A 57,671-nucleotide genomic window follows, 5' to 3' on the forward strand; every position below is an offset into this window, starting at 1 on the left:
CGGCGAGCGCGTCGGGCTGATCGGCCGCAACGGCGCGGGCAAGTCGTCGCTGCTCACGATCGTCGCCGATCTCGCCAGGCCCGACGACGGCCTCGTCACGCGCCAGCAGGCGCTTTCGACCGTCTACGTGCCGCAGGAGCCCGACTTCGACGCCGACGCCACGGTCTTCGACACCGTCGCCTCGGGCCTCGCCGACGTGCGCGCGCTGCTCGACGAATACGACACGGTCGCGCACAAGCTCGCGGACACGCCCGAAGGCGCCGAACACGACGCACTGCTCGCGCGCATGAACACGCTGCAATCGTCGCTCGATCATGCCGACGCCTGGAGCTGGCGCACGCGCGTTGCCACGACGCTCGCGCAGATCGGCCTCGAAGGCGAAGCCCGCGTGGGCGCGCTCTCGGGCGGCATGCAAAAGCGCGTGGCGCTCGCCCGCGCGCTCGTTGTGCAGCCCGATATCCTGCTGCTCGACGAACCGACCAACCACCTCGACTTCGACGGCATCCGCTGGCTCGAGGAACTGCTCGTGGCACAGCGTTCGAGCCTGCTCTTCATCACCCACGACCGCGCGTTTCTCGACCGCGTGGCCACGCGCATCGTCGAACTCGATCGCGGCAAGCTGCTTTCGTACCCGGGCAACTTCTCGCAGTACCAGGAGCGCAAGGCGCAGCAGCTCGAAGTCGAGCGCGTGGAGAACGAGAAGTTCGACAAGCTGCTCGCGCAGGAAGAAGTGTGGATCCGCAAGGGCGTGGAAGCGCGGCGCACGCGCAGCGTGGGACGTATCGCGCGCCTCGTGCAGATGCGCAGCGAGCACGCCGAGCGCCGCAATGTGCAGGGCAACGTGAAGCTCGACGTCGCGCAGGGCGAGAAGTCCGGCAAGATCGTCGCCGAACTCACGGACGTGACCAAGCGCTATGGCGGCCGCACGATCGTCGATAACTTCTCGTCGACGGTCATGCGCGGCGACAAGATCGGCTTCGTCGGTCCGAACGGCGCCGGCAAGACCACGCTGCTGAAGCTGATTCTCGGCGAGTTGAAGCCCGATGAAGGCACTGTGCGCGTAGGCACGAACCTGCAGGTCGCGTACTTCGACCAGATGCGCGCGCAGCTCGACATGGAAAAGAGCCTCGCCGATACAATCAGCCCCGGCAGCGACTGGGTCGAGATCAACGGCGCGAAGAAGCACGTCATGAGCTATCTCGGCGACTTCCTGTTCGCGCCCGAACGTGCGCGCTCGCCCGTGAAGTCGCTTTCGGGCGGCGAGCGTAACCGTCTGCTGCTCGCGCGTTTGTTCGCGCGGCCCGCGAACGTGCTGGTGCTCGACGAACCGACCAACGACCTCGACATCCCGACGCTCGAACTGCTCGAAGAGTTGCTCACCGACTACGACGGCACCGTGCTGCTCGTTTCGCACGATCGCGCGTTCCTCGACAACGTGGTGACTTCGGTGATCGCGTCCGAGGGCGAGGGCAAGTGGCGCGAATACGTGGGCGGCTTCACCGACTGGCAAACGCAGAGCACGCGTGCGCAGGAGATTGCCGAGGCGCGCGCGCCGAAAGAAGCGGCTGCTGCGGCTGCCGCTCCCAAGGAGAGCGCGGCTGGCCGCAATGCGCAACGTACTGTGAAGCTTTCGTTCAAGGAGCAGCGCGAGCTCGAGGACCTGCCCAAGCGTATCGAGGCGTTGGAGACCGAACAGAAGACGATCGGCGCGAAGATCGAGGACGGGTCGATCTTTGCGAAGGACGCGGCCGAAGGCACGCGGCTCACCGAGCGCTACGCGGCGATCGACGAGGAATTGCTCGTTGCGCTGGAGCGGTGGGAGGAGCTGGAGAGCAAGCGCAAGTGATGCGAGACAAAGCGGCCTGATGAAGGCCGCTTTTTTTAAGGCGGGCGGCCCTTACTCATCCGTTCAGCCAGCCAACCCCCAAGCAAATTGCCGTGCGAGCCCAAATCAGTACAATACCTCGCGAATTCGAACAACTGCGCGAACCACTGCGCCGCCGCGAGCGCACCTGCCACCGCGGCGCGCAGCCGGTTCACCTCGTTGTTTCGTATCGGTTTTTTTGAACGCTCAACGCGTTTTCCCCGCAGATGTCCACAGGACCTGTGGACAAGCGCGCGGACAACCCCCTGTGGATCACCATGTCAACGAAGAAGTCCAACGCTGGAAACACTGGCTATAGCGAAGCGTCGATCAAGGTGCTCAAGGGCCTCGAGCCCGTCCGGCAGCGGCCGGGCATGTATACGCGCACCGAGAATCCGCTGCACATCATCCAGGAAGTCATCGACAACGCCTCGGACGAAGCGCTCGGCGGCTACGGCAAGCGCATCACCGTGACGCTGCACGCCGACCATTCCGTCTCCGTCGAGGACGACGGCCGCGGCATTCCGTTCGGCTTGCACCCCGAAGAGAAGGTGCCCGTCGTCGAAATCGTCTTCACGCGCCTGCACGCGGGCGGCAAGTTCGACAAGGCCGCCGGCGGCGCCTATACGTTCTCGGGCGGCCTGCACGGCGTGGGCGTCTCGGTCACCAATGCGCTGTCCACGCGCCTCGACGTGACCGTCTGGCGCGACGGCAAGGTCGCCGAAATCGGTTTCTCTGACGGCAACGTCACGAAGCAGCTCACCACGCGCAACGCCGCGCGCGACGAGAAGAAGAGCGGCACGCGCGTGACCGCTTGGGCCGATCCCAGGTATTTCGACTCGCCCAATCTGCCGCTCGGCGAACTTCAGCGCCTGCTGCGCTCGAAGGCCGTGCTGCTGCCGGGCGTCGAGGTCGAACTCGTCATCGAGAAGACCGGCGAGCGCCAGAGCTGGAAGTATGAAGACGGCCTGCGCGGCTATCTGCTCGAAGGCATGGGCGGCGCCGACCTGCTGATCCCGCTGTTCGAAGGCGAGCGCTACGCCGACGCGCGCACCACCGACGACACCTTCGCCGAAGGCGAGGGCGCCGCGTGGGTCGTGGCGTGGAGCGAGGAAGGCTCGCTCACGCGCGAGTCGTACGTGAACCTGATCCCGACGCCGGCGGGCGGCACGCACGAAAGCGGCCTGCGCGACGGTCTGTTCCAGGCCGTGAAGAGTTTCGTCGAATTGCACAATCTCCAGCCGAAAGGCGTGAAGCTGCTGCCCGAAGACGTCTTCGCGCGCGTCTCGTTCGTGCTCTCGGCCAAGGTGCTCGACCCGCAGTTCCAGGGGCAGATCAAGGAGCGCCTGAACAGCCGCGACGCCGTGAAGCTCGTGTCGTCTTTTTCGCGTCCGGCTCTGGAGCTGTGGCTCAACCAGCACGTCGAGCACGGCAAGAAGCTCGCCGATCTCGTCATCAAGCAGGCGCAGGCGCGCACGCGCGCGGGTCAGAAGGTCGAGAAGCGCAAGAGCTCGGGCGTGGCCGTGCTGCCCGGCAAGCTGACCGACTGCGAATCGACCGATATCGCGCGCAACGAACTCTTCCTCGTGGAGGGCGACTCGGCCGGCGGTTCCGCCAAGATGGGGCGCGACAAGGAGTACCAGGCCATCCTGCCGCTGCGTGGCAAGGTGCTCAACACGTGGGAGACCGAGCGCGACCGGCTCTTTGCGAACAACGAAGTGCACGATATTTCGGTGGCGATCGGTGTCGATCCGCACAGCCCCGACGAGACGGTCGATCTTTCGAATCTGCGCTACGGCAAGATCTGCATTCTCTCCGATGCCGACGTCGACGGCTCGCACATCCAGGTACTGCTGCTCACGCTCTTCTTCAAGCATTTCCCGCAGCTCATCGAGCGCGGTCACGTGTGCGTGGCGCGCCCGCCGCTGTTCCGTGTCGATGCGCCCGCGCGCGGCAAGAAGCCTGCACAGAAGCTCTATGCGCTCGACGAAGGCGAACTCGAAGCGATCCTCGACAAGCTGCGCAAGGACGGCGTGCGCGAAACGCAATGGACCATCAGCCGCTTCAAGGGCCTGGGCGAAATGAGCGCCGAACAGCTCTGGGACACGACGATGAACCCCGACACGCGGCGTCTCTCGCCCATCGCGCTCGGCGACCTCGACTACGAGTCCACGGTTGCGCGCATGACGATGCTCATGGGCAAGGGCGAAGCGGCCTCGCGCCGTTCGTGGCTCGAAGAGAAGGGCAACGAAGTCGAAGCGGATATCTAAGCGCACGCGCCCATACAAGATTACGGAACGATTGAAACATGGACGATCTCTTTGCTGAAGTGACGGACGCCCCGAACGGCGACACGCTCACGCTCGGCCACTACGCGGAACGCGCCTATCTCGACTACGCGGTGAGCGTGGTGAAGGGCCGCGCGTTGCCCGACGTCTGCGACGGCCAGAAGCCGGTGCAGCGGCGCATTCTTTTCGCGATGAACGAAATGGGCCTGGGCGACAACGCCAAGCCCGTGAAGTCCGCGCGCGTGGTGGGCGACGTGCTCGGCAAGTACCACCCGCACGGCGACCAGTCGGCCTACGACGCGCTCGTGCGCCTCGCCCAGGACTTCTCGATGCGCTATCCGCTCATCGACGGCCAGGGCAATTTCGGCTCGCGCGACGGCGACGGCGCGGCGGCCATGCGCTACACCGAAGCGCGCCTGACGCCCATCGCCAAGCTGCTGCTCGACGAAATCGACATGGGCACCGTCGATTTCATGCCGAACTACGACGGCTCGTTCCAGGAGCCGAAGACGCTGCCCGCGCGCCTGCCGATGCTGCTGCTCAACGGCGCGTCGGGGATTGCGGTGGGTCTCGCTACCGAAATCCCGTCGCATAACCTGCGCGAAGTCGCGTCGGCGGCGGTGGCGATGATTCGCAACCCGAAGCTTTCGCATGCGGAGATCATGGAAAAGCTGCCGGGGCCCGATTTCCCGGGCGGCGGCCAGATCATTTCGAGCGACGCGGAAATTGCGGCGGCATACGAGTCGGGCCGCGGCAGCCTCAAGGTGCGCGCGCGCTGGAAGATCGAGGACCTCGCGCGCGGCCAGTGGCAGCTCGTGGTGACCGAGCTGCCGCCGAACACCTCGGGCCAGAAGGTGCTCGAAGAGATCGAAGAACTCACGAACCCGAAGCTCAAGCTCGGCAAGAAGACGCTCACGCCCGAGCAGCTGCAGAGCAAGCAGACCATGCTCGGGCTGCTCGACGCCGTGCGCGACGAGTCGGGCAAGGACGCGCCCGTGCGCCTCGTGTTCGAGCCCAAGACGAGCCGCATCGACCAGGCCGAGTTCGTCAACTCGCTGCTCGCGAACACGAGCCTCGAATCGAACGCATCGCTCAATCTCGTGATGATCGGCGCCGATGGCCGTCCGCGCCAGAAGGGCATCAGCGAGATTCTGGGCGAGTGGATCGGCTTCCGTTTCGCGACGGTCACGCGCCGCACGCAGCACCGCCTGACGAAGGTCGACGACCGCATCCATATCCTCGAAGGGCGGATGATCGTCTTCCTCAATATCGACGAGGTGATTCGCATCATCCGCGAGTCGGACGAGCCCAAGAGCGCGCTGATGAGCGCGTTCGGGCTTTCCGAGCGCCAGGCCGAGGACATTCTTGAAATCCGTCTGCGTCAGTTGGCGCGGCTCGAGAAGATCAAGATCGAGAAGGAACTCGCGGAGCTGCGCGAAGAGAAGGCGAAGCTCGAAGAGCTGCTCGCGAACGATGCGTCGATGAAGCGGCTCATCGTGAAGGAAATCGAAGCCGACGCGAAGCAGTACGGCGACGATCGCCGCACGCTCATTCAGCAGGAAAAGCGGGCGAGCTTCGAAGCGCGCGTGGTCGACGAGCCGGTCACGGTCGTCGTCTCGCAGAAGGGCTGGGTGCGTGCGCTCAAGGGCCACGGGCTCGATACGCAAGGTTTCACCTTCAAGGCCGGCGACGGCCTCTATGCGGCGTTCCAGTGCCGCACGCCCGATACGCTGATCGCGTGGGGCAGCAATGGCCGCGTCTATTCGGTGTCGATTGCGAATCTGCCTGGCGGCCGCGGTGACGGGGTGCCGGTCACGTCGCTCATCGAACTCGAAGCGGGCACGCATCTGCTGCATTACTTTGCGGCGAACGCGGAACAGCAATTGCTGCTGGCGTCGAGCAACGGCTTCGGCTTCATCGCGAAGATCGGCGACATGGTGAGCCGCGTGAAGGCAGGCAAGGCGTTCATGACGATCGACGAGGGCTGCGTGCCGCTCGCGCCGATGCCGATGCTGCCCGACGCGCTGCAGGTGGCGTGTCTGTCGTCGAGCGGTCGTTTGCTGGTGTTCGGCCTCGACGAGATGAAGACGCTCGCGGGCGGCGGCCGTGGTGTCACGCTCATGCAGCTCGACGACAACGAGAAGCTCGTGCAGGCGCTCGCGATCAGCGCGGCGGGCGTCGTGCTCGTGGGCACGGGCCGCGGCGGCAAGGCGACCGAGGACCTGATGGCGGGCGCGGTGCTGGCTCCGCAGATCGGCAAGCGCGCACGCAAGGGCCGCGCGCCGGACTCGAAGCTCAAGGTCGTGACGGGCATGCGTCCGGTGTTGCCGCAGTAACTTAGCTGCTCTGCATGGGGCCGGAGCGCTCTGCGTGGGACCGGAGTAAGCGCTGAAGCGCTAACTCCGGATCGCAAAGTGCTAAAGCGCTAACTCCGGCCGACACATATCCGGCGCGAATCGTGGCGCGGCATGGAATAATGCCGCGCAAAGGCATGGGACGGGAGTGCGTTGCACTCACTCCCGTCGACATGCCGCCGATAATGACACGTTACGAGGGAAATCAAGCATGGGCCACGCGATCGCAGTCGCGCTCTTTCTGCATCTGCTGGGCGTCGCCGTCTGGGTGGGCGGCATGATCTTCGCGCATTTCTGTTTGCGCCCGGCGCTCGAAGACCTCTCGCCGCAGCTGCGTCTGCCGCTCATCGAATCGGTGTTCGGCCGCTTCTTCAACTGGGTGGGCGTCTCGGTCATCGTGATCCTGCTGACGGGCGGCTTCCTGCTCATGCAGTCCGGCGGCGAGCATGCCACCTGGCAACTGCACGCCATGGCGGGCCTGGGCGTATTGATGATGCTGATCTTCGGCCACATCCGCTTCGCCGTGTTCCCGCGCATTCGCCGCGCCGTGCAGGCGCAGAAGTGGCCCGACGGCGCGCGCGCAGTGGGCACCGTGCGTCGGCTCGTCGTCATCAATCTCGTGCTGGGTATCGTGACGATCGGCGTTGCCGTGCTCGCGCGCGGGTTCTAATCGTTTCTCCTGCAACGTTCGCGGTCTGCGCTTGACGCACTAGAGGCGCTCCGCGAGCGCATGACGCTGCATGCAGCGCTCCATCGCGTCGAAGAACGCTTCTTCGGCCGCATTGCGCTTGCGTTCGCGATGCCACAGCAAGTGGATATCGACGTCCACGAGCCCTTCCTCCGGCGGCAGCCGCCACAGGCGCTGCCGCGCCAGATCGTCCCGCACCGTATGCTCGGGCAGGCAGCCAATGCCGTAGCCCGCAAAGATCAGCCGCCGCACCTCGTCCAGACTCGGTGACGACGCCACGATCCGCCCCGTGAAGCCGCGCTGGTCGCGAAACACGGTGAGCGGCGACAGGCTGTCGCCAATCTGGTCGCTCGTAAAGGAGACAAAGTTTTCCGCGAGCAGGTCGTCCATCGTCAACTGGGAAAGCCCGAAGAGCCGGTGATGCCGGCCGCAGAACATCGCGTAGCGCTGGCGCAGGAAGCAGCGCATGTCCAGCTTGTCGATGGGCGTGCGGCACAGGCTCAGGCCCGCGGTCGCTGTTTTCTGCAGCAGCGACGAGATGATGTCCGACGAGCGCATCACTTCGATCTGCAAGTCGATGCGCGGGTAGGCCGTGTGGAATTCCGCGAGAAATTCGTCGTACACGCGCGACTCGATGCGGCTCACCGTGAGCAGGCGGATCGAGCCGGTGATGTCGGCGGTGCGCTCGTCTAGCCCGGTTTCGAGCTGGGAAATCGTGCCGTAGATGTCGCTTGCAATGCGATAGACCTCCTCGCCCGCCTCGGTCGGCACGAACTGCGCGCCGCGGCGCTCGATGAGCTTGCGGCCGAGCGCGTCTTCGAGGCGCTTGAGCGCCTGGCTCACGGCCGGCTGCGTGACAAAGAGCCGGGCGGCGGCGCGGCTCAGGCTGCGTTCCTGCATGATCGCGAGGTAGGTGCGCAGCAGGTTCCAGTCGAGACGGTCGTTGAGAAAGCGGGTGGTATCGGCGCGCATGGGCGGTCTCCCGGCGCAAGGGTGCGCCAAGGGTATTAGTTAAATTTATGTGCAGAATAATAACGCGAAATTTGACTAATGATTTGTGGCTGGCGATAAAGCGTGCATGCAACACAAACCCATCCCAAACGCGCCTGAAGGAGACCGACGCATGGCCAGCCCACAACCCAGCACCCGGCAACCGGTGCGCGCCGCCGCCGCGGCGTTCATCGGCACGATGATCGAGTGGTACGACTTCTACATCTACGCCACGGCCGCCGCGCTCGTGTTCGGCGAGCTGTATTTCCCTTCTGAAGACCGCTTCGTGAGCACGATGGCGTCGTTCGCGACTTTCGCCGTCGGGTTCTTCGCTCGTCCGCTCGGCGGCCTGATCTTCGGCCACCTCGGCGACCGCATCGGCCGCAAGAAAGCGCTCATGACCACGCTGATGATGATGGGCGTCGCGACCGTCTGCGTCGGCCTGCTGCCGTCGTACGCGAGCGTCGGGATGCTCGCGCCGGTGCTGCTCGTGCTGCTGCGCGTGGTGCAGGGCATCGCCGTGGGCGGCGAGTGGGGCGGTGCGGTGCTGATGGCGGGCGAGCACGCGCCCGAAGGCCGCCGCACGTTCTTCGCTTCGTTCGCGCAGCTGGGTTCGCCGGCCGGCCTGATTCTTTCGCTGCTCGCGTTCCGCTCGGTCACGTCGCTCGACAAGGCCGACTTTCTCTCGTGGGGCTGGCGTCTGCCGTTCCTCGTTTCGGCGGTGCTGCTCGTGGTCGGCATCATGATCCGGCTCGGCGTGAACGAGTCGCCCGAATTCGAGAAGCTCAAGGACCAGCGCCGCACGCTCAAGCTGCCCGTCGCCGAAGTGTTCCGCTCGGCGTGGGGCCTCGTGCTGCTGTGCATCGGCGCCAACACCATCGGCATTGCGGGCGTGTACTTCACCAACACGTTCATGATCGCCTACACCACGCAATACGTCGGCATCACGCGCTCGCTGATTCTCGACTGCCTGTTCGCGGTCGCGATCATCCAGTTCCTCGTGCAGCCGCTCGCCGCGTGGCTCGCCGAACGCATGGGCGGCGCGCGCTTCCTCAAGTGCGCGGCGCTCGCCGCGATGCTCTCGCCGTATCCGATGTTCGTGCTCGTGCAAAGCGGCAAGGTCGTGCCGATGGTGATCGGCATTTCGATCGCCGTGGTCTGCATGGCGAGCTTCTATTCGGTGATCGCCGGCTTCGTCTCCGGCGTGTTCCCCACGCGCGTGCGCTACTCCGCGATTTCGCTCTCTTACCAGGTATGCGGCGCGATCGCGGGCGGCCTCACGCCGCTGGTCGGCACGTGGCTCGCGCATCGCCATGCGGGGCAGTGGTGGCCGCTCGCGGTGTTCTATACGTGCCTCGCGGGCGTCTCGCTGTTGTGCATCGTCGCGCTCGACGCGCGCCGTCACCAGCATGCGTTAGACGAGGCGGGAGCCGAGGCGTTGAGCGCACGATGACGTTGTTCAGCTGTTTGAATAGTTCGACTGAAATGGATGGACCGATGAAAGACCTTTTGCAGATCGACGGCCCGCGCCTGTGGGCGAGCCTCATGGAGATGGCGCGTGTTGGCGCGACGGCGGGCGGCGGCGTGCGCCGCCTCGCGCTCACCGAAGAAGACCGGCGCGGGCGCGAGTTGTTCGCGCGCTGGTGCCGCGAGGCGGGCATGACGGTGTGGACCGACGAAGTGGGGAACCTGTTCGCGCGCCGCGAAGGCGACGATGCGCAGGCTGCGCCGGTGCTGATGGGCAGCCACCTCGACACGCAGCCCGAAGGCGGCCGCTTCGACGGCGTATACGGCGTGCTCGCCGCTCTCGAAGTCGTGCGCGCGCTCAACGACGCGGGCGCACGCACCGTGAAGCCCATCGAGATCTGCTCGTGGACCAACGAAGAGGGCGCGCGCTTCACGCCGGCGATGCTGGGCTCGGCGGTGTTCGCGGGCGCGATGACGCTGGCGGAGGCACTCTCGCGCACGGACGCCGACGGCGTGACGCTCGGCGCCGCGCTCGACGCATGCGGTGCGCGCGGCACGCGTGCCGTGCAAGGCGTGGCCGTCGACGCCTACTTCGAAGCTCATATCGAACAGGGCCCGATTCTGGAGGCGAACGAGACGACCATCGGCGTCGTGACGGGCGGCCAGGCGATTCGCTGGTTCGACGTGAACGTGACGGGCGTGGCCGCGCACGCGGGCACGACGCCGATGCGCTATCGCAAGGACGCATGGTTCGGCGCGGCGCAGATGTCGCTCGACATCGAACGCACGATGGCGCGTTACGCACCGCTCGGTCTCGTGACGATCGGCCAGGCGCAGATCGTGAACTCGTCGCGCAACACGATCGCGGCGAACCTGACGTTCACGGTCGATCTGCGCCATCCCGACGATGCGCAGCTCGACGCGATGGAGCGCGACTTGCGCGCGTTATGCGCGGACGTGGCCGCACAGCGCGGCCTCGGCGTGCAGATCGCGCACTGCTGGACTAGCCCCGCGACGCCGTTCGACGCGGAGTGTGTCGCGCTGGTCGCGCAGGCAACGGCGCGCTTTGGCTATCCACACGAGCGTATCGTGAGCGGTGCGGGCCACGACGCGATCCACCTCGCGCGCTACTGCCCGACCGCGATGGTGTTCATTCCCTGCGTGGCCGGTCTGTCGCACAACGAAGCCGAGGACGCTCTGCCGGAAGACATCACGGCCGGCGCGAACGTGCTGCTCAACGCCGTCGCGGCGCGCGCGGGCGTGCGCCTGGCCGTTGAAGTGGAAAACCCGGCCGACGCGTAAAAGAAATAGAAGGAGAACTGAGCATGAAAACCTGGTTTCACCCCGATCAGCTGCTGCACCATCCGCGCGCCTATTTCTCGCGCGGCCAGTTGCGTGCGCCGCAGGAAGTGCCACAGCGTGCCGAGCATCTCGTTGCCGCGGCGCGCTCGCTCGGCTTCGACGTGCAGGCGCCCGCCGATTTCGGCACCGCGCCCATCGCCGCCGTGCACGACATGAACTATCTGCGCTTTCTCGAAGAAGCGCACACTGAATGGAAGCGCGTGCCCGAGGATTGGGGCGAAGAGGTGATGTCGAACATCTACGTGCGCGAGCCGAATCCGCTGCGCGGCGTGCTCGCGCAGGCGGCGCGCTATCTCGCGGACGGCAGTTGCCCCATCGGTGCGAACACCTGGCGCGCGGCCTACTGGTCGGCGCAAAGCGCGCTGGCGGCGGCCGCATGCGTGAACGAAGGCGCGCGCGAGTCGTACGCGCTCTCGCGTCCGCCGGGTCATCATGCCCGCGCGGACGCGGCGGGCGGCTTCTGCTATCTGAACAACGCGGCCATCGCGGCGCAGTCGCTGCGCAGCCGCTTCGAGCGAGTGGCGATCCTCGACACCGACATGCACCACGGCCAGGGCGTCCAGGAGATCTTCTACGGTCGCAGCGATGTGCTCTACATCTCGATTCACGGCGATCCGACCAACTTCTATCCCGTGGTCGCGGGCTACGAGGAAGAGCGCGGCAACGGTGCTGGCGAGGGCTACAACGTCAATCTGCCGATGCCGCATGGCGCGTCCGAAGCCGACTTCTTCGAGCGCGTGAAGGCGGCGCTGCGGGTGCTCAGGCGCTTCGAGCCGGACGCGCTCGTGCTGGCGCTCGGCTTCGACATCTACAAGGACGATCCGCAGTCGAAAGTCGCAGTGACCACCGAGGGTTTCGGCCGGCTCGGCGCGGAGATCGGCGCGCTCGGCCTGCCTTCGGTGATCGTGCAGGAAGGCGGCTATCACCTCGAAAGCCTCGAAGACAACGCACGCGCATTCTTCGGCGGTTTTGCGGCAGCGCGCTGATCAGTGCGTGAACGCGCGCTTCAGGCCAGCAGCAGCCTCGCCCCGCACGCGAGTCCTACCGTCGCGTAGACCGCGTAAGCGGGGAGCTTGAGCTTGCCGAAGCACATCGCCGAGAAGACGGCCGTCAGCAGATACGACAGATGCAGCGGCACGTGCCGCGCGATATGCCAGACGGCGATAACGAGGAACGCGGTGGTCGCGGCGCGCAGCACGCGCATGGCGTGCTCGAAGCGCGGGTTCGCCTTCATGCGGTGCAGGTGCCGCCGCGCGAGCACGACGAGGCAGCCCGACGGCACGAACAGCGCGAGCGTGGCGACGAGCGCGCCGACCCAGCCATCGACGAGATAGCCGAAGAACGGCACCACGTTCAGGAGCGGCCCCGGCGAAAGCGGCGAGAGCGTGAACGCCAGCGTGAAGTCGTCGTTGGTGATGCCGACCGCGGGCGTGACGAACAGCGTTTTCAACACGGGCAGCGCCGAAAAGCCGCCGCCGAACAGCGTCATGCCCGCGCCCGCGAGACGCGGCCAGAGCAGCGCCGAATCGAGCGGATGCGGCAGCGGCAGCGCGAACACGACGATCAGCGCGGCCAGCGCGGCGAGCAATTGCCCATCGCGCCGTGTCACGCGTAATTCGAGCCGCTGCGAAGGCACGGGGCTTGCGAGCCAGCCCGCGGCAAACGCGACGAGCAGAATCGCGACGTAGGCCGCGCCGCTCGCCGCGAGCGCGAGGGCCGCACAGGCAGCGATCGCCACGCCCCATTCGAGCGGACCGCGCACGAGCGCACGCGTCTGCCTGTACCAGGTCACGCCGATCAGCATGGCGAGCACCACGCTGAAATGGTCGAGCAGCGTGCGCGAGGCGACCGCATGCACGAGCGGCGTGCGGTAGAAAATGGCGAACAGCGTCATCAGCGCGAAGAAAGGCAGCACGCTCGCCACGCCCGCGACCCACGCGCCCGCGCGTCCGCGCAGCGCATGGCCGAGTTGCACCGCGACGTTGCAGCCTACCGGCCCCGGCACCATCCAGGCGAGTGCTACCAGATCCGAGAATGCGGTTTGCGTGAGACGCGCTTCGCGCTCCACGTAGTGCTGCTCGAGTTGCGCCATGAGCGCGAGGCCGCCCCATGAGACCGCGGACACGGTCAGCACGACGCGAAAGAGCGTCAGGAGCGGTTCGTGATGGTCGCGGATTGGCGCCGCGATCGCTTCGTCGGTGCGGGTTTGCATGGCTGCATCGTGCGGGCGAAGGTCCGTGCGGATCTGTGCGCGAAGGCACGCGGTTCGCGCAACTCACTGGAAGGCGTGGACAATGCGCAATCTGCGCGCCGGCCTCGCGTCAGCGCGATTGCGGCGCGTCGCTCAGGCGCTCGTTGCGGCGATCTTCGCGTGCGGCTTGCGTGCCCGCCGGCTGCGTCGCGCTACAGACGCCGAAGCGCTCGATCAGCGCGGCCACGCCTTCCACGGGCACGGGGCGCGAGAACAGGAAGCCCTGCGCCTCGATCGGGCCGAGCGCGGAGAGCCACGCGATCTGCTCTTCGGTTTCGGTGCCCTCGACGACTACCGTGAGCCCGAGCGAGCGCGCGAGATTGACGATCGCCGAGACCATCACGCACACGCTGCGGTCGGCGGGGATGGCCTGCACGAACGAGCGGTCGACCTTGAGCGTGTCGACGGCGAAGCGGTTCAGGTAGGACAGCGACGAATAGCCGGTGCCGAAGTCGTCGAGCGCGACGCGCACGCCAAGGCGCTTCAGCGCGAAGATCTTTTCCGAAACGAGCTCCGGGTACTCCATCATCGCGGTTTCGGTGATCTCGAGTTCGAGCCGGTGCGCGGCAATGCCGGTTTCCTCGATGGCGCGCGCTACGGTCTCGTACAGGTCGCCGCGCCAGAACTGCACCGCCGAGATGTTGATGGCGAGCGTGAGCGACTCGTAGCCCTGCTGCTGCCACTGCGCGAGTTGCGCGCACGCGGTACGGATCACGAAGTCGCCTACGGGCACGATGAGGCCCGTGGATTCGGCCACAGGAATGAATTCGCCCGCAGGAATGAGTCCGTATTGCGGATGGTTCCAGCGCACGAGCGCCTCGAAGCCCGTGATGCAGCGCCGGCGCAGATCGATCTTCGGCTGGTAGGCGAGAAAGAGCTGGTCCTCGGCGAGCGCGACGCGCAGCTGCTGCTCCCACTTCATCAGGTGGTCGGCGCGGTGGGCGAGTTGCGGCGAGTAGAAGCGAAAGCAGTTGCGTCCGGCCTCCTTGGCGGCGTACATCGCGAGGTCGGCTTTCTTGAGCAGATCGATTTCGCTTTCGTGCGCTACCGCGAAGAGCGCGATGCCCGTGCTCGCGTGCAGCACGAAGGCGCTGCCGCGCACGTCGAACGGATGCGTGAACGCGGCGTTGGTGGCTTCGGCGAGCGCGATGGCGCGTTTTTCGATGTCGTCGCCCTTCACGATCACCACGAACTCGTCGCCGCCGATGCGCGCAAGCGTGCCCGCGCCGCCCACGGCGTCGGCGAGGCGCGCGGCGCTCATCTGCAGCACGATGTCGCCGGCGTTGTGGCCCAGCGTGTCGTTGACCGTCTTGAAATTGTCGAGGTCGATGAAGAGGATGGCGAGCCGCCCGAGGTTGCCCGGCTGCGAGACCTCATGGCGCAAACGCTGCAGCGTGGCGTAGCGGTTGGGCAGGCCCGTGAGGAGGTCGTACTGCACGAGTTGCGACATCTCGCGCTCGCGCCCGAGCAGCTTGCCGATCAGTCCCGTGGCCACGGCGAAGAACGAGAGCATGGCGAGCGAGATGAACGTCGCCATCATCAGGTAGACGTCGCGCGTGTGGTTGTAGTCGGCGAATTCCTCGGCCTGCGAGAGACCGACCAGCACGGCGAGCGGATAGCCATCGATATGGCGGTACGAGACGATGCGCGTCACGTGATCGATCGGGTCGACGTAGGTGCCCGACACATGCTCGGAAATGGGATACACGCCGCTCGCGGAGAACGTGCCGTTCGCGCGCTCGGCGCTGCCCGTGCGGCGCGCGAGCACGGCGCCGCTGTCCGAGATCACGGCGATCACGCCGTCGCGGCCGATCGCGGCGTTGTTGTAGAAGTCGCTCGTGAAGTAGCTCGGGTCCTCAGAAACCACGACCACGCCCGCGAACGAGCCGTCCGGGTGATTGAGGCGGCGCGTCATCTGCAGGGTCCAGTGGCCCGACACGCGGCCGAGCACCGGCTTGCTGATATAGAGCTGGTCGTCGTTCTCGTGCTCGTGCACCTTGAAGTGCTCGCGGTCCGAGAGGTCGATGGGCTTGGGATTCGGATCGGCCGTGTTGGCGACGAGCGTGCCGTGCTCGTCGATGATCGACACCTGCACGAGCGAGTCGCTCTGCACCACACCCTTTTCGACTGTGCTGCCGAGATCGAAGCGGCCCGGCGACTTTTCGAACTCGTACTTCACGAAGCGCGTGATCTGGTCGACCTGGTGGATCGCCTTGACGGTGTGCTGTTCGAGCGCCGCCGAGAGAATCGCGGCCGAGGCCGTGGCCTCGCGCATGGTCGCTTCCTTCTCGACGGATAGACGCGTGAAGATGACCGCCCATAGCAGCACGAGCACCAGCACGCCGAGCAGCGGAATGGCGAGCAGTGCGCGCGGACGCGTGTATGCCGGGCCGGGCGCGTTGCGCAGGCTCGAATCGCGCGAGAACGGACCCCGCGTGGCGCTCATCGCGGCCGCCGTAGGCGCGGGAACTCACACCGCGGATGCGGCGGCCGGAACGGCAAGGATGCGCTCGGTTGAGTCGGCGGCATGAAGGACGGATGGCTGGGGGAATACGTGCATTGCGCGCGCGCAATGCACGCCGGACGCGTCGTGCGTCCGATGTTTCGATATTACTGGTTGGGGAATGATTAAGGAAGCTGTGGTCCCTCGGGTATACGCGAGGGTCGCCTCAACTCGCGTGCGATGCTGATGTGCGGTGCATAGCTGCGAGGCGGTGCATCGTGGTCGATGCACCTTGCATGAATCGGGGTGCCGCTGCGGGCGCTTAGCCGAGCCGGCAGGTCCCGTCGACGACGGTCACCGAGTGGCCGCCAATCCAGATCTTTTTCGCCGCATCGTCATAGTCGACGCGCACGCGCCCGTCGCGCCCGAGCGCCGTGCCCTGGTGCACCGTATAGCGTGCGCCCGGACGCCGGTTCTGCTGTTCGAGCAGCATGGCGATGGCGGCGTTCGCGCTGCCGGTGACAGGGTCTTCGCCCTTGCCGAGCCCGGTCATGAGGCAGCGCACTTCGAAGGTTGCGGGACCATCGGCCTCGTGCGGGCCGTAGGCGGCCACGCCATGTGCACCCACGCTCGCGGCAACGGCTTCGATCGCTTCGTAGTCGACGTCGAGCGCGAGCACCGCTTGCGCCGACGCGAGGCGCACGACGAGCCAGGGCGCGCCGTTGTCGACGCCGCAGGGCGCGGCCGAGAAGTCGACGGCGTTCGAGCGCAGCGCCGCGCGCAATGCGTCGAACTGCGCGGCGGCGAGCGGCGTCACGCGCGCGGGCGGCGCGGCGAAGGCCCATGCGCCGTTCTCCGCGGCGGCCAGGTCGATGAGACCGGCGCCGCATTCCTGCACGAGGCGCCCGGGCGTCTTCGGCGGGCGGCCGCTTTCGAGAAACGCATGCGCCGTGCCGAGCGTCGGATGGCCTGCGAAGGGCAGTTCGCCCTTGGTCGTGAAGATGCGCACGCGGTAGTCGGCGCGCGCGTCGGTGGGGGCGAGCAGGAAGCTGGTTTCCGAGAGATTGGTCCAGCGCGCGATGGCCTGCATCTCGTCGCCGCTCAAACCGTCGGCGTCGAACACCACGGCGAGCGGGTTGCCCTTGAAGGGTACCGACGTGAAGACGTCGACCTGTTTGAAGCGGACGCTGGGCTGGGTCATGGCGGGACGATCATGGAAGGGGGAGAGCGGCGCAAGAGGCGCGCCAGGTTGCGCGAACGCACAACAGAAAATGCAGTAACGTGCGCGGACCCCGATGCAGGTCCGCGCGCACTGGCAAAGGTCGCTAGTGTTGTTTACTCGACTTCGGCGATCAGCTCGATCTCGACGCATGCGCCAAGCGGAATCTGCGCGACGCCGAAGGCCGAGCGCGCGTGCTTGCCCTTTTCGCCGAACACATCGGCGATCAGCTCCGAAGCGCCGTTCGTGACGACGTGCTGTTCCGTGAAGGTGAGCGTCGAGTTCACGAGGCTCATGAGCTTGACCACGCGCTTGACCTTGTTGAGGTCGCCCGTGTGGGCGTGCAGCGTGGCGAGCAGGTCGATCGCGATCGAGCGCGCGGCGGCCTTGCCTTCCTCGGTCGTGAGCGACTCGCCGAGCTTGCCGGCCCACACCGTGCCGTCCTTCTTCGCGATGTGACCCGACAGGTAAACCGTGTTGCCGCTCTGGGCGCTCATCACGTAGGCCGCGGCGGGCGCGCCTGCCTGGGGCAGGGTGATGCCGAGCTGTTCGAGACGGTCGTAGATGTTGATGTCAGCCATGATCAGGATTCCTCGTTCGGGTGTTGAGTCGGAAAGAGCCTGGCGCTGCGCCAGGCCTTCGCCGGGCTTGCGTCAGGCGTGCGCGCGGATCAGGGCCGCGAGCTTCGCGACGCCTTCTTCGATCTTCGCGGGCGGCACCGTGACGAACGACAGGCGCAGCTTGTTGTGTTGCGGCTCGTCGGCGAAGAACGGCGCGCCGGGCACGAAGGCCACGTTCTGCGCGACGGCTTCGGCCAGCAGCTTCATGCTGTCGATGTTCGAGGGCAGCGTCACCCAGATGAACATGCCGCCTTCGGGGCGGTTCCAGCTCACGCCTTCGGGCATGTTGCGCTTGAGCGAGTCGAGCATCGCTTCGCACTGGTCGCGATAGAGCGCGCGCACCTTCGGGATGTGCGTGTCGAGGAAGCCGTCCTTCACCACCTCGTAGACGATGCGCTGCGTGAAGCTCGGCGTGTGCAGATCGGTGGCCTGCTTGGCCTGCACCAGTTTGAAGTGCAGGTCTTCGGGCGCAATGATGTAGCCCACGCGCAGGCCCGGGGCCAGGATCTTCGAGAACGAACCCAGATGCACGACATGCTCGGGCGCGAGCGAATGCACCGTCGGCAGTGGCTCGCCCGCGTAGAGGAGCGCGCCGTAGGGGTCGTCTTCGATCACGGGGAACGGCGAGTGCTTCGCGAATTCCGCGAGCGCCTGGCGGCGCTCGAGCGGCAGGCGGCGGCCCGTGGGGTTCTGGAAGTTCGGGATCGCGTAGAGCAGGCGCGCGCCGGCCGTGAGTTCGGGCGTCAGGCCTTCGGGCACGAGGCCCTTTTCGTCGGTCGGGACCTGGACGTACTTCGGCTCGTAAAGCGAGAACGACTGCAGCGCGCCGAGGTAGGTGGGCGTTTCCACGAGCACGGGGCTATTGGGGCAGACCAGCACCTTGCCGATCAGGTCGAGCGCCTGCTGCGAACCCGTGGTGATGAGCACCTGCGAGGGACGCACCGTCACGCCGCCCACCGAGTGGCGCGCGGCAATCCATTCGCGCAGCGGCATATAGCCTTCAGTCGCGCTGTACTGGAGGGCGCCCGAGGGGTCGTCGCGCAGGATGCGGTCGGCGGCGGCGCGCATTTCCTCGGCCGGGAAGCTGGCCGGCGCGGGCAGGCCGCCCGCGAACGAAATGACTTCGGGACGCTCGGTGACCTTCAGGATTTCGCGAATCGCCGAGCTGGTCAGCTTGATTGCACGCTCGGACAGTTGCCACGCGGGCGCGGCCTTGAGATCGCTCTGGTCCATGGGGTCTCCTTGTTGGGGTGAGGCGAGTGACTGTTCAGCGGCGGCATGGGGCGCGATCGCGCGCCGCCGGATGCCGCCGAAAACCTTGAATTATGACGTGAAACCGGCTCATGCGCGCGCGGGCGCCGGGGCCGTGCCGATCGCCGCGCGGCGACCGAGTACGACTGTGGCGATCACCGCGGCCGCGTAGAGCCACGCCGAGGGCGAGACCTGCTCGCCGAAAAAGAGCGCCGAGAACGCCATCGTGAAGAAAATCTGCAGCAGCTGCACCTGGCCCACGCGCGCCGTACCGCCCATGGCGAGCCCCGCGTACCACGCGAAAAAGCCGATGAACTGCGAAAACAGCGTGACGTAGCCGAAGGCGAGCCAGGTCTTGAGCGCGACGGGGCCCGGGTGCGCCACGTGATGCGCCCATGCGAGCCAGCCTACCGGCAGCACGAGGAACGGCGCCGAGAGCACGAGCGCCCAGCAGATCACCTGCCAGCCGCCCAGTTGGCGCGCGAGGCGCGCGCCTTCGGCGTAGCCGAGCGCACCGATGCCCACCGCGATGAGCATCCACGCGTCGCCCGCATGCAGCGAGCCGCCGCCCGCCTGGAGCGCGAACGCGACCACGAGCGCGCTGCCGATCAGCGCGCTGGCCCAGAACGCCTTCGAGGGCCGCTCGTGCGAGAGCCACGCCGCGTAGATCGCCACGGCGAGCGGCTGCAGGCCGTTGACGATGGCGCCGTGCGAGGCCGGCACGGTCTTCATCGCGAAGGCGGAAAACACCGGAAACGCGACGATCACGCCAAGCGACACCACGGCGAGGCTCTTGACCTGCGGCCAGGTGGGCCATGTCTCGCGACGGATGGCGAGCAGCAGCGCAGCGGGCACGGCGGCGGCGAGTGCGCGGCCGAGGCCGTTCAGAAGCGGGTGGAATTCGGCGACGACGATGCGCGTCATCGGCAGCGTAAGGCTAAAGATCATGACGCCGACGAGGCCGAGCAGCATGCCTTGGGTTTCGCGTGCTTTCATGCGGGACTTTGCGCTCGACGGATCAGCGTGCCGGCGCGCCGAGCGTGCGCGGACCGGACGGGGTTTCGAACTGCGCGACGAGCGCGGGCGAGAGGGCTTCCTCCACGGCGATCAGGTGCGCCGCGCCGAGCCACTGCAACTGCTCGCGCGCCGCCTGCGCCTCTGGGTGAAACCCGGTGAGGGACGTGAGCGCGATGCCGGTGTCGGCCAGCACCTGCGACGGATGATGCGCCGTATCCCACTGGATCAGCGAGGGCAGAATGCCGTCGCCCGCGCCTTGCCAGGACGGGAAGGCGCCGTTTTCCGGAACGGTGAGCTGCCAGGAAAAATCGCCGCGCGTCATCGGCACGAGCGCGGGAATGCGCTGGGGATACTGCTCGCGCCAGCGTGCGAGGCTCTTCGGCGGATCGACGCGCGCGACCCAATGCGACAGGTACGGCCCCTGTTCGAGGCGCGCCAGTACGGCGGGGTCGTCGAGCGCGAACAGGCGCGCGCGGGCGTTCGCGTCGCTTTTCGCCGCCGGATCGAGCGCGATGACTTCCAGATACGCACCGCCCCACAGCCCGAGCAGACGGTTGTGCGTGCGCATGAGCGGGTGAGCGCCGCCGCCCGAGGGCGCGGCGCCGAGCGCGTCGCTCACGTACTGCACGCCTTCTTCCAGCGTGCGCGCGGCAACGACGAGGTGATCGAGGCGAAGCGGCGAGGCGTTCATGGGCGGTCGAGCGGAGCCAAAAATACGGAGGGGCCGGAGAGAAGGGGGACAGGAGCCTGCGCCTGGACAGTGTGCCGACGCCGCTACCGAATCCTTACCGGTACGCATGCGATCAAATGTACCGGTATGGTGGCAGACAGTAACGGTACAATCGGCCCGATAGTGCTCTGTACAGTTCGAGTTCAGGGAGTCCTCATGTCCTCCGTACCGCTAGACCAGATTCCCGCCCCGCACGACGCGGCGACGCTTACGCTCGTCGACCAGCTCGTGCAGTGGGGCCGCCGCCGCATCGAGGAGCGCGTGTTCCGGCCCGGCATGCGCATGCCGTCCATCCGCAAGCTCGCGCTCGACAAGGGCGTCTCGCGCTTCACCGTGGTCGAGGCGTACGAGCGTCTGGTCGCGCAGGGCTACCTCGACTCGCGGCGCGGTTCCGGTTTCTATGTGCGCGAGCGGCTGGCGCTCGTGGCCGGCGGCGAACGCCAGCCGCTGACCGCGGGCGTCCCGGCGCGCGCCGACGCGGTTGCTGCCCCCGCGCCGCCCACCATCGACGTGGTCTGGCTGCTGCGCAACATGCTTCACACATCCACGCGGCCGGAAAAAGGGCCGGGTTTGGGCTATCTGCCCGCGCGCTGGCTGGATGGCGAGCTGCTGACCGGCGCGATGCGCTCGCTTGGCCGCCAGAGCGGCACGCAACTGCTGGGCTTCGGCTCACCGCAAGGCTTCCTGCCGCTGCGCCAGCAACTCCAGACGCGCATGGCGGAACTCGAGATCGGCGCGACGCCCGACCAGATCGTGCTCGTCTCCGGCATCACCCAGGCGATCGACCTGCTCGCATGCATCTACGTGCAGCCCGGCGACACGGTGATCGTGGGCGACCCCGCGTGGTTCCAGATGTTCGGGCGCTTCGCCTCGCAGGGCGCGCGGCTCGTCGGCATGCCGTACACGCCAGACGGGCCGGACCTCGACGCGCTCGAAGCGCTGGTCGAGACCTGGCGGCCGAAAATGCTCGTCATCAATTCGGTGCTGCAAAATCCCACGGGCACCTCGCTTACCGCCGCGCAGGCGTTCCGCATTCTGCGGCTTGCCGAACAGTACGATTTCATCGTCGTCGAAGACGATATCTACGGCGACCTCTGCCCGGCCGGCTATCCGGCCACGCGCCTCGCGAGCCTCGACCAGCTTCGCCGCGTGATCTATCTCGGCAGCTTTTCGAAGACGCTCGCACCGAACCTGCGCGTGGGCTATATCGCGAGCGCGCTCGACGTGACCCAGGCGGTGGCGGACCAGAAAATGCTCGTCGGCATGACGAGCCCGGAACTCAATGAGCGTGTGCTGTACCGCGTGCTCACGGAGGGTCACTACCGGCGTCACGTGGAGCGCCTGCGTGCACGGCTGGACGGCGTGCGCGACAAGGCGGAGCGCATGCTGGAGCGCGCCGGCCTGCGCCTTTTTGCGGCGCCGGGCGCCGGCATGTTCCTGTGGGCGGACACGGGCGTCGACGCGGATGCGCTCACCGCGGCGGGCCACGAAGCGGGGTTCCTCCTCGCGCCGGGGAGCCTGTTCTCGCCGCACCAGTCGCCGACCACGTGGATGCGCTTCAACATCGCCAACTGCGGCGACCCGGCGCTGCCCGCGTTCCTCGCCGACTACCTCGAAGGCGTGGGCCGGCGGGGCGGCTCTTGAAAACGGTGCCGTCTGTCCCCAACTGGGCGGGCGGCGCGTCGCGATGCGAATTGCCGAGAACTCGCGGCCATAAATTTGTCAGACTAGAACTGCAACGTAAGAGGACTCGACCATGGCACAAGAAACCATGAGCTTCCAGGCAGAAGTGAAACAGCTTCTGCACCTGATGATCCATTCGCTGTACAGCAACAAGGAAATCTTCCTGCGCGAACTCATCTCGAACGCATCGGACGCGGCGGACAAGCTGCGCTTCGAGGCGATCGCGAACAGCGCGCTCTATGAGAACGATCCGAATCTGCGCATTCGCGTGGGCTTCGATAAGGAAGCGCGCACCATCACGATCGACGACAACGGCATCGGCATGAGCCATGACGAAGCCGTGTCGAACCTCGGGACGATCGCGCGCTCGGGTACGAAGGAATTCTTCGGCAAGCTCTCGGGCGACCAGCAGAAGGACGCGGCGCTGATCGGCCAGTTCGGCGTGGGCTTCTATTCGGGCTTCATCGTCGCGGACAAGATCACCGTGGAAAGCCGCCGCGCGGGCCTGACGGCGGCCGAAGGCGTGCGCTGGACGAGCGCGGGCGAGGGCGAGTTCGCCGTCGAGGCGATCGAGCGCGCGCAGCGCGGCACGACGATTACGCTGCATCTGCGCGAAGGCGAGGACGAGCTGCTTTCCGCATGGAAGATCAAGTCGATCATCCAGAAGTATTCGGATCACGTCGGTCTGCCCATCGAGATGAAGAAGGAAGAATGGGACGCCGAAAAGAGCGAGATGGTCACGAAGGACGAGTACGAGACCATCAACCAGGCGAGCGCGCTGTGGACGCGTTCGAAGAGCGAGATCAGCGACGAGCAGTATCAGCAGTTCTATCAGCACCTCGCGCACGACCACCAGAACCCGCTCGCGTGGACGCATAACCGCGTGGAAGGCCGCAGCGAATATACGCAGCTCCTTTACGTGCCGTCGCATGCGCCGTTCGACCTGTGGAATCGCGATCACAAGAGCGGTCTGAAGCTCTACGTGAAGCGCGTGTTCATCATGGACGACGCCGAGCAGCTGCTCCCGAACTATCTGCGCTTCGTGAAGGGCGTAGTCGATTCGAGCGATCTGCCGCTCAACGTCTCGCGCGAAATCCTCCAGGAAAGCCGCGACGTCAAGGCGATTCGCGACGGCGTGACCAAGCGCGTGCTCTCGATGCTCGAAGAGATGGCGAGCGCTGTTACGGATGCCGAAGCAAGCGAAGAGGACAAGGCGAAGTACGCCACATTCTGGGCCGAGTTCGGCCAGGTGCTCAAGGAAGGCATCGGCGAGGATCACGCCAATCGCGAGCGCGTGGCGAAGCTCGCGCGTTTCGCGTCCACGCACAACGACACGAACGAGCAGACCGTCACGCTCGCCGACTACGTGGCGCGCATGAAGCCCGAACAGACGAAGATCTACTACGTCACGGCGGATACGTGGCAAGCCGCGAAGAACAGCCCGCACCTCGAAGTGTTCCGCAAGAAGGGCGTGGAAGTGCTGCTCCTCACGGACCGTGTGGACGAGTGGATGCTGTCGTTCCTGAACGAGTTCGACGGCAAGCCGCTCGCGAGCGTGGCGCGCGGCGACCTCGACCTCGGCGCGCTCAACGACGAGGAAAAGCAGCAGCAGGAGAAGGTGAGCGAAGAGTTGAAGCCGCTCGTCGAGCACATGAAGGAAGCGCTCAAGGCCAAGGCCAAGGACGTCCGTCTCACCTTCCGCCTGACCGATTCGCCCTCGTGCCTCGTGGCCGACGAAGGCGACATGAGCGGCTATCTGCAGCGCATGCTGAAGGCGGCGGGACAAAATGCGCCGCAGATGCAGCCGATCCTCGAAGTGAACCCGGAGCATCCGCTCGTGAAGGCGCTGCGCACCGATAGTGCGGACTTCGGCGACTGGTGCAATCTGCTGTTCGATCAGGCGTTGCTGGCGGAAGGCGGCGCGCTGGAAGATCCGGCCAGCTTCGTCAAGCGTACGAACGCGTTGCTGATTGCCCGCGCCGGTTAAAGCGCGCGGCTTTGCGTGAGCGAAACCCCTTGCGGACCTGCTGCAAGGGGTTTTTCTTTTGTCCGCCGCGCTTGCAGCGAACTGAAATCCTCGCAGCCTATAATGCGCGCCATGCCTCTTCGATTCGATGCCGCTAACGCGCACTGGCGCGTCACGCCCTTGCCCGCCTTGAGCGCCGACCAGAAGGACTGGCTCACGCGCGGCGGTTCGCTCACGGCGCATTTGCGCACGCTCGGCCGCGTCGTGGTGCGGGTCACGCGCGAAGCCGTCGACATGCCCTGGTCCGATGAATGTGCCGCGCTCGGTCTGGCGCCGCGCGAGCGCGCGTGGGTGCGCGAGATCGTGCTCGAAGTCGATGGTGTGCCGTTCGTCGCCGCGCACAGCGTGACGCCACTCGCCGCGAGTCAAGGCGTGTGGCAGGCCATGCGCCGCTTACGTACGCGGCCGCTCGCGGAACTTCTCTTTAGCGATAGCGGTGTGGCGCGCTCCGCGCTCGTGAGCCGGCGCGTAAGCGCGCGGCATCCGCTCTATACACTCGCGGCGCGCGAGCTCATGCTCGAACCGAAGCACACGCCGCATGCGTTCGTCGCGCGCCGCTCGGTATTCGAGCGCGCAGGCGCGCCGCTGCTCGTGACCGAATGCATGCTGCCCGCGCTGTGGTCGCGCCTCGCAAGCGGACCTTTGGCGCAAGAAGCCGGCGTGCATCTCGGACGCGAACGCGGCCCGCTCGATCACACCGCCTCGCGCGCGCATCACGCGCCGCGTTGAACGTGCCGCATCCGTTGCCATGACCTTCAAGCGCTGCTTCGATCCCGTCGTCGATGCACGCACGCGTGTGCTCATCCTCGGCAGTCTGCCTGGCGAGGCGTCACTGGCTCATCAGCAGTATTACGCGCACAAGCAGAACAAGTTCTGGCATTTGATCGGCGATGTGATTGGCGAAGCGCTGCCGGGCATGAACTACGAAGCGCGACTGCAAGCGCTGCTCGAGCATCGCGTGGGGCTGTGGGACGTCATTGCGCAAGCGAAACGCGAAGGCAGTCTCGATAGCCGCATTCGCGACCACGCGGCGAACGATCTCGTGGCACTGATCGCCACGTTGCCCAATCTGGCGTGTATTGCGTTCAACGGCGGGACGGCTGCGAAGATCGGCACGCAGGCGCTGGCGGTGAGCCGCGTATCGCTCGATCTCGTCAAGCTACCGTCGAGCAGCCCGGCGTATGCGGCCGTGCCTTATGCGGGAAAGTTGCGCGAGTGGGAGAAGCTGCGCAAGTGGGTTGCGCCGTGACCGCTGCGCCTGTCAATACACGGCAAAAGTGCGCGGCCGGATAGTCGCTCCAGCCGCGCCGTCGAAGCGTTACTTCTGCAATTCGGGCGCCGTTGCGAGCGCCGACTGCAACCTGGTCACCGCATCGGCCGTTGCAAGCTGGCCAGCCAGGCTGAAGTTGCGCTTGAACTCACTAAACTCCGCGTGGCCGGTTCCCGTCACGTCCGTTGTGGTCACGGTCTGGCCGCTCGGGTCCGTGACGGTGCAGGCAAGCGTGACCGAGAAATCCGTGGGCGGCCAGGTGAGAAGGCTAGGGGACGACGACGTCGTCTTGATCGTCGGCGTGATCACGTAGTCGAGATGCTTGGCCTGAATCGTTGCCGCATCCGGTGCGCTTTTGAGCTTGGTCACGTTCTTGAACACGTGACCGAGTCCAACGTACATCGGCAGTTCGAGGTCGTGGTACGGGTGATAGCTCACCTTGTCGCCGCCGCCGCCGGGCGTGATCACTTCCTTCGACAACTCGTCGTCCGTAATCACGAGACCCACGGACTTGTCGAGCGGTTGCGTCGAGAGCGTCGGAATCTTGCTTGCGTCGCCGGTCAGCGAAATTTCGTGCGCACAGCCTGAAAGTGCGGCGACCACGCTTGCCGCTGCGATCATTCGAATCATTGTCATGGTGTTCGTTCCCCGGTGTAGGCTGGTTGAATTATTGGATTGCCTGAATGAAGGCAGGGTCGGCGTAGAGTTCGCCGAGCAACTTCTGCACGGCGAGCGGATATTCTTCGCGCGCCTTCGGTACTGCGATCATGGCCGCGAACGCCGAATCCCATTGCGTGTGCGCGGATTTCACCTGGTCATAACGCACGCTGCCCGATCGCATCACGATGAAGCGTGCCGACAGTCGTGCAGCGCCGGTTGCAACGCCGACGTCGATGTCGTTTTCCAGTAGCGTCGCCTTGATCTCGACATCGCTTTCCGGAGAAAGCTTGCCGGCCATCTGCAATTCCTTCGTCATTGCATCGGCCAGATAGGCGCCGAATGAATTGCCGACCGGCGACTTCAAGCTATTTGCACGCAAGGGAACCGGATACGGATTTTTTGCGTCTGCCTGGGAATCGAATGCGCCGACTTTCGCGTGCGCTGCGGTCACGTTCTTGAGCGACTGGATATTGTCGACGTCGGGAGAGTACGGCGGAGCGACCACAGCACATGCGGCCAGAAACAGGAGCGGCGTGATCACGCCGATGGTTCGCACGGTGTTGAACATATTTGTTTTACCTTGTGATTGCGGAACTCTGCTGCCTCGGAGACTTTCGGTCTTGTGCGCCGGATCAGTTTTGGTCTCCTGGAGGAATATCGGCGCTGAATTGCGAATCTTGAGTCTGCGAGACTGCGCACCGATGCGCCTATGAGTGCTGGCGCACGCAAACATAAGCGCGCTGCAAACTCGCCCCGCTAGCATCGTTCCGCAGCACGCTGCGGCGCGCGCTGATCCCGTCGGGACACGGGACCATAACGAACAAGAAACGTCTGCCCCTGATCATTTTGCCCATGACGCACATGCCAGGCGCCTGCCCAGGCGACAGTCACTGACTCGCGCAGCGCGTGGGCCAGGCGCTCGAAGTGCCTGCGAAATCAGGCCCGAAGCGCCGCGAATGCTATGCTCTCGGTCGCCTGAGCAAATGCACCTGCATTTGCGCCCCCACAGCAAGCGATTTTCTACATGACGACTCTCATCAAGCGCGCCTCAGCCGAGGCCCGCGCATTCAAGCAAACCGGCAACGCGACGCAATCGGGCGACACCGCGAGCAAGACCGCAAAGGTCACGAAGCGCCCGCGCCGCGCCGCTGCCGCCGCTGCCGCCGAAGAACTCGACAACGCCCCGGTCATCGAAACGCCGCGCAAGCCGCGTTTCGCGCCGGTCACGTTCTCGGAAGAGAACGGCGTGCGCTATCTGCACTTCGGCACGGAGTGGGTGCAGGGCGCGATGCGTCTGGCGAAGCCGCTGCACATCGAACTGGAATATGCGCAGCAGATGATGGCCTGGCTGCTGTTCCTGGCCACGCCCGAGCGCATCGTGCAACTGGGTCTGGGCGCCGCCGCGCTCACCAAGTTCGCGCACCGCTATCTGCGTCCCGCGAAGGTCGAGGCGATCGAACTGAATCCGGCGGTCGTGGTGGCCGCGCGCACGATGTTCGATCTGCCGTACGACGACGCGCGCCTCACCGTGCGCGAACTCGACGCGTGGGACTTCGTGCAGGATCGCGCCAATCACGGCACCATCGGCGCGTTGCAGATCGACGTGTACGATGCGACCGCGCGCGGCCCGGTACTCGACAGCGTGGCGTTCTACCGCGCCGTGCGTGCCTGCCTGACCAATGCGGGCGTCGCGACCATCAACCTGTTCGGCGACCACCCGAGCTTCGTGCGCAACATGAAGCGCCTGAACGAAGCCTTCGAGGGCCGCGTGATCGCGCTGCCCGAAGTGCACGAAGGCAATCGCGTGGCGCTCGCGTTCTCGGGCCCGGCGCTCGAAGTCACCTTCGATGCGCTCGAAAAGCGCGCGCGTCTGCTCGAAAGCAAGCTCGGCCTGCCGGCGCACCAGTGGGTCAAGGCGCTGCGCGAATCGAGCGGCCAGCACGGCGCAACGTTCTCGATCTGATCCGCGCGAACGGCGGCAACGCCGTTGCGGCACGGAAAACCGGCTTCAGGGGCATCCCTGGGCCGGTTTTTTTTCGCCTGCATAGCGCATTTCCGGCCAATTATCAGGACGCGGCTCAAGCCGTTGGCTCTTGACAACGTCCTCGGAATTGGGGTCCGCCCTGCTTGACCGTGCGGCGTGGCCTCGATACTCTTTTCTGCGCTTTCGGGGACCTTGCGGACCATCCGTCCGTGAGGCCATCGGCCGCCTCACGCCGGGCGGCGGACCGCAGACAAAGCAAGGCCGCATAACTACATAAGCAACGAGGAGACGTCATGGCTCACGACGCCGACGCCGGAAAACCAAGCAAGCATTGGCTGTGGCTTTTGCTGCTGCCCTGGATCGCCATGGTCTGGGTGCCGTCTTACAACAGAATCGAGCCCACTCTGTGGGACTTCCCGTTTTTCTACTGGTATCAGCTTCTCTGGGTGCTGATCAGCGCAGTCATTACCGCGCTCGTCTACTTCAAGACGAAGACCCGCAAGGGCGATGAAGGGGGCGCGCAATGAACGTCACAGCAACGATTGTCTTTATTCTGTTTTTCCTCGGCGTCACGGTGCTCGGCTTCGTCGCCGCGCACTGGCGCAAGGGCGACCTCGCGCACCTCGAAGAGTGGGGCCTCGGCGGCCGCCGTTTCGGCACGATCGTCACCTGGTTCCTGCTCGGCGGGGACCTCTACACCGCGTACACCTTTATTGCCGTGCCGGCGCTCGTGTTCGGTGCGGGCGCAACGGGTTTCTTCGCGCTGCCGTACACGATCCTGATCTATCCGTTCGCGTTCGTCGTGTTCCCGAAGCTCTGGGCCGTCGCGAAGCGCCATCAATACGTCACCTCGGCCGACTTCGTGAGCGCGCGCTATGGCAGCCGCATGCTCGCGCTCGCCATCGCCGTGACGGGCATCGTCGCGACCATGCCGTATATCGCGCTGCAGCTGGTGGGTATCGAAGTGGTGATCGGCGCGCTCGGCTTCGACACGACGGGCTTTGTCGGCGACCTGCCGCTCATCATCGCGTTCGCGATTCTCGCCGCGTACACGTACACGTCGGGCCTGCGCGCGCCGGCCATGATCGCCGTGGTGAAGGACGTCCTCATCTACATCACGATCATCGTCGCGATCATCGTGATTCCCGCGCAGATGGGCGGCTTCGGCCACATCTTCGGCGCGGTGCCGCCGGCCAAGCTGTTGCTCAAGTCGCCGGACGCCACGAGTCTGAACGGCTATAGCGCCTACGCGACACTCGCGGTCGGGTCGGCGCTCGCGCTGTTCCTGTACCCGCACTCGGTCACGGCCATCCTGTCGTCGTCGTCGGGCAACACCATCCGCCGCAATATGGCGATGCTGCCGGCGTACTCGCTGGTGCTCGGTCTGCTCGCGCTGCTCGGCTACATGGCGCTCGCCGCCGGCGTGAAGGACATGCCGGAATTCGCGCCGTACTTCAAGGCCTTCGGTCCGAACTTCGCAGTGCCGGCGCTGTTCCTGCACTTCTTCCCGTCGTGGTTCGTGGGCGTGGCGTTCGCGGCCATCGGTATCGGCGCGCTGGTTCCCGCGGCGATCATGTCGATTGCGGCGGCCAACCTGTACACGCGCAACATCCACAAGGAGTTCATCAACCGCAACATGAATCACGAGCAGGAGACCAACATCGCCAAGCTGGTCTCGCTGATCGTGAAGGTCGGCGCGGTGGCGTTCATCCTGGGCCTGCCGCTCACGTACGCGATCCAGCTGCAGCTGCTCGGCGGTATCTGGATCATCCAGACGCTGCCCGCCATCGTGCTCGGTCTCTACACGCGCATGCTGGACTATCGCGGTTTGCTGATCGGGTGGGCGGCCGGCATTGCCACGGGCACGTGGATGGCGATCTCGCTGCAGTTGAAGGGCTCGATCTTCACGATCCACCTGTTCGGCATGGCGATTCCGGGCTACGCCGCGGTGTGGTCGCTGATCGTGAACCTCGTGGTCGCGATCGTCGTGTCGGCCCTCGTGCACGTGGTCGGCATGCAGAAGGGCGCGGACCGCACGCGTCCGGAAGACTATCTCGACGTTGTCGAGGGCTGATGTCCCCATGCCCGGCGCGAGCCGCGGGGCGTGGCGTTAGCGAAAATGCCCGCAACACAACAGTTGCGGGCATTTGTTTTTCTGGTGCACGATGATCGCTGATCCGGCTCACGTTCAGCCCGTGCCATGGCCTCGTCCCAAACCGAATCCCGTTCCCGATCCGGGCGCAGCGGCGCGCAACGCCTGCGGGCGCCGCGCCGCCGCTCGCGTCTCGCGCGCATGTGGCGCGCGTTGGCCTCGCCGTACTATCGCTACCGCAACGCCAAGGTGATCCACAGCGTGCGCGTGGGTCTCGCCATGCTCGCCTCGATTCTCGCCACGTCGGGCATCCATATTCCGCACGGCATCTGGGCGTCGGTCACGCTGCTCGTCGTGATCGGCGGACTGCAGCACCAGGGCAACATCCGCAAGAAGGCCGCCGAGCGCGCGCTCGGCACGCTGCTCGGCGCCGTGATCGGGCTCTCGCTTATCGCCGTGCAGGCCATTTCCGGTTCCGTGGCGCTCACCTACGTGCTGATGTCGCTCGTCGCCGCCGTGTGCGGCTACTACGCCATCGGCAAGCCCGGCTACGTCGCGCTGCTGGCCGCCATCACCATGTGCATCGTCGCGGGGCACGGCGACAACCTCATCGATACTGGCCTCTGGCGCACGCTCAACGTGATCCTCGGCATCGTCATCGCGCTCGTGTTTTCGTTTGCCTTGCCGCTGCACGCGACGTATTCGTGGCGCTACAGCCTCGCCGACAATCTGCGCGACTGCGCGCGCGTCTATGCGCAGGTGGCGAACGGCGTGCACGTCGACGCCGACGAGCAGGTGCAGACCTTCATGCGCCTGAACGCACGGCTCGTGCAACTGCGCGCGCTGATGCCCTCGGTCGCCAAGGAGATCGACGTGCCGCTCGCCCGGCTCGAACAGGTGCAGCGCCTGCATCGGTCGCTGCTGAGCGCGCTGGAGATGCTCTGTACGGGCACGGGCAGCTACGAGCAGGCGCTCGTGCGCGTGGCGTTCGCCGAGCGCAGCGAGACCGTGCGCCGTGCGCTGCTCGCCACGGCGCGGGCGCTGCGTTTTGGCGGCGGGCGTCACCCCGAGGCGGCGCAGCAGGCGCTGCGCACGGTTGGGGCACGGGGAGAGGGCAGTGGCGGGGGCGACGGCGTGGCCGAGTCCGACCAGGAAAGCACGCAGGCTCAGCCGCAGGGCTGCCCCGAGCCGCAGATGCAGGGACCCTACTGGCTGAGCCTGCGTGTGGAGGAGCAGGTGGAGCGCCTGCGTGCGCTCCTGCTCGAGACCGAGCCGCGCTGGAACATCGAGCGCGCCGCGACGCACCGCATGGTGTGACGCCGGGCGCGCTTCTCCGGTCGTGCCGGCGGACGATCAGGCGGGCTGCTCGTGCGGTGCCGAGACCATCCACGGCACGCCGAACTTGTCGGTCAGCATGCCGAAGCCGGGCGACCAGAAGGTCTTCTGGAACGGCATCGTGACCGTACCGCCTTTGGCGAGCGCGTTGAAGTAGCGTTCGGCCGTGGCGAGGTCGGACCCGGTCAGCGAGACGCCGAAGCCGAGGAACTTGTCGTTCTGCGTCATGCAGCCGCCGTCGGACACCATGATCTGCGCATCGCCGATCTGGAGCGTCGCGTGCATGATCTTTTCAGCGAATTCGGGCGGCATGGGGCGCGCGGGGTCCGGCGGCGCTTCCTTGAAGCGCATCTTCATCACTTCCTTCGCGCCGAGCGCTTCGCCATAGAACGCGATCGCTTCATCGCAGTTGCCGGGGTAAAAGAGATAGGGCTGGATTTGCATCGTCGGTTTCCTTGCGGACGGGACGTTGGCCGGCCTTGATCGTGCGATTCCGTGCGAGGGTGTGCACGGGGCCGGATCGCGCGGCGGGTTGCGCCGCTGCCCTGATTCTAGGCGCGCGCGATGACGTGACCGAGCGGTGTGTCGTCAGGGTTTGCGAGCGTGCAGACGGGAACGGTCGTTGCAGTCCGCCCCGTAAAACAAAGGGCCGCACGTGCTCCCTGTGCGGCCCTCCTCGGTCATCGATACGGCAATGCGCGCTGCGTGGGCGCGCCGGCGCATTACTTCGCTCGCAGTTCTTCGATCATCTTTTCGAGCTTGATCGCGTCTGCGGCGAACGCGCGGATGCCTTCAGCGAGCTTTTCGGTCGCCATGGCATCGTCGTTGAGCTGGAAGCGGAACGACGACTCGTCCACGGCCACGCGCTCGATCTTCGCGTCCTTGAACGCTTCCGGCGAGAGCTTGCGCTCGACCTTCTCGTTGCTGTCGTGGAGCTTCTGCAGCAGGTCCGGGCTGATGGTGAGCAGGTCGCAGCCGGCCAGCTCGACGATCTGGCTCGTGTTGCGGAAGCTTGCGCCCATCACCTCGGTCTTGTGGCCGAACTTCTTGTAGTACGCGTAGATCTTGCGCACCGACTGCACGCCCGGGTCGTTTGCGCCGCCGTCCTTCGCGTCGTCCCAGTCGGCCCCCTTGGCCTTCTTGTACCAGTCGTAGATGCGGCCCACGAACGGCGAGATGAGCTGCGCGCCCGCTTCGGCGCACGCGGCGGCCTGCGCGAGCGAGAACAGCAGCGTCATGTTGCAGTGGATGCCGTCCTTTTGCAGCGCTTCGGCGGCGCGGATGCCTTCCCAGGTGGAGGCGAGCTTGATCAGCACGCGTTCACGGCCGATGCCGGCCTGCTTGTACAGGTCGATGAGGTGGTGCGCCTTGTCGATCGACCTTTTCGTATCGAACGAGAGGCGGGCATCGACTTCGGTCGAGACGCGGCCCGGAATGATCTTGAGGATTTCGGTGCCAAAGGCGATCAGCAGATGGTCGATGATCGACTCGAGCGACTCGCTCGCGTGATCGCGCACGGTTTTTTCGAGCAGCGGACGGTACTCGGCTTTCTGGACCGCCTTGAGGATCAGCGACGGGTTGGTCGTCGCGTCCTGCGGCTTGTACTGCACGAATTGCTGGAAGTCGCCCGTATCGGCGACGACGGTGGTGTACTGCTTGAGCTGGTCGAGTGCGGTAGTCATGTCAGGCCTTGTGGGCGCGTGCGCGCCTGCATCGGTGAGAGTGGAACGGCCGGCGCGCTTCAGGCGTGAACCCGAGGTGCGCCGGGCGGAACGAGAAAGGCGCTGCGCCTTTGCGGCACGGCCCGCGCGGATTGGGCGGGGAACCGGTTGGGGCGCATCTTGCCGCGCGTCCGGGCGCGGCTCACATCGTCATTTTATGGCGGAAACGCATGGCGTTGCGTTTCGCGCGGGCAGGGCGCATGACAAACGCGCCGCGCACACCGTGCCAGCGGCGTTGGCGGGCGCACGCGGCGGGGGCTCGCCCGCGTCAGGCGCGCCGCGCGTTGAGCACGAACTGTGTCATGACCCCCGCCACGAGCCCCCAGAACGCCGCGCCGATGGACAGCAGTGTGAGCCCGGAAGCCGTCACCATGAAGGTGATCAGTGCGGCTTCGCGCTCCCGGGGGTTCTGCATGGCGTTGGTGAGGCCGCTCATGATCGAACCGAACAGCGCGAGCGCCGCGATCGACACCACGAGCGCCTGCGGGAACGCCGCGAACAGCGCCGCGATGGTCGCGCCGAAGGTGCCGGCGATCAGATAGAAAATGCCGCACCAGACGGCCGCCATGTAGCGCTTCGTGCGATCTTCGTGTGCGTGCGGGCCGGTGCAGATCGCCGCCGTGATGGCCGCGAGGTTCACGCCGTGCGAGCCGAACGGCGCGAGCACGAGCGAGGCGATGCCCGTGGTGGCGATCAGCGGCGAGGAGGGCGCGGCCCTGTGGTCGTAGCCGTCGGCGCGCAGCACGGCGATGCCGGGCACGTTCTGCGAGGCCATCGCCACGACGAAGAGCGGAATGCCGATGCTCACCACCGCGGTGAGCGAGAACGCCGGCATCGTGAACACGGGTCTCGCCACCGCCACGCGGAAGTGGCTGAAGTCGAGCAGCCCGAGCATGGCGGCGGCGGCGATGCCGATCACGAGCGTCGCGACGATCGCGTAGCGCGGCACGAAGCGCTTCACGATCAGATAGCCGAAGAACATCGTGAGCACGAGCGGCGTCTGCACCTGCGCGGCGTGGAAGATCTCGATGCCGATCTCGAACAGGATGCCCGCGAGCAGCGCCGCCGCGATGCCCGCGGGAACGCGCTTCATGAGCGCGTCGAACCAGCCGGTGAGGCCCACGGCCGTGAGCAGCACGGCGCAGACGAGATAAGCGCCGATCGCCTCGGCATAAGGCACGTGCGGCAGCGAGCTGATGAGCAGCGCCGCGCCCGGCGTGGACCACGCGATCACGATGGGCGCGCGCAACCACAGCGACAGGCCGATGGTGGTCAAGGCCATGCCGATGGACAGCGCCCAGATCCACGAGGAGATCTGCGCGTCGGACAGATGCGCGGCCTGGCCGGCCTGAAACATCAGCACGAGCGAGCTGGTGTAGCCGGTCATCATCGCGACGAAGCCGGCCACGATCGTGGCGACCGAGGTGTCGGCGAAGGGCCGCAGCGGTCCCGGCCTGAACGCCGCTGGCAGGTCGGAGGAAGAGGGGGCGGTCATGCGGTTGGTCTCCAGATTTTGCTTAGGTATGACGGCATCGGGCGGCGCGGCCTGAAGACACCTTCAGGCACGCGCCGCCTCGAACTAGCGGAAAAGGGCGGGAGTGGTGGCGCCTATTTGCTCAGCACGCGCATGGCCGTTTCGAGCCCGGCGACGGTGAGCGGGTACATGCGGTGGCCGAGGATCTCGCGGATGATCGACACCGACTGGCGGTACTCCCATAGTCGCTCGGGCTCGGGGTTGAGCCAGGCGAAATGCGGGAACTGGTCGGCGAGGCGGCGCAGCCACACGGCGCCCGCTTCGGGGTTGTTGTACTCGACCGAGCCCCCCGGCTGCAGCACCTCGTACGGGCTCATGGTGGCGTCGCCCACGAAAATGAGCTTGTAGTCGGGTGTGAACTTGTGCAGCAGGTCCCACGTGGGCGTGCGCTCGGCGTGGCGGCGGCGGTTGTTCTTCCACAGGTGGTCGTACACGCAGTTGTGGAAGTAATAGAACTCGAGATGCTTGAACTCGGCCTTGGCAGCCGAGAACAGCTCCTCGGTGCGCTTGATGTGATCGTCCATCGAGCCGCCCACGTCGAGCAGCATCAGCACTTTCACGTTGTTGTGGCGCTCCGGCACCATCTTGAGGTCGAGCCAGCCCGCGTTCGCGGCGGTGCTGCGGATCGTGTCGCCGAGGTCGAGTTCTTCCGCCGCGCCTTCGCGCGCGAAGCGGCGCAGGCGGCGCAACGCGACCTTGATGTTGCGCGTGCCGATTTCGACGTGGTCGTCGTAGTCGCGGTACGCGCGCGCATCCCACACTTTCACGGCGCTGCGCTGGCCGCCTTCGCCGCCGATGCGGATGCCTTCGGGGTTATAGCCGCCGTGGCCGAAGGGCGACGTGCCGCCCGTGCCGATCCACTTGCTGCCGCCCTCGTGACGCTCCTTCTGTTCTTCGAACAGCTCTTTGAGGCGCTCCATGAGCTTGTCGAGGCCGCCCATCGCCTCGATCTGCGCGCGCTGTTCGGGCGTGAAGTCGCGCTCCAGCCGCTTCTTGAGCCAGTCTTCGGGGATCTCGAAGGCCAGTTCCGACTTCTTCTCGATGCCGCGAAAATACGCGCCGAACGCCTGATCGAAGCGGTCGAAGTACTGCTCGTCTTTCACGAGCGTCATGCGCGCGAGATAGTAGAAGTCGTCGAGCGAGGGCGCGATCACGCGCGCCTTGAGCGCTTCGACGAGCGTGAGGTACTCCTTCACGGAAACCGGCAGCTTCGCGTCGCGCAGCGTGTAGAAGAAGTCGATCAGCATGCGGTGTCTCCGGCTTTCGCGCGCGGTTTCCCGGTCAACGGTTGTGGCGGTTCATGTAGATGAGGCGCTCGAACAGCGTCATGTCCTGCTCGTTCTTGAGCAGCGCGCCGGCGAGCGGCGGCATGGACTTCGAGCCGTCGACCGCGCGCAGCGCCGAGGGCGGGACCTCTTCGGCGAGCAGGAGCTTGAGCCAGTCGAGCAGTTCCGAAGTAGAAGGCTTCTTCTTCAGGCCCGCGACGTTGCGCAGTTCGAAGAAGCTTTCCATGGCCGCGTTGAGCAGTTCCTTGCGGATACCCGGATAGTGCACCTCGACGATACGTTGCATCGTCGCCGGATCGGGAAAGCTGATGTAGTGAAAGAAGCAGCGGCGCAGGAAAGCGTCGGGCAGCTCCTTCTCGTTGTTCGACGTGATGATGACGAGCGGACGCTGTTTCGCCTTGATGAGCTGGCGCGTCTCGTAGACGTAGAACTCCATGCGGTCGAGTTCGCGCAACAGGTCGTTCGGGAACTCGATATCGGCCTTGTCGATTTCGTCGATTAGCAGCACGCTTTGCTCGTCCGACTCGAACGCCTGCCACAGCACGCCTTTCACGATGTAGTTGGCGATGTCCTTCACGCGTTCGTCACCGAGCTGCGAGTCGCGCAGGCGCGAGACCGCGTCGTACTCGTAGAGCCCTTGCTGCGCCTTGGTGGTGGACTTGATGTGCCACTGCATGAGCGGCATACCCAGCGCAGCGGCCACTTCTTCGGCCAGCATGGTCTTGCCCGTGCCGGGCTCGCCCTTGATGAGCAGGGGGCGTTTCAGCGTGATCGCGGCGTTGACCGCGAGCTTGAGGTCGTCGGTGGCGACGTACTGCGATGAGCCTTCGAAACGCGTGGCGCGCATGGTGAATCCGCTCGCTGGGAAAAAAGCCCAGTATAAGTCAGATGGGGTGTTGCGTCGGCGCGCCACCGCGTATCGTTGGGTCCGCACTTTGGGGCACGGTCGCTAGGGCCGTCAGCCGCCTCGCGACGGCGCGCGGCGGGTCCGTTGCGCGTGCCAGGGTTCCTCCGGGTTGTCTGCGGGCGAGGCCGCGCGACAGGGCGCTGCGTGGCCGCCGCGGGCCCGTCGCGGGGCCTCGCGATGCGCTCCGAGGCCCGCCAGGCGTGGCGCGGCCGGTGGACGGGCGGCGCGGCGTCGCGGTATACTCGGACCGATTTTTTTCGGCCTGCACGGCGACCCCAAAAGTAAAACAGCAGTAATGCGGCGCAGGCCGTGGCCTGCGGTTCGGGCGTTCGAATCCCCTCAAGCCAGGTTGGATGCTATGAAAAAAATTGTCGGCAAGCACGTCATCACGGGCGCAATCACCATGCTGGCGTGCTTCGCGGTCACGGCTCACGCGGACATCGTGGGCAACGCGAAGGCGGGTCAGGACAAGGTGGCGATGTGTATCGGCTGTCATGGTATTCCCGACTACCGCACCGCTTACCCCGAGGTCTACCACGTGCCCATTCTGGGCGGCCAGAACGCGCAGTACATCATGAACGCGTTGCTCGCCTACAAGAAGGGCGACCGGCATTTCGAGACGATGCACGCGATCGCGTCCTCGCTCACCGAACAGGACATCGCCGACATCGCGGCCTACTATGCGTCGCAAACGGCCGCGTCGAAAGACAATCCGAATAAATAACCGGCAGGTGGAGAACCCATGAACAAGCCCTACACGGCTATGCCTTCGTTTGCCGGTGCAACCATCAAGCTCGCGGGTACCGGGCTCGCACTGGCCGCCGCGCTCGCGCTCAACCCCGCATACGCGGCCGATGCCTCCAACGGCAAGGTCCTCGCCGACAGCCACAACTGCGCGGCCTGTCACGGTCCGGGCCTGAACAAGCCCGTGAGCCCCGAATATCCGAAGCTCGCCGGCCAGCACGCCGACTACATCTACTGGGCGCTGCGCCAGTACCAGATGGGTACGAGCAATCCGCACCTCGGCCGCAACAATGCGATCATGCAGGCGCAGGTGCAGAGCCTTTCGCAGAGCGATATGAAAGATCTCGCCGCGTACATCGAGTCGCTCGGCGGCGACCTCGTCAACAAGAAGTAAGCGTGAGCGCGGCGCGCCATGCGTGCCGCATCATGTGAAACACCCCGCGTGGGCCTCGTTTGCGGCGAGGCGTTCGCGGGGTGTTTTTTTGCGGTGGCGTTTGCCTCCGTCGCGCTTTCAGTTGCGATTCAATCGCGAGAAGCGCGGCGCTCGATGCGCATGAGATAGGCGTCGGTGTCGGGTGGCGTGTTCGTGCGTTGCGCTTCCCAGATCGTTTCGCCGAGGCACTCCATGATCGCGTGCTGCGCATCGTGCGTGGAGCCGAGGCGTGCGGCGAGCCGGTCGTGCGCGGCGCGGATGCCGGGCGGCTGGTCGATCGAAAGCTGCTCGCTGATCGCGAGATGCATCGACAGATGCAGGAACGGATTGCTCTGGCCGCGCTCGGGCGAGTAATCCTGCGCGGCGGCCGCATCGGCGTCGGCGAGTTCGGCGTGATATTCGGGGTGCTCGACGATCCAGTCGGCGGCGATCGCCTCGAGCGGCGTGAGGATTTCGCCCGCGCGCTGCTTGCGCCAGGTCTCGGTGAAAAAGCGGCGGACTTCGTCGCGGCTGGGATTGAACATCGTGAGTCGGTCGTATGGGTGTGCGCTACATCGTGCAGCGTCGTGTTGCGACATCTGAATCGATCATTTTACGCCCGGGCGCCTGCGCTCGCTCAGAGCTCAGGCGGCGGCGTCTTCGGCTTGAACTCGCACAGCGGCTCGATCACGCAATGCCAGCATTCGGGCCGGCGTGCCTTGCACACATAGCGGCCATGGAGGATGAGCCAGTGATGCGCGTCCTGGAGGAACTCGGGCGGCGTGAATTTTTCGAGCGCGGTTTCGACGGCGCGCACGTCCTTGCCGGGCGCGAGTCCCGTTCGGTTCGCAACCCGAAAGATATGCGTGTCGACGGCGATGGTCGGCTGACCGAAGGCCGTGTTGAGCACGACGTTGGCAGTCTTGCGCCCAACGCCGGGGAGGGCTTCGAGCGCCTCGCGCGTGGGTGGCACTTCGCTGCCGTATTGCTCGATGAGAATGCGGCACGTCGCAATGACGTTCTTGGCCTTGGTGCGATAAAGGCCGATCGTCTTGATGTAATCGGCCACCCCTTCTTCGCCCAGCGCGAGCACCGTTTCCGGCGTGTTGGCGACCGGAAACATCCGGCGCATGGCCTTGTTCACCGAAACGTCGGTGGCCTGCGCGGAAAGCATCACGGCGATCAGGAGTTCGAACGGCGTGTTGAATTCCAGCTCGGTAGTGGGATGCGGATTGAGGCTTTGCAGCGTTTCGTAGATGGCGCGGCGCTTGGTGGCATTCATGCTCGTTGTGCGTGGGGCCTTTGCGTTGCGTTGCGGAGCGCTATCGCGCGGATTTGTCGTCGTCAGTCGACGAGTCCGATGTATTCGACTCGATACCGATACGTTTGCGGCGCGCCTCGGCCTCGTCGATCTGCGCCTGCACATCGGCGCTCACGTGTTCGACGTTGCGCGGTCCCACACCCTGTTCGGCCAGTTCCGCCTTCTTGCGGCGCGCACGTTCGAGCGCAGCCTGGATGATCGCTTTCTTCTTCGCTTCGGCATCGTCGGCGGGGGCGCTCGCGGGTGGCGTGGCGCTCGCTTGCACAGCGGCGTCCTGCGCTGCCTGGGCCTGCGGCGCGCTCGTGGCGGCGCGGCGCGCGGCGGCACGCGCCTCGGCCGCATTGCGTTCGGCGGCCTGGCGCGCGGCGCGCCGGTCATGGCGCACGCGGGCTTCGTCGGCCTGCTGCTGCGTCCATGCGTCCCAGCCGGTCGCGTCGCCCGTAACGGGAATCATTGCGATGCAGTCGACCGGGCAGGGCGCGACACACAGGTCGCAACCCGTGCACAGATCCTTGACGATGGTGTGCATCTGTTTGGGCGCGCCCACGATCGCGTCGACGGGACACGCCTGCATGCACAGCGTGCAACCAATGCAAAGTTGTTCGTCGATGAACGCCACCGGACGTGGACGCTCCACGCCGTTGTCCGGATTGATCGGGATGACGGGTTTGCCGAGCAGTGTCGCGAGGCGCTCAACGCCTTCCAGGCCGCCGGGCGGGCACTGGTTGTAGTTGGCGGTGCCGGCGGCGACGGCTTCGGCATAGGGCCGGCAGCCGTCATAGCCGCACTTCGTGCATTGGGTCTGGGGCAGCAGATCTTCGATGCGATCTGCGAGTGTTTTGGGATCGTTCACGTTCGCTACATCGGGGCGGGGCGGGCGGTGCCGTGACCTTGGGCGCGCAGGGTTTCGCAGCTGGCCTCAAGGGGCGCACACGCACAGCGCCAAAGCCTGCATTATCGCCGATTTCCCGCATTGCCATCGGCGGGCCATGTGCCATAATCAAAGCGCTTAATGCGAAGCACCGTGCAGTCCAGGGGAAATCAATAGACGTAAGCGGTACATGTCGGGCACGGCAGGCAACGTGCTTCGCAAGAGGCAGACAGGGGGAAGGACGATGTCGGCTCGCAACGACATCAAACAAACAAGAAGGAACGCAAGACCGTAGGTCGGAGGGTGTCTGTCCATTAACCTGGCGCGCCCCGCACAACGTTGTCGATACCAGGGCGAGGAGAGGCCCGGCGCAGTATTGCCCGACAACGTAAACCGGACAACGCGGCTTAACGAGATCCTGCCACCATGAATCAGCCAAAAATCAAAAGAGATCCTGAAGGCACACGCCGCCGCATTCTGCTCGCCGCGGCGGAAGAATTCGCCAATGGCGGCCTGTTCGGCGCACGCGTCGACCAGATCGCGCGACGCGCCGAAACCAATGAGCGCATGCTCTATTACTACTTCGGCAGCAAGGAGCAACTCTTCACGGCGGTCCTCGAGCACGCATTCGGCGCGCTCAATGAAGCCGAGCGCGCCCTCGATCTTTCGGGGCTCGCACCCGTCGAGGCGATCACGCGGCTCGCGCATTTCGTGTGGGACTACTATCGCGACAATCCCGAACTGCTGCGGCTCGTGAACAACGAGAATCTGCACGAGGCGCGATATATGCAGAAGTCCACACGAATCCGCGAGATGATCTCGCCGATCGTGGCGACGCTCGGTTCGATTCTCACGCGCGGTGAATCCGCAGGACTATTCCGCCCGAGCATCGATCCGTTGCGACTCTATGTGACGCTTTCGGGCATGGGCTACTACATCGTCTCGAACCGCTACACGCTCAACGCCACGCTCGGTCGAGACTTCAGCACGACTGCCGAACGCGCGGAAGTCATTCAGCTCAACACGGAGATGCTGCTCGCGTATCTCATGCGCAAATAGCGCACGACTCGCGCGGCAAATTCGCAAAGCCGTTTCACGCTCCACAAACGCCACGCGCCGTCCTGGGACGGCGCGCGGATTCTGCTGCCGGTGCGGATTGCGTGCGCTCGAGTGAAGCGCAAGCCTTCGTCAGGCGACAGCGCCCTGTGCCGAGCGGCCGCGGGCAGACGCTTCCTTGCTCGTGTGGGCGGCGGGCTGCTGGTGCTGGCGGATGAAATCGCGCAGTTGCGGATAAATGATCGTGCGCCAGCGGCGGCCCGAGAAGATGCCATAGTGGCCGCATTTTTCGGCAGTCAGATGATGCTTGTTTGCCTCGGGAATGCCCGTGCACAGATCGTGCGCGGCGCGCGTCTGGCCCGCGCCCGAAATGTCGTCGAGCTCGCCTTCGATCGTGAAGAGCGCCGTGTCGTGAATGTCCTGCGGACGCACGCGTTCGCCGGCCACGTCCCACGTGCCTTCAGCGAGACTGAACTCCTGGAATACGGTGCGGATGGTCTCGAGGTAATACTCGGCGGCCATGTCGAGCACCGCGTTGTATTCGTCGTAGAACTGGCGATGTGCTTCGGCGTCCTCTTCGTCGCCGCGCAGCAGGCTCTTGTAGAAGTCCCAGTGCGCCGTGGTGTGACGGCCCGGATTCATCGCGACGAAACCCGCGTGCTGCAGGAAGCCCGGATACACCTCGCGGCCTTCGCCCGGATAGTTCGCCGGCACGGGATGGATCACGTTGTTCGCAAACCAGTCGAGCGAGTGTTCGGTGGCGAGCGAGTTGACGGCGGTGGGGCTGCGGCGCGCGTCGATCGGGCCGCCCATCATCGTCATCGTGAGCGGGGTGTCCTCGCCGCGGCTCGCCATCAGCGAGATGGCCGCGAGCACGGGCACCGTAGGCTGGCAAACCGACAGCACATGCAGATTCTTCGCGCCGATATGGCGGATGAATTCCTGGATATACGCAACGTAGTCGTCGAGATGGAACGGACCGGCTTCGAGCGGCACCATGCGCGCGTCGACCCAGTCGGTGATGTACACCTTGTGGTCCTGCAGCAGCGTGCGCACGGTATCGCGCAGAAGCGTGGCGTGGTGGCCCGAGAGCGGCGCGCACACGAGCACGGCCGGCTCGTCCTTGAGCGCGGCCACGGCGCCGGTGTCGTCGGCGTAGCGCTTGAAGCGCAGCAGGCGGCAAAACGGCTTCTCGATGATGGTCTGCTCGACGATCGGAATATTGAAGCCGTCCTTCACGATCTGGCGAAGGTTGAACTCGGGCTTCTCGTAGTCCTTGCCCAGGCGATAGAGCAGTTCGTAGCCTGCGGCGAAGCGCGTGGCGCCCGGCACGAGTGAAAACGGGCTCGTCGGATTCGAGAACGATTTCGAGGCGGCCTGGGCCCAGGCGGTCAGCGGGCTGAGCAACGCGCGCTGGAATTCACGGATTTGATAGAGCATGGGCGCTCCGGCATCTTCAAGGAGCGGTTCGCACCCGGGTCGCGCGCGGTTGAGGCGCGGAGCAGATGCGGGCCGGCAAGGTTGGTCGGTCAGTCAGGTTGTATATCGGCCGCCGCCCGGAGGGCTTTAGCGCGAGCGGACCCGCATTCGTTCGCAGCTCGTGGCTGCAAGCGCGCTGCAAGGCGGTACACGCGTTTTGCCCCGTTGCCAGGCGGCGCGGGCGGCCTTGTTTTTGCCCGGCTGTTGTGCAACGCAGCATCCCTAGTGTACCCCAGCTCGCGAAAACGTCCAGGCGCTTTCGAACATTTACGATGCGGATGCAACAGCTGGCTCGGCCGACGCGCCGCCGACCGCGGGGTGCCCCGTCTCCTTCGCCATTTCCTGTTCGTGCCGCATGAGGTTCAGGCCCGTATGCACGAGCGCCACATGCGAGAACGCCTGCGGGAAGTTGCCGACGAGGCGCCCCGCAATGGGGTCATATTCCTCGGCGAGCAATCCCACGTCGTTGGCGAGCGAAAGCAGGCGCTCGTACATGTGGCGTGCGTCGTCCATGCGGCCTTGCAGGGCCAGGTTGTCGACCATCCAGAAGCTGCACGCAAGGAAGGTGCCTTCCCCGGGCGGCAGTCCATCGTTGAATTCGGTGGTGCGGTAGCGCATCACAAAACCTTCACACATCAGATCGCGCTCGATCGCCGCGACCGTGCCGGCGATGCGCGGATCCGCCGCGGGCAGGAAGCCGACCAGTGGCATGAGCAGCAGGCTCGCATCGAGATCGGTGCCGCCATAGATCTGCGTGAAGGAATTCAGATCCTTGTCGAAGCTGCGCTCGCAAATGGTCGCGTGGATCGTCGAGCGCAGTTCGCGCCAGTGATCGAGCGGCCCCGGCAGCTCGAATTTTTCCGCCGACTTGATCGCGCGGTCGAAGGCGACCCACGCCATCACCTTCGAGAACGTGAAATGCTGGCGGCCCCCGCGCGTTTCCCAGATGCCTTCGTCGGGCTCGGTCCAGATCGTCTCGAGGTGTTCGAGCATCGCGCACTGGATCGACCATGCGGTGTCGTCGGCCTGCAAGCCGCCCACGCGCGCGAGGTGCAGCGCGTTCATCACTTCGCCGTAGACGTCGAGCTGCAGCTGGCCGACCGCGTTGTTGCCCACGCGCACCGGTTTCGCGCCTTCGTAGCCGGGCAGCCAGTCGAGTTCGAATTCGGGCAGGCGGCGCTCGCCGGCCAGCCCGTACATGATCTGCAACTGCGAGGGCGAGCCCGCCATCACACGGCCCAGCCAGGCGCGCCAGGCGCGGGCTTCGTCGTAGTAGCCGCCGCGCATCATCGCGAGCAGCGTGATGGTCGCGTCGCGCAGCCAGCAGTAGCGGTAGTCCCAGTTGCGCGTGCCGCCCAGCTGCTCGGGCAGCGACGTGGTGGGCGCCGCGACGATGCCGCCGGTGGGCTCGTAGGCCAGCGCCTTGAGCGTGATGAGCGAGCGGCGGATGGGTTCGGCCCAGCGGCCTTCCACGGTGCTGCGTGAGGCCCATTCGGTCCAGAAGTTTTCGGTGCGCGCGAGCGCCGTGAACGGGTCGCGCGGCGGCGGCAGACGCAGGTGCGAGGCCGCATACGAAAGCGAGAACGGCACGCGCTCGCCTTCCTTCACGTCGAACTGCGCCACTGTGTGCATGTTCTCGCCCTGGAGGTCCACGGGCGTGCGCAGCACGACCGTGTCCGGGCCCACCGTGGCCTTGATGCCGCTCTCGTAAGTGAGGCGGCTCACCCATGGCACCGAAAAGCCATAGTCGAAGCGCAGCACGAGCTGGCTTTCCATGCGCACGGTGCCGCGCCGGCCCACGACGATGCGCACGAGTTCCGACCAGCCGTTGCCGGGCGGCATGAAATCGATGAGCGTCACCGCGCCTTCGGGTGTTTCGAAGTCGGTTTCGAGGATCAGCGTGTCGCCGCGATAACGGCGCGTGGTCTTGATCTCGACTTTCGCGCCCTCTTCGGGCTGCGCGGGCGCGATCAGCCAGCGGCCGTTTTCTTCGGTGCCGAGGAGGGCGGCAAAGCAGGCGCCGGAGTCGAAGCGCGGCCAGCAGAGCCAGTCGATGGATCCGGCGCGGGAAACGAGCGCGGCCGTGTGGCCGTCGCCGATCAATGCGTAGTCTTCAATGGGTGCGGGCATAGTAAGCAGATTGACAGCGTTGCTCGAAAACGAAAGCCGCTTGCCGCAGCGGTGCGGCATGCACGCACAAGAGTAGTGGCAGCGGGGCCGCCTGCGCAATGCGTTTTGCGCAGCAGCACGCGCAAATACTCATCTCGCCTGTGTCAACAAACGCCGTCGAGCGCGACCTGAGCGCGTCACAGATGCCCGCCCACGCCGAATAGCCCGATGACCCCGATGATGATCAGATACAGCGCGACGATGTAATTGAGCAGACGCGGCACGGCGAGAATCAGAATGCCTGCGATGAGCGCGACGAGCGGCCCGATGGCGACGTGAATGTTCATGACGGCTCCCTGGTTGCGGCGGGTTTCGAACCTTGGCGTGGATGCCTTTGTTGCTTGTTGCTGCTTCGATTTTGGCCCGGACTTGCCGCTGCGCGCTTGCGGGGCGGGCGCTCGCGACCTCTCCTATACTGGGCCGGTGTCCCACGTATCAGACGAAAGCGGGGCGAATACGGTCGGCATTGCGACGAGGGCCGACCCGCTCCCCTGCATCGACAAGAAAAAGGAGGTCGACATGTTCCTTCGCCGTGCCGCCGCAAACGCCGTGCCTACGCCCTCCCGCTCATCGGCCCACTTATCTGCCCGTTCAGGTAGCCTTTCCCGATCGCGCCGGACTGAGGGCCGACCCGCGCATCTCCTTACCCAGCTCGTCAAAGGTGTTGTCATCATGGCTTCCGTCGCCGCGACGCATGCGTTCGCGCAATCCGCTTCCACGACCGCGCCCGCGGGCGGTGTCTACAACCTGATCGTCGGCACCTATACGGGCGGCAAGAGCGAGGGCCTCTACGTCTATCACTTCGATACGCAGACGGGCGACATGCAGCCGGTCAGCGTGGCGAAGACGGTGAACCCGTCGTTTCTCGTGGTGAGCAAGGACAACCGCTTCGTCTACGCAGTCAACGAGCTACCGGGCGACAACGGTCCTGCCAGCTTGCGCGGCGACGTGAGTGCGTTCGGCTTCGATGCCGCAAGCGGTCAGCTCACGTTTCTCGACAAGGTGTCGGCGCAGGGCAACGATCCGTGCTACCTGAGCCTCTCGCCGGATGGGCACTACCTCTTCGTGGCGAACTACTCGGTTGCGGCCGACCCGGGCGGCAGCTTCGCCGTCCTGCCCGTGCAGCAGGACGGCAAGCTGGGCGAGTCCGTGCTGACCGTGCACCACGAGGGCGGCGGCCCCGTGAAGGGGCGTCAGGACAATGCGCACGTGCACTCGACGGTGTTTTCGCCGGATGGGCGCTATCTCTTCACCCAGGATCTCGGCACCGACAAGCTCTGGACCTATCTCTATACGCCGGACGGCAGCCGCGGCCTGGTGAGCCCGACCGAATGGCGTTATACCGATGTGAAGTCGGGCAGTGGTCCGCGTCATCTGATCTTCGGCAATGACGGCCGTCACGCGTATCTCACGAGCGAACTGGCCGCCACCGTGACCGTGTTTGCGTATCACGATGGCCACATGAAGCTGGAACAAGTGGAGAAGCTGGCGGAACCGGGCTTCGAGGGAACGCAGGGCGCGGCGGCGCTCCATCTTTCGCCGGACGGCAAGTTCCTCTACGTTTCCAATCGCGGTGACGCCAACGACATCTCGATCTTCGCCGTCGATGGCGAGAGCGGCAAGCTCAAGCGCGTGGGGCGCCAGTCGAGCCTCGGCAAGTCGCCGCGCGAGTTCGCGATCGATCCGACCGGGCAGTGGCTCATCGTCGGCAACCAGAACAGCGATACCGCCTACGTGTTCCGGCGTGATCAGCAGACGGGTTTGCTGGAGCCGAATCCGAAGCGCATCGATATCGGCTCGCCGGTCGATTTCAAGTTCGTTGCGCAGTAACGGCTTGAGATGACGAAAGAAGGCGCGAGGCGCGCCTTCTTGCTTATTCGCCCTGAGCGCCGCCCGGCACGAGCACTTCGCGGCTGCCGTTGATGCCCATCGGCGAAACGAGTCCCGCCGTTTCCATCTGCTCGACCAGTCGCGCGGCGCGGTTGTAGCCGATGCGCAGTTGCCGCTGCACCGACGAGATCGACGCGCGCCGCGTGCGCACGACGAACGCGACGGCCTCGTCGTAGAGCGGATCGGCTTCGGCGTCGGGCGAGTCGCCGAACAGGTCCTGCGGCGCGCCTTCGGCCGCCGGGCCGTCGAGAATGCCTTCGACGTACTCGGGCTCGCCGAACTGCTTCAGATACTCCACGACCGCGTGCACTTCCTCGTCGGCGACGAACGCGCCGTGCACGCGCTGCGGGTAGCCCGTGCCCGGCGGCAGGAACAGCATGTCGCCCTGGCCGAGCAGCGACTCGGCGCCCATCTGGTCGAGAATCGTGCGCGAGTCGATCTTCGATGACACCTGGAACGCCACCCGCGTCGGAATATTCGCCTTGATGAGACCCGTGATGACGTCCACCGAAGGACGCTGCGTCGCGAGGATCAGGTGGATGCCGGCGGCGCGCGCCTTCTGTGCGAGACGCGCGATCAATTCTTCGATCTTCTTGCCCGCAACCATCATGAGGTCGGCGAGCTCGTCGATCACGACCACGATCATCGGCAGCGGCGAGAGCGGCTCGGGGGCTTCGGGCGTGAGCGAGAACGGGTTGCCGATCTTCTTTTCCTGGGCTTGCGCGTCGCGGATCTTCTGGTTGAAGCCCGCGAGATTGCGCACGCCCACCGCCGACATCAGCCGGTAGCGCTTCTCCATCTCGCCCACGCACCAGTTGAGCGCGTTGGCGGCGAGCTTCATGTCGGTCACGACCGGCGCGAGCAGATGCGGAATGCCTTCGTACACGGAAAGCTCGAGCATCTTCGGGTCGATCATGATGAGCCGCACGTCCTCGGGTGTCGCCTTGTAGAGCAGCGAGAGGATCATCGCGTTGATCGCGACCGACTTGCCCGAACCGGTCGTGCCCGCCACGAGCATGTGCGGCGCCTTGGCGAGATCGGTGACGATCGGATGGCCGACGATGTCCTTGCCCATCGCGATCGTGAGCTTCGACTGCGAGCGGTGGTACGGCGCCGATTCGAGGATTTCCGAGAGGCGGATCATCTGGCGGCGGGCGTTCGGCAATTCGAGGCCCATGCAGGTCTTGCCGGGAATCGTTTCGACCACGCGGATCGACGTGAGGCCGAGGCCGCGCGAGAGATCCTTCATCAAGCCGACGATCTGGCTGCCGCGCACGCCGAGCGCGGGTTCCACTTCGAAGCGCGTGATGACCGGGCCCGCCGAGGCGCCGACCACGGTCACGGGGACCTTGAACTCCTGAAGACGCTGCTCGATGAGCTGGCTCGTTTCGGCGAGCTTCTGCTCGGTGACGGGCTCGATCTCGGACGATGCGCGCTCGAGCAGATCGAGCCCCGGCAGTTCGACCGCCGATGCGCTGAGCGGCTCGAACACGAAGGACGTGGGCGCGTGGCCGCGCACCGGAGCGCGCTGGACTGCGGGCTCGGGAGCTTCGACCGCCTCGGGGGCTTCTATGGCTTCGATTGCTTCGGGTGCGGACTCGAAGTCGGGGCTCGCCGCGCCGGGTTCGGTCGCGATGGCGGGGTAGGGCGCCGCGATCGGGGTGGCAACCGGCGTCGCGGGCTGCGAGGGAGTCGGCGTGAGCGTGGCCTCGGCCGGTGCAGGACAGCTTTGCTTCGGCGTTTCGGCAACCCACGGCGGCGTTGCTGCGGGTGTGGGTGCCGGCGCTTGCACTGCGGACAGGGGCGTCGCGTCAAAAGGCGTTGCTTGAGTCGCCGGCGCGTCAGGTGCCGGCAACGCTTCAGCCGTTTCGTTCGCAACCCCTTGCGCTTCGTCCATCGACGCAGGGTATGCATCGACGCTGGCGGATTCGCTGTGCGCGACGGGCGCGAAAGACTCGCTCGCCTTCTGCTCTGCCACCGGCGAAGGCGCTGCGTCGAACGGCGTCGCGGGAGCCGCATGCGTAACCGTCGGCGCGACATGTGCAGGCGTCGCGGCGGCGTCGGGCTGCGTCTCGGGAGCGATGCGGGGGGAGTGCACGATGTTCGACGCGGCCGCTGTGTCGAGTTGGTCGTGTGCTTCGTGCGCAGCGTGCGCTTCGGTCGGAGCGGGTTGCTCGGCCTGCGCGTCTACCGCGCCCGGCGTTCGCGTCGCTGCGGGCACTGACACTGGCGCTGGTGCCACAGCCGGAGAAACCGCCGCGGGCGCAGGCGCAGGCACCTGCTCCTGCACCGTCGACGGGCTGAACGTGAAGAACGGTTCGGCAGTGTGCGTCTCGGCGGGGGCGGCAGCCGACGGTTCGTCGTCGAGCAGGATCCACGGCATGCCGTGATCCAGTGTCGGCCACGTCGAAGGCGTTGCAGCTTCCTCCACCGCAGCTTGCACCGGCTCGATGCGCGTCTCCTCGTTCGAGGCGCCGTGCGTGGCTTCGTCCACGTGCTCAGCAATCGGTTGCCAGGCAGTCGGCGCAGCCATGTAGCCGACGCTGGCCGAATTCGGCTCGGACGATGCTGTGTTCTGAGGCGCGGCAGGGTAGGGGGCAGCGGGCGTCGCGCCCGGCGTCGTGTCGCCCGGTTGCGGCGAGGCGTGCATTTCCACGAACGATTGCCCAGCCGGGTTTGGCGAAAGGTAGTCACCGTCCGACAGCGCGACCGGAGCGGACGTCGTTTCCAGCGACGCGGCCGAAGGCATCACCGGCAGCGCCGCCGTCGCGATGTCCGGCGATGCGCTCGAGAATTGCGCGTGCGTGTGTTCCTCGCCCGCGAGCGTACCCGCTTCGTCCAGGGTGCGGCGTGCGAGGCTCGCGCCGGCGAGGGTGGTCCAGCGCGCGGCGTTCTCTTCGATCGAGCGCAATGTTTCGAGCACGCTCGTCGAGAGCGGCGCCTGCGCCTGCGGTGCGCTGGTGGGCGCGAGGCGCGAGTAGGCGGGCGTCGCGGGCGGCGTTTCGGCTGGATGCGTGCCGAACGGCGCCGTGCGCGGCGCACTCATGGGCGGGCGAGGGTTCACGCGCGCGGGCTGCCCTTGCCAGACGTAGGGTTTCGGTGGCTTCGCGACGCGCGGCGGTGCGGCGGCCGCGGCGCGCGCGGCCGTGCTGCCTGCCGCAGGCGGCGGCGCCGTGCGGCGCGGCATGACGGGTTGTGCGAACGGCGAAGTCAGCGGATCGGGCGGTGGCGGCGTCGTGCCGAACGCGGCACTGCGCGCGGCGGCGGCGGCTGCGGCGGCACCGGCCGCGAGCGGCGCACCATGCACCACCGCGGAAGACGAAGCCGTGCGCGCTGCCGCGCCCGTCATCGCGGCGGCCATGGCCGGTCGCGTTTGAGGCGTCTGCGTCCGCCACGGGGCATTCGGCTGCGCAGGGATGCCCTGCACCCCTTGCGCAGGCGCCACGTCCTGCACTGCGCTCGCACCGCGCACCGGCTGGCGGCGCCCGTCGCCGAGCGGCGCGGCTGCTGGCTGCAACGGCGCGCGCGGCGGCTCCATCGGGGCTCGCGACGCACCCGCAGGCGGCGTTTGCCCCGGCGCACGCGTGCCGCGCAGCCAGTCGGCGGTCGCGGTCGGTTCGGTGCGCGCCCACGCCGCGGCGGGATCGGCGGGACCACGGAAGCCCGGTTCGGCGCGCCACGACCCGGCATCGGCAAACGCGTCCTGTGCGGTGGCAGCGGCCGACGCTGCGCCAGGTCCCGCAGCCATGGCACCGGCTGCGCGCGGGTTATCGCGACCCTCGCGCGCGTCACGCGCCGGCGGGCGCCAGATCGTCGGTCGTTTGCGCCGCGCGCCGTCGCCAGGCATCGGCGGAGTGAAGGTAGCGGCGCAATGTGCAGGCAGTCCCTCTTCGGCTGCGGCGCGACGGCTGCGGCGTTCGCGGCGCGGGCTGTCGTCAGTGTCACGCGCGGCGCGGATGTTCAGGCCGAGTCCGAGCGAAATATCCGCCCACGCGAGGAATTCGCGCCAATGGAAGTCGAGCAGCCACGGCAAGCTCACGAGGAGAAGCGCCGTCATCGCGAGCGGCGCGGCCACGTGGCCGATGAGCTTGCCGAGCCCGCCCGAAAGCGCGTGGCCGAATGCGTTGAACCCGGCGATGTCGATGAGCGTCGCCTCGAGCACGCAGCTCGCCAGGAGCACGCCGACGAAGCCGAGCCATAGACGGATCGTGCCAGGGCCGCGCAGGCCCGCGCCGCCCGGCAGCACGGACTTGACGAGACGCCAGATCAGGGGGATGAACCAGACGGCCGAAACGCCGAACCAGCCAGGAACTACCGTGTGCATGCCGAAGATGTACGTAGAGAAGGTGTGCGACGTGTGGAGTGTAACCGCTCAGCCCCTGCGCGCCGCCATCCACTTGAGGGCGGTGTTGCGTGCGGCACGGCAGGCGTTGCGCGCCTGACACGCCAATGACCCGGCGCGCGCCGGTTTGGTTCGCGCGCAACAAAAAAAGCGCCGCGCCGGGCAAGGGCGCGGCGGCTCATGCGCGCAGCGTTCACTGCGCCGGTTTGGCGTCGGAGGCGGCGCCGGGCGTCGCGGCCGGGCCCGTGCCCGGTTCGGCGCCCTGCTCGGCGAACGTCAGGCGGTCGCCGTTTTCGAGCACGAGAAAGAGCGATTGCGGATGGCGCATCTGCACGCCGGAGCGCGCGATTTGCGAGAGCGCTTCCAGATAAGCGCCCTCGATATCGCCGCCCGCGCCGATGCACGCCATGCGCGTGCCGCCGAGCTGGCCGAACGAGAGCAGGCCGTTCTTGAGCGTATAGGCGCCGAAATAGCGGTTGCAGCCCGAAAAGCCGCTTGCGCGGCGTTGGCCGCTCTCGGTCGAGAGGTCGAGCGTAATGGGGCGAGCGTCGGGGTTTTCGATGTTGCCGGCATCGGCGTGGCCGCCCGGCAGGGCGCGCATCGTGCCGTCGGCGCGCTTCCATTCCGCGAGCTGCCAGTGCGTGTTGTCGAGCAGCTGCGTCGTGGCGGGGTTGAACGGATCGGGCAGCGGCGCAGAGGCGTCCGTGTGCACGGGCAGCTTGCACGCGCACACCAGCAGGGCCGCAGCGAGCATCGCCGTGCGCGAGGCCAGCTTTCGCGCGAATTCGCCTCGGGCAGGGCGCGGGCGCGGGCGCATGGTCATGCGCGGGCTCTGGCTCGGTGCCTGGATCGGCGTGTGGCTCGCCGTCTGGCTAATAGGCATCGCATCGTTCCTCGTAATCGACGAAGGCGTAAGCGTAACGCACCGCGCTGCAGCATGCGAGCGCAAACGTGCGTGCGCCGTGCTGGAAGCGGGCGGCCGCCGACGCGCCAAAGCGCCGCGCCGCGGCAGGGCCGCGTGTTAACATCGGCGCTCTTACGCATTTGCGCCATACCGCCATTCTGGAGACATCATGCAAACCCGCCCCCGCATCGGCACGCCGCTTTCCGCTTCCGCCACCCGTGTCATGCTGCTCGGCGCGGGCGAGCTTGGCAAGGAAGTGATCATCGCGCTGCAACGTCTCGGCGTTGAGGTGATCGCCGTCGATCGTTACGAAAATGCGCCCGGCCATCAGGTCGCCCATCGCGCGCACGTGATCGACATGGCCGATCCCAAGGCGCTGCGCGCGCTCATCGACGCCGAACGCCCGCATCTCGTCGTGCCCGAAATCGAAGCGATCGCCACCGACGCGCTCGCCGCCGTCGAGGCCGAGGGTGTCGCCGAGGTGATCCCCACCGCGCGCGCCGCGCAGCTCACGATGAACCGCGAGGGCATTCGCCGCCTCGCCGCCGAGGAGCTCGGCCTCGCCACCTCGCCTTACGCGTTCGCCGATTCGCTCGACGAGCTGAAGGCGGGCGTCGCCAAGGTCGGCTATCCGTGCGTGGTGAAGCCGGTGATGTCGTCGTCGGGCAAGGGGCAGTCGGTCGTGCGCAGCGACGCCGATGTCGAGCGCGCCTGGGACTATGCGCTCGCGGGCGGCCGCGTAAATCGCGGTCGCGTGATCGTCGAGGGCTTCATCAACTTCGACTATGAAATCACGCAGCTCACCGTGCGCGCCATCGACCCGGCGAGCGGCCAGGTGCAAACCTATTTCTGCGATCCGATCGGCCACCTCCAGGTGGACGGCGACTACGTCGAATCGTGGCAGCCGCAGCCGATGAGCGCGAAGGCGCTCGAGCGCTCGCGCGAAATCTCGCACAAGGTGACCGAGGCGCTGGGCGGCCGCGGTCTCTTCGGCGTCGAGCTGTTCGTGCGCGGCGACGAGGTGTGGTTCTCGGAAGTGAGCCCGCGCCCGCACGACACGGGGCTCGTCACGCTCGCGTCGCAGCGCTTCTCCGAGTTCGAACTGCATGCGCGCGCGATTCTCGGCCTGCCCGTCGATACGACGGCGCGCGGTCCGGGCGCCTCGGCCGTGATCTACGGCGGCATGGACGCACGCGGCATCGCATTCGAAGGCGTGGCGCAGGCGCTGGCCGTGCCGGGCGCGGACCTGCGCCTGTTCGGCAAGCCCGAGAGCTTCGTGAAGCGCCGCATGGGTGTCGCGCTCGCCACGGGCGCCGACACCGACGAGGCCCGCTCGCGCGCTCGCGAAGCGGCTGCGGCGGTGCGCCCCGTGCCGGGCGACGCTGCGCAGTGAGCGCGCAGTGAGCGCGCAGTGAGCGTATAGCGCGGCGCCAACGCAACCCACGGAGAACACGATGATCGATGCTCGAAGCGGTGCAATCCGGTTGGCGGCAGCGTGCGGTCTCGCCGCCGCGCTCCACGTGAGCGCGGCGAACGCGGCGGCCCCGCTGGAAGTGCGTGACATCCAGGTGCAGTCGCGCCACACGTTCAGCTACACCTGCGCCAACAGCAAGACCTTCAAGGTCACCTATCTGAACGCGGCCAACGGCCAAAGCTTCGCGCTCGTGCCGGTGAAAGGCCGCAAGCTCCTTTTCGTCGGCGTGATCGCGGCTTCGGGCGTGAAGTACGTCGCCGACCGCTACACGTGGTGGACCAAGGGACCCGGCGCCGATCTCTACGACGTCACCTCCGACGCGAGTCCGAAGCCGGTGCTCTCGGGCTGCGCGACGCTCATGCGCTGACGCCGAACGCACGCTTCACGACGCATTGCGCCTCGCGGTAGTAACCTGACGGCCTGTTCGCGAAGGCCGGCTGCCGCCCGCGCGCCGGCCACGCTCTTGCCAGCGAGGTGGTCGATGAAAGCATCGGATCTGTTCGTGAAGGCGCTCGAAGCAGAAGGCGTCGAGTATGTGTTCGGTATTCCAGGGGAAGAGAACCTTGATCTGCTCGAATCGCTGCGGCGCTCGAAGATTCGTCTGATCGTCACGCGCCACGAGCAGGCCGCGGGCTTCATGGCCGCCACTTACGGACGGCTGACGGGCCGCACCGGCGTGTGTCTGGCCACGCTCGGACCCGGCGCCACCAACTTCGTGACCGCCGCGGCCTACGCGCAGCTCGGCGGCATGCCCATGCTGATGGTCACGGGCCAGAAGCCCATCAAGTCGAGCAAGCAGGGCCACTTCCAGATCGTCGACGTGGTGCGCATGATGGAGCCGCTCACCAAGTACGCGCGTCAGATCGTCTCCATCGGCAACATTCCGGCGCTCGTGCGCGAGGCGTTTCGCCAGGCCGAGCAGGAGCGGCCCGGCGCCGTGCATCTCGAGCTGCCCGAAGACGTGGCCGACGAAGAGGGCGACGGCAAGCCCATTCCCAAGAGCTTCAGCCGCCGGCCCGTGGCCGAGGAAAAGGCCGTCGCGCACGCGGTCGGGGCGATCTGCAAAGCGCGCCATCCGCTTCTCATGATCGGCGCGGGGGGCAATCGCAAGACCACGCGCAACGTGCTGCGCGAATTCGTCGACGAAACCGGCATCCCGTTCTTCACCACGCAGATGGGCAAGGGCGTGATCGACGAGTCGCATCCGCTGTGGCTCGGCAACGCCACGCTTTCGGACGGCGATTTCGTGCACCGCGCGATCGAGCACGCCGACTGCATCATCAACGTCGGCCACGACGTGATCGAAAAGCCGCCGTTCTTCATGCGCAGCGCGGAAGAAAAAACCGTCATCCACGTGAATTTTCTCGGCGCGGAAGTCGACCCCGTGTATTTCCCGCAGATCGAGGTGGTGGGCGACATCGCCAACGCCGTGTGGCAGCTCAAGGAGAGCCTGAAACCGCGCGAGCACGCGTGGGACTTCGCGCGCTTCGAGGAGATCAAGCGCCATTTCGAGGCGCATCTCGCCAAAGGCCAGCACGACGAGCGCTTTCCCATGTACCCGGTGCGGCTCGTGCACGACGTGTACGGCGCGATGCCCGACGATGGCATCCTGTGTCTCGACAACGGCATGTACAAGATCTGGTTCGCGCGCTACTACCGCGCACGTGAGCCCAACTCGATCCTGCTCGACAACGCGCTCGCCTCGATGGGCGCGGGGCTGCCCTCGGCCATCGCCACGAAGATCGTGCATCCGCAGCGCAAGGTCGTGGCGGTCTGCGGCGACGGCGGCTTCATGATGAATTCGCAGGAACTGGAGACGGCGGTGCGCCTGAAGCTCGATCTGGTCGTGCTGCTGTTGCGCGACGACGCGTTCGGCATGATCCGCTGGAAGCAGGAAAACATGAATTTCCCCGATTACGGGATGACGCTGCAGAACCCCGATTTCGTCGACTATGCGCAGAGCTATGGCGCGCATGGCCATCGCGTGGGCTCGGCGGACGAACTCAAGCCGCTCGTCGAGCAGTGCCTCGCGCAGCCGGGCGTGCATGTGATCGACGTGCCCATCGACTATTCGGACAACGAGCGCGTGCTCAATCGCGACATCAAGCGCCTGAGCGCGCAGCTTTGACGCCGCACTTACGGAGAACCCGTCATGCTCAAACCGACTTATCCGTACTATCTGGCCAACGAGGCCGTTGCCGCCAATACCGACCTCGAGGTCACCGACAAATACAGCGGCGAAGTCGCCACGCGCGTCGCGCTCGCCGACGCGAAGGCGATCGACGAGGCCATTGCGGCGGCCGAAGCCGCCATGCCCGCCATGCGTGCGTTCCCGCCATACAAGCGCCAGGCCGTGATCGATCATTGCGTGGCGCGCTTTCGCGAGCGCTTCGACGAGCTGGCGATGGCGCTGTGCATCGAGGCGGGCAAGCCGATCAACGACTCGCGCGGCGAGGCCACGCGCCTGATCGACACGTTCCGCGTGGCCGCCGAAGAGAGCGTGCGCATCGACGGCGAGATCGTCAATCTCGAGATTTCGGCGCGCGCGAAGGGCTATCACGGCTACGTGAAGCGTGTGCCGATCGGACCGTGCTCGTTCATCTCGCCGTTCAATTTCCCGCTCAATCTGGCGGCGCACAAGGTCGCGCCGGCGCTCGCCGCGGGCGTGCCGTTCGTGCTGAAGCCCGCGAGCCGCACGCCGGTGGGGGCGCTCATCATCGGCGAGGTGCTGGCGGAAACCGACCTGCCCAAGGGCGCGTTCTCGATCCTGCCCGCGCACCGCGACGGTGCCGACCTCTTCACCACCGACGAGCGCTTCAAGCTGCTTTCATTCACGGGCTCGCCCGCGGTGGGCTGGGACCTCAAGAAGAAGGCCGGCAAGAAGAAGGTGGTGCTGGAGCTGGGCGGCAATGCGGCGGCTATCGTCGACGGCGATCAGGGCGGCAAGCTCGACTACGTCGTCGACCGGCTGGCGTTCGGCGCGTACTACCAGTCGGGGCAGAGCTGCATCGGCGTGCAGCGCATTCTCGTGCACGCGTCGATCTACGAGACGCTGCGCGACAAGCTCATCGCCAAGGTCAAGACGCTCAAGATGGGCGACCCGAAGGACGAGACAACCTTCGTCGGGCCGATGATCTCGGAGTCCGAGTCGAAGCGTCTGGCGGGCTGGATGGAGAGCGCGGTGCTCGCGGGGGCGAAGATCGTCGCGGGCGGCAAGGTGGACGGCGCGATGTTCGAGGCCACGCTGCTCGAAGACGTGCGCCGCGACACCGACCTCTACCGCAAGGAGGCGTTCGGGCCGGTCGCGATCCTCGAGCGTTTCGACGACTTCGGCAAAGCGCTCGACATCGTCAACGACAGCGATTTCGGCCTGCAGGCGGGCGTCTTCACGGATTCGCTCGCCAACGCGCATCGCGCGTGGGACGGGCTCGACGTGGGCGGCGTGGTGATCAACGACATTCCGTCATTTCGCGTCGATAACATGCCGTACGGCGGCGTGAAGGACTCGGGCCTCGGGCGCGAGGGCGTGCGCTACGCGATCGAGGATATGACCGAACTGCGGCTGATGGTGATGCGCGAGATGTGGTGATCAGGGTGCAGCGGGCTGGCGAAAAAATGGTGCGATTCTGCGCCGCATGGCGCGCGGGGATTTCCCGTGCGCCATGTTGCAGAACGCATGGCCCGCTGCCATAGGGATTTATGCCAAGGTGCTACAATACCGGCCTTTCGGCCCTTTGCGCCTGCCGCAGAGGGGGGCAGAACGCCCGCAGCAGGCACGCAGCAAGCGGGCAGCAAGCACGCAGCAAGCACGCAGCAAGCCGCCCCGAGGCTTGCTGGATCGGCCTGAACGGTCGATCGAGCCGTTTTGACACATCCGGTGCGCACGCGCGTCAAGAGACGAGGACGGCGCCGGAACCATCTGGAATCGAGCGAGTCTGGCTGGGTTGAACCCGAGCGAGCGCGGCGA

The 57,671-nt window shown here is 66.2% G+C and carries 45 protein-coding genes and 1 pseudogene; 23 read left to right on the forward strand and 23 right to left on the reverse strand.

What is annotated here, in order from left to right; all coding sequences use genetic code 11:
• The 4 genes from AB4Y43_RS32930 to AB4Y43_RS32945 all read left to right on the forward strand — a co-directional run.
• On the forward strand, window positions 1–1,846 hold a 1,846-nt coding region (locus tag AB4Y43_RS32930; protein ID WP_368729682.1), incomplete at its 5' end, for an ATP-binding cassette domain-containing protein.
• Between the two features lie 296 nt (window positions 1,847–2,142).
• Window positions 2,143–4,134, forward strand: coding sequence for a DNA topoisomerase IV subunit B (locus tag AB4Y43_RS32935; RefSeq protein ID WP_368729699.1), 1,992 nt, complete (start codon window positions 2,143–2,145; stop codon window positions 4,132–4,134).
• Between the two features lie 38 nt (window positions 4,135–4,172).
• A complete protein-coding gene (parC, locus tag AB4Y43_RS32940; protein WP_368729683.1) occupies window positions 4,173–6,488 on the forward strand; it encodes a DNA topoisomerase IV subunit A in 2,316 nt (771 codons plus the stop codon).
• Between the two features lie 229 nt (window positions 6,489–6,717).
• Window positions 6,718–7,176 (forward strand): CopD family protein, encoded by a 459-nt coding sequence (locus AB4Y43_RS32945; RefSeq protein ID WP_069265385.1) that lies wholly within the window; start codon window positions 6,718–6,720, stop codon window positions 7,174–7,176.
• Between the two features lie 39 nt (window positions 7,177–7,215).
• Here AB4Y43_RS32945 and AB4Y43_RS32950 read toward each other — a convergent pair whose 3' ends face one another.
• A complete protein-coding gene (locus AB4Y43_RS32950; protein ID WP_368729684.1) occupies window positions 7,216–8,166 on the reverse strand; it encodes a LysR family transcriptional regulator in 951 nt (316 codons plus the stop codon).
• A gap of 151 nt (window positions 8,167–8,317) precedes the next feature.
• Here AB4Y43_RS32950 and AB4Y43_RS32955 point away from each other — a divergent pair, with 151 nt between their 5' ends.
• The 3 genes from AB4Y43_RS32955 to AB4Y43_RS32965 are packed head-to-tail and all read left to right on the forward strand — an operon-like array spanning window position 8,318 to window position 11,999.
• On the forward strand, window positions 8,318–9,637 hold the full coding sequence (locus tag AB4Y43_RS32955) for an MFS transporter (protein WP_368729685.1): 1,320 nt from the start codon (window positions 8,318–8,320) through the stop codon (window positions 9,635–9,637).
• 44 nt (window positions 9,638–9,681) lie between these two features.
• Entirely contained in the window at window positions 9,682–10,953 is a 1,272-nt protein-coding gene (locus tag AB4Y43_RS32960) for a Zn-dependent hydrolase (protein ID WP_368729686.1), read from the forward strand.
• A 23-nt stretch (window positions 10,954–10,976) separates the two neighbouring features.
• Window positions 10,977–11,999 (forward strand): histone deacetylase family protein, encoded by a 1,023-nt coding sequence (locus AB4Y43_RS32965; RefSeq protein WP_342947908.1) that lies wholly within the window; start codon window positions 10,977–10,979, stop codon window positions 11,997–11,999.
• 20 nt (window positions 12,000–12,019) lie between these two features.
• On the opposite strand, the gene AB4Y43_RS32970 is transcribed toward AB4Y43_RS32965, so the two are convergent.
• The 7 genes from AB4Y43_RS32970 to AB4Y43_RS33000 all read right to left on the reverse strand — a co-directional run bounded on the left by AB4Y43_RS32970 (window position 12,020) and on the right by AB4Y43_RS33000 (window position 20,505).
• Window positions 12,020–13,225 carry a chromate transporter gene (locus AB4Y43_RS32970; protein ID WP_069265380.1) on the reverse strand — a complete coding sequence of 402 codons (1,206 nt, stop codon included), beginning with the start codon at window positions 13,223–13,225 and terminating at the stop codon, window positions 12,020–12,022.
• A gap of 109 nt (window positions 13,226–13,334) precedes the next feature.
• Complete coding sequence (locus tag AB4Y43_RS32975; RefSeq protein WP_069265379.1) at window positions 13,335–15,710, reverse strand: EAL domain-containing protein; 2,376 nt, start codon at window positions 15,708–15,710, stop codon at window positions 13,335–13,337.
• Window positions 15,711–16,029: 319 nt separating this feature from the next.
• On the reverse strand, window positions 16,030–16,908 hold the full coding sequence (locus AB4Y43_RS32980) for a PhzF family phenazine biosynthesis protein (RefSeq protein WP_368729687.1): 879 nt from the start codon (window positions 16,906–16,908) through the stop codon (window positions 16,030–16,032).
• Window positions 16,909–17,042: 134 nt separating this feature from the next.
• Window positions 17,043–17,507 carry a RidA family protein gene (locus AB4Y43_RS32985; protein WP_368606579.1) on the reverse strand — a complete coding sequence of 155 codons (465 nt, stop codon included), beginning with the start codon at window positions 17,505–17,507 and terminating at the stop codon, window positions 17,043–17,045.
• Window positions 17,508–17,579: 72 nt separating this feature from the next.
• Complete coding sequence (locus AB4Y43_RS32990) at window positions 17,580–18,779, reverse strand: PLP-dependent aminotransferase family protein (RefSeq protein WP_069265376.1); 1,200 nt, start codon at window positions 18,777–18,779, stop codon at window positions 17,580–17,582.
• Window positions 18,780–18,887: 108 nt separating this feature from the next.
• Window positions 18,888–19,793 carry a DMT family transporter gene (locus AB4Y43_RS32995; RefSeq protein WP_342947911.1) on the reverse strand — a complete coding sequence of 302 codons (906 nt, stop codon included), beginning with the start codon at window positions 19,791–19,793 and terminating at the stop codon, window positions 18,888–18,890.
• Window positions 19,794–19,815: 22 nt separating this feature from the next.
• Window positions 19,816–20,505 carry a VOC family protein gene (locus tag AB4Y43_RS33000; RefSeq protein ID WP_342947912.1) on the reverse strand — a complete coding sequence of 230 codons (690 nt, stop codon included), beginning with the start codon at window positions 20,503–20,505 and terminating at the stop codon, window positions 19,816–19,818.
• Between the two features lie 195 nt (window positions 20,506–20,700).
• Here AB4Y43_RS33000 and AB4Y43_RS33005 point away from each other — a divergent pair, with 195 nt between their 5' ends.
• The 4 genes from AB4Y43_RS33005 to AB4Y43_RS33020 all read left to right on the forward strand — a co-directional run bounded on the left by AB4Y43_RS33005 (window position 20,701) and on the right by AB4Y43_RS33020 (window position 25,502).
• Entirely contained in the window at window positions 20,701–22,188 is a 1,488-nt protein-coding gene (locus AB4Y43_RS33005) for a PLP-dependent aminotransferase family protein (RefSeq protein ID WP_342947913.1), read from the forward strand.
• A 112-nt stretch (window positions 22,189–22,300) separates the two neighbouring features.
• Window positions 22,301–24,214: a molecular chaperone HtpG gene (gene htpG / locus AB4Y43_RS33010; protein WP_368729688.1), complete on the forward strand. Its 1,914-nt coding sequence runs from the start codon at window positions 22,301–22,303 to the stop codon at window positions 24,212–24,214.
• 111 nt (window positions 24,215–24,325) lie between these two features.
• Window positions 24,326–24,982 carry a chorismate lyase gene (locus AB4Y43_RS33015; RefSeq protein ID WP_368729689.1) on the forward strand — a complete coding sequence of 219 codons (657 nt, stop codon included), beginning with the start codon at window positions 24,326–24,328 and terminating at the stop codon, window positions 24,980–24,982.
• A gap of 19 nt (window positions 24,983–25,001) precedes the next feature.
• Window positions 25,002–25,502 (forward strand): DNA-deoxyinosine glycosylase, encoded by a 501-nt coding sequence (locus AB4Y43_RS33020; RefSeq protein WP_368616993.1) that lies wholly within the window; start codon window positions 25,002–25,004, stop codon window positions 25,500–25,502.
• Between the two features lie 69 nt (window positions 25,503–25,571).
• Here the strand turns inward: AB4Y43_RS33020 and AB4Y43_RS33025 are convergent, their stop codons facing one another.
• Complete coding sequence (locus AB4Y43_RS33025; RefSeq protein WP_069265370.1) at window positions 25,572–26,159, reverse strand: hypothetical protein; 588 nt, start codon at window positions 26,157–26,159, stop codon at window positions 25,572–25,574.
• Between the two features lie 31 nt (window positions 26,160–26,190).
• Window positions 26,191–26,916, reverse strand: coding sequence for a hypothetical protein (locus tag AB4Y43_RS33030; RefSeq protein ID WP_368729690.1), 726 nt, complete (start codon window positions 26,914–26,916; stop codon window positions 26,191–26,193).
• A gap of 291 nt (window positions 26,917–27,207) precedes the next feature.
• Between AB4Y43_RS33030 and AB4Y43_RS33035 the strand changes: the two genes are divergently transcribed.
• The 4 genes from AB4Y43_RS33035 to AB4Y43_RS33050 all read left to right on the forward strand — a co-directional run bounded on the left by AB4Y43_RS33035 (window position 27,208) and on the right by AB4Y43_RS33050 (window position 31,576).
• A complete protein-coding gene (locus tag AB4Y43_RS33035; RefSeq protein WP_342947919.1) occupies window positions 27,208–28,146 on the forward strand; it encodes a spermidine synthase in 939 nt (312 codons plus the stop codon).
• A 314-nt stretch (window positions 28,147–28,460) separates the two neighbouring features.
• Window positions 28,461–28,694: a DUF3311 domain-containing protein gene (locus AB4Y43_RS33040; RefSeq protein WP_342920986.1), complete on the forward strand. Its 234-nt coding sequence runs from the start codon at window positions 28,461–28,463 to the stop codon at window positions 28,692–28,694.
• Window positions 28,691–30,241 carry a monocarboxylate uptake permease MctP gene (gene mctP / locus AB4Y43_RS33045; RefSeq protein WP_368729691.1) on the forward strand — a complete coding sequence of 517 codons (1,551 nt, stop codon included), beginning with the start codon at window positions 28,691–28,693 and terminating at the stop codon, window positions 30,239–30,241. Before AB4Y43_RS33040 ends, mctP begins: the two co-directional genes overlap by 4 nt.
• Window positions 30,242–30,460: 219 nt before the next feature.
• Window positions 30,461–31,576 carry an FUSC family protein gene (locus AB4Y43_RS33050; RefSeq protein ID WP_368606592.1) on the forward strand — a complete coding sequence of 372 codons (1,116 nt, stop codon included), beginning with the start codon at window positions 30,461–30,463 and terminating at the stop codon, window positions 31,574–31,576.
• Window positions 31,577–31,612: 36 nt separating this feature from the next.
• On the opposite strand, the gene AB4Y43_RS33055 is transcribed toward AB4Y43_RS33050, so the two are convergent.
• The 5 genes from AB4Y43_RS33055 to AB4Y43_RS33075 all read right to left on the reverse strand — a co-directional run bounded on the left by AB4Y43_RS33055 (window position 31,613) and on the right by AB4Y43_RS33075 (window position 36,982).
• Window positions 31,613–32,038: a VOC family protein gene (locus AB4Y43_RS33055; protein WP_342947921.1), complete on the reverse strand. Its 426-nt coding sequence runs from the start codon at window positions 32,036–32,038 to the stop codon at window positions 31,613–31,615.
• Between the two features lie 278 nt (window positions 32,039–32,316).
• Complete coding sequence (tal, locus tag AB4Y43_RS33060; protein WP_368729692.1) at window positions 32,317–33,276, reverse strand: transaldolase; 960 nt, start codon at window positions 33,274–33,276, stop codon at window positions 32,317–32,319.
• Between the two features lie 307 nt (window positions 33,277–33,583).
• The gene (locus tag AB4Y43_RS33065) at window positions 33,584–34,810 is read right to left on the reverse strand and encodes a benzoate/H(+) symporter BenE family transporter (RefSeq protein ID WP_368729693.1); all 1,227 of its coding nucleotides are present in this window, start codon (window positions 34,808–34,810) and stop codon (window positions 33,584–33,586) included.
• Window positions 34,811–34,923: 113 nt separating this feature from the next.
• Window positions 34,924–36,096: a VWA domain-containing protein gene (locus AB4Y43_RS33070; RefSeq protein ID WP_368729694.1), complete on the reverse strand. Its 1,173-nt coding sequence runs from the start codon at window positions 36,094–36,096 to the stop codon at window positions 34,924–34,926.
• Window positions 36,097–36,130: 34 nt separating this feature from the next.
• Window positions 36,131–36,982: a MoxR family ATPase gene (locus tag AB4Y43_RS33075; protein ID WP_069265360.1), complete on the reverse strand. Its 852-nt coding sequence runs from the start codon at window positions 36,980–36,982 to the stop codon at window positions 36,131–36,133.
• Between the two features lie 418 nt (window positions 36,983–37,400).
• Between AB4Y43_RS33075 and AB4Y43_RS33080 the strand changes: the two genes are divergently transcribed.
• Together AB4Y43_RS33080 and AB4Y43_RS33085 are read left to right on the forward strand one after the other, a co-directional pair.
• Window positions 37,401–37,766, forward strand: a complete 366-nt coding sequence (locus AB4Y43_RS33080) for a c-type cytochrome (protein ID WP_069265359.1) — start codon at window positions 37,401–37,403, stop codon at window positions 37,764–37,766.
• A gap of 18 nt (window positions 37,767–37,784) precedes the next feature.
• Window positions 37,785–38,180, forward strand: coding sequence for a cytochrome c (locus AB4Y43_RS33085; RefSeq protein WP_368607077.1), 396 nt, complete (start codon window positions 37,785–37,787; stop codon window positions 38,178–38,180).
• A gap of 128 nt (window positions 38,181–38,308) precedes the next feature.
• Here the strand turns inward: AB4Y43_RS33085 and AB4Y43_RS33090 are convergent, their stop codons facing one another.
• From AB4Y43_RS33090 to rsxB, 3 genes are all read right to left on the reverse strand, one after another.
• Window positions 38,309–38,743, reverse strand: coding sequence for a DUF1841 family protein (locus tag AB4Y43_RS33090; protein ID WP_028210468.1), 435 nt, complete (start codon window positions 38,741–38,743; stop codon window positions 38,309–38,311).
• 92 nt (window positions 38,744–38,835) lie between these two features.
• A complete protein-coding gene (nth, locus tag AB4Y43_RS33095) occupies window positions 38,836–39,480 on the reverse strand; it encodes an endonuclease III (RefSeq protein ID WP_133181992.1) in 645 nt (214 codons plus the stop codon).
• A gap of 40 nt (window positions 39,481–39,520) precedes the next feature.
• Window positions 39,521–40,372 (reverse strand): electron transport complex subunit RsxB, encoded by an 852-nt coding sequence (gene rsxB / locus AB4Y43_RS33100; RefSeq protein ID WP_368729695.1) that lies wholly within the window; start codon window positions 40,370–40,372, stop codon window positions 39,521–39,523.
• Between the two features lie 444 nt (window positions 40,373–40,816).
• Between rsxB and AB4Y43_RS33105 the strand changes: the two genes are divergently transcribed.
• On the forward strand, window positions 40,817–41,449 hold the full coding sequence (locus AB4Y43_RS33105; RefSeq protein WP_069265354.1) for a TetR family transcriptional regulator: 633 nt from the start codon (window positions 40,817–40,819) through the stop codon (window positions 41,447–41,449).
• A gap of 201 nt (window positions 41,450–41,650) precedes the next feature.
• Here AB4Y43_RS33105 and AB4Y43_RS33110 read toward each other — a convergent pair.
• From AB4Y43_RS33110 to AB4Y43_RS33120, 3 genes and pseudogenes are all read right to left on the reverse strand, one after another.
• Window positions 41,651–42,886, reverse strand: a pseudogene (locus tag AB4Y43_RS33110) (polyhydroxyalkanoate depolymerase); the annotation flags it as partial.
• Window positions 42,887–43,192: 306 nt separating this feature from the next.
• The gene (locus AB4Y43_RS33115; RefSeq protein WP_368607073.1) at window positions 43,193–45,055 is read right to left on the reverse strand and encodes a glycoside hydrolase family 15 protein; all 1,863 of its coding nucleotides are present in this window, start codon (window positions 45,053–45,055) and stop codon (window positions 43,193–43,195) included.
• 176 nt (window positions 45,056–45,231) lie between these two features.
• The gene (locus AB4Y43_RS33120) at window positions 45,232–45,381 is read right to left on the reverse strand and encodes a DUF3096 domain-containing protein (RefSeq protein ID WP_081771773.1); all 150 of its coding nucleotides are present in this window, start codon (window positions 45,379–45,381) and stop codon (window positions 45,232–45,234) included.
• A 385-nt stretch (window positions 45,382–45,766) separates the two neighbouring features.
• Here AB4Y43_RS33120 and AB4Y43_RS33125 point away from each other — a divergent pair, with 385 nt between their 5' ends.
• Window positions 45,767–46,924: a lactonase family protein gene (locus tag AB4Y43_RS33125; RefSeq protein WP_368729696.1), complete on the forward strand. Its 1,158-nt coding sequence runs from the start codon at window positions 45,767–45,769 to the stop codon at window positions 46,922–46,924.
• Between the two features lie 43 nt (window positions 46,925–46,967).
• On the opposite strand, the gene AB4Y43_RS33130 is transcribed toward AB4Y43_RS33125, so the two are convergent.
• The gene (locus tag AB4Y43_RS33130) at window positions 46,968–51,308 is read right to left on the reverse strand and encodes a DNA translocase FtsK (protein ID WP_368729697.1); all 4,341 of its coding nucleotides are present in this window, start codon (window positions 51,306–51,308) and stop codon (window positions 46,968–46,970) included.
• A gap of 211 nt (window positions 51,309–51,519) precedes the next feature.
• On the reverse strand, window positions 51,520–52,080 hold the full coding sequence (locus AB4Y43_RS33135; protein WP_368617051.1) for an META domain-containing protein: 561 nt from the start codon (window positions 52,078–52,080) through the stop codon (window positions 51,520–51,522).
• A 319-nt stretch (window positions 52,081–52,399) separates the two neighbouring features.
• Here AB4Y43_RS33135 and purT point away from each other — a divergent pair, with 319 nt between their 5' ends.
• The 4 genes from purT (at window position 52,400) to AB4Y43_RS33155 (ending at window position 57,293) form a co-directional block, all read left to right on the forward strand.
• On the forward strand, window positions 52,400–53,623 hold the full coding sequence (gene purT, locus AB4Y43_RS33140; RefSeq protein ID WP_069265349.1) for a formate-dependent phosphoribosylglycinamide formyltransferase: 1,224 nt from the start codon (window positions 52,400–52,402) through the stop codon (window positions 53,621–53,623).
• 61 nt (window positions 53,624–53,684) lie between these two features.
• Window positions 53,685–54,071 (forward strand): MliC family protein, encoded by a 387-nt coding sequence (locus tag AB4Y43_RS33145; protein WP_368683909.1) that lies wholly within the window; start codon window positions 53,685–53,687, stop codon window positions 54,069–54,071.
• 114 nt (window positions 54,072–54,185) lie between these two features.
• Entirely contained in the window at window positions 54,186–55,832 is a 1,647-nt protein-coding gene (locus AB4Y43_RS33150) for an acetolactate synthase large subunit (RefSeq protein ID WP_069265347.1), read from the forward strand.
• Window positions 55,833–55,856: 24 nt separating this feature from the next.
• Window positions 55,857–57,293, forward strand: coding sequence for an aldehyde dehydrogenase family protein (locus tag AB4Y43_RS33155; protein WP_368729698.1), 1,437 nt, complete (start codon window positions 55,857–55,859; stop codon window positions 57,291–57,293).
• Window positions 57,294–57,671 lie beyond the last annotated feature (378 nt).

It is taken from the genome of Paraburkholderia sp. BR10872 (genome assembly GCF_040965835.1).
Lineage (GTDB): Bacteria > Pseudomonadota > Gammaproteobacteria > Burkholderiales > Burkholderiaceae > Paraburkholderia > Paraburkholderia nodosa_A.

Coding starts and splice junctions, on each gene's coding strand:
- AB4Y43_RS32935 (WP_368729699.1), top strand. CDS start 2,143: ATGTCAACGAAGAAGTCCAACGCTGGAAACACTGGCTATAGCGAAGCG.
- parC (WP_368729683.1), top strand. CDS start 4,173: ATGGACGATCTCTTTGCTGAAGTGACGGACGCCCCGAACGGCGACACG.
- AB4Y43_RS32945 (WP_069265385.1), top strand. CDS start 6,718: ATGGGCCACGCGATCGCAGTCGCGCTCTTTCTGCATCTGCTGGGCGTC.
- AB4Y43_RS32950 (WP_368729684.1), bottom strand. CDS start 8,166: ATGCGCGCCGATACCACCCGCTTTCTCAACGACCGTCTCGACTGGAAC.
- AB4Y43_RS32955 (WP_368729685.1), top strand. CDS start 8,318: ATGGCCAGCCCACAACCCAGCACCCGGCAACCGGTGCGCGCCGCCGCC.
- AB4Y43_RS32960 (WP_368729686.1), top strand. CDS start 9,682: ATGAAAGACCTTTTGCAGATCGACGGCCCGCGCCTGTGGGCGAGCCTC.
- AB4Y43_RS32965 (WP_342947908.1), top strand. CDS start 10,977: ATGAAAACCTGGTTTCACCCCGATCAGCTGCTGCACCATCCGCGCGCC.
- AB4Y43_RS32970 (WP_069265380.1), bottom strand. CDS start 13,225: ATGCAAACCCGCACCGACGAAGCGATCGCGGCGCCAATCCGCGACCAT.
- AB4Y43_RS32975 (WP_069265379.1), bottom strand. CDS start 15,710: ATGAGCGCCACGCGGGGTCCGTTCTCGCGCGATTCGAGCCTGCGCAAC.
- AB4Y43_RS32980 (WP_368729687.1), bottom strand. CDS start 16,908: ATGACCCAGCCCAGCGTCCGCTTCAAACAGGTCGACGTCTTCACGTCG.
- AB4Y43_RS32985 (WP_368606579.1), bottom strand. CDS start 17,507: ATGGCTGACATCAACATCTACGACCGTCTCGAACAGCTCGGCATCACC.
- AB4Y43_RS32990 (WP_069265376.1), bottom strand. CDS start 18,779: ATGGACCAGAGCGATCTCAAGGCCGCGCCCGCGTGGCAACTGTCCGAG.
- AB4Y43_RS32995 (WP_342947911.1), bottom strand. CDS start 19,793: ATGAAAGCACGCGAAACCCAAGGCATGCTGCTCGGCCTCGTCGGCGTC.
- AB4Y43_RS33000 (WP_342947912.1), bottom strand. CDS start 20,505: ATGAACGCCTCGCCGCTTCGCCTCGATCACCTCGTCGTTGCCGCGCGC.
- AB4Y43_RS33005 (WP_342947913.1), top strand. CDS start 20,701: ATGTCCTCCGTACCGCTAGACCAGATTCCCGCCCCGCACGACGCGGCG.
- htpG (WP_368729688.1), top strand. CDS start 22,301: ATGGCACAAGAAACCATGAGCTTCCAGGCAGAAGTGAAACAGCTTCTG.
- AB4Y43_RS33015 (WP_368729689.1), top strand. CDS start 24,326: ATGCCTCTTCGATTCGATGCCGCTAACGCGCACTGGCGCGTCACGCCC.
- AB4Y43_RS33020 (WP_368616993.1), top strand. CDS start 25,002: ATGACCTTCAAGCGCTGCTTCGATCCCGTCGTCGATGCACGCACGCGT.
- AB4Y43_RS33025 (WP_069265370.1), bottom strand. CDS start 26,159: ATGACAATGATTCGAATGATCGCAGCGGCAAGCGTGGTCGCCGCACTT.
- AB4Y43_RS33030 (WP_368729690.1), bottom strand. CDS start 26,916: ATGTTTGCGTGCGCCAGCACTCATAGGCGCATCGGTGCGCAGTCTCGC.
- AB4Y43_RS33035 (WP_342947919.1), top strand. CDS start 27,208: ATGACGACTCTCATCAAGCGCGCCTCAGCCGAGGCCCGCGCATTCAAG.
- AB4Y43_RS33040 (WP_342920986.1), top strand. CDS start 28,461: ATGGCTCACGACGCCGACGCCGGAAAACCAAGCAAGCATTGGCTGTGG.
- mctP (WP_368729691.1), top strand. CDS start 28,691: ATGAACGTCACAGCAACGATTGTCTTTATTCTGTTTTTCCTCGGCGTC.
- AB4Y43_RS33050 (WP_368606592.1), top strand. CDS start 30,461: ATGTGGCGCGCGTTGGCCTCGCCGTACTATCGCTACCGCAACGCCAAG.
- AB4Y43_RS33055 (WP_342947921.1), bottom strand. CDS start 32,038: ATGCAAATCCAGCCCTATCTCTTTTACCCCGGCAACTGCGATGAAGCG.
- tal (WP_368729692.1), bottom strand. CDS start 33,276: ATGACTACCGCACTCGACCAGCTCAAGCAGTACACCACCGTCGTCGCC.
- AB4Y43_RS33065 (WP_368729693.1), bottom strand. CDS start 34,810: ATGACCGCCCCCTCTTCCTCCGACCTGCCAGCGGCGTTCAGGCCGGGA.
- AB4Y43_RS33070 (WP_368729694.1), bottom strand. CDS start 36,096: ATGCTGATCGACTTCTTCTACACGCTGCGCGACGCGAAGCTGCCGGTT.
- AB4Y43_RS33075 (WP_069265360.1), bottom strand. CDS start 36,982: ATGCGCGCCACGCGTTTCGAAGGCTCATCGCAGTACGTCGCCACCGAC.
- AB4Y43_RS33080 (WP_069265359.1), top strand. CDS start 37,401: ATGAAAAAAATTGTCGGCAAGCACGTCATCACGGGCGCAATCACCATG.
- AB4Y43_RS33085 (WP_368607077.1), top strand. CDS start 37,785: ATGAACAAGCCCTACACGGCTATGCCTTCGTTTGCCGGTGCAACCATC.
- AB4Y43_RS33090 (WP_028210468.1), bottom strand. CDS start 38,743: ATGTTCAATCCCAGCCGCGACGAAGTCCGCCGCTTTTTCACCGAGACC.
- nth (WP_133181992.1), bottom strand. CDS start 39,480: ATGAATGCCACCAAGCGCCGCGCCATCTACGAAACGCTGCAAAGCCTC.
- AB4Y43_RS33105 (WP_069265354.1), top strand. CDS start 40,817: ATGAATCAGCCAAAAATCAAAAGAGATCCTGAAGGCACACGCCGCCGC.
- AB4Y43_RS33115 (WP_368607073.1), bottom strand. CDS start 45,055: ATGCCCGCACCCATTGAAGACTACGCATTGATCGGCGACGGCCACACG.
- AB4Y43_RS33120 (WP_081771773.1), bottom strand. CDS start 45,381: ATGAACATTCACGTCGCCATCGGGCCGCTCGTCGCGCTCATCGCAGGC.
- AB4Y43_RS33125 (WP_368729696.1), top strand. CDS start 45,767: ATGGCTTCCGTCGCCGCGACGCATGCGTTCGCGCAATCCGCTTCCACG.
- AB4Y43_RS33130 (WP_368729697.1), bottom strand. CDS start 51,308: ATGCACACGGTAGTTCCTGGCTGGTTCGGCGTTTCGGCCGTCTGGTTC.
- AB4Y43_RS33135 (WP_368617051.1), bottom strand. CDS start 52,080: ATGCTCGCTGCGGCCCTGCTGGTGTGCGCGTGCAAGCTGCCCGTGCAC.
- purT (WP_069265349.1), top strand. CDS start 52,400: ATGCAAACCCGCCCCCGCATCGGCACGCCGCTTTCCGCTTCCGCCACC.
- AB4Y43_RS33145 (WP_368683909.1), top strand. CDS start 53,685: ATGATCGATGCTCGAAGCGGTGCAATCCGGTTGGCGGCAGCGTGCGGT.
- AB4Y43_RS33150 (WP_069265347.1), top strand. CDS start 54,186: ATGAAAGCATCGGATCTGTTCGTGAAGGCGCTCGAAGCAGAAGGCGTC.
- AB4Y43_RS33155 (WP_368729698.1), top strand. CDS start 55,857: ATGCTCAAACCGACTTATCCGTACTATCTGGCCAACGAGGCCGTTGCC.